Origin of the sequence: Microcoleus sp. LAD1_D5, from assembly GCF_036702115.1 — a bacterium.
GTDB lineage: Bacteria > Cyanobacteriota > Cyanobacteriia > Cyanobacteriales > Microcoleaceae > Microcoleus.
In genome coordinates, this window is the sequence record NZ_JAUBSA010000059.1 from 1 (window position 1) to 43,171 (window position 43,171).

A 43,171-nucleotide genomic window follows, 5' to 3' on the forward strand; every position below is an offset into this window, starting at 1 on the left:
AGTCGGGTCGCAGAAAGAGGAAGCCCAAACAGTGATGTTTGGAATCACCGTGGCTTTAGCGGGCGTGAGAATGTCAACACAATATTAGTTAGATGCTCTAATTGGGCATCTGAGCTTTGTTTGAACTAGCCTGCAATTGATAGCTGCCGGTCAGTCAAGATCGATTTGAGTGAGCCCTCCATGCTCATCATCTTCGATTATTCCCACGCCCCCAGGCCAAGCAGTTAACTTGTCTTTTGAAGCTTCGTCATTTTGGCGGAATTCGTGCTGCGGTGGCTTGATTATTTTGCCCGGTTGATTCGTTGCACCCACCCGAATCCTGATTTTTGGCCCGGAATTGCCCAAGCGAACTGTCATCCCGTCCACAACTGACACCTGAGCGATCGGTCTATCATTTACATAAGTGCCGTTAGCACCAAAATTAATAATTTCCCAGCCATTGACGTGATTCCACAGCTCTACGTGGTGGCGGGAAACTACAGCGCTGTAAATAATTACATCATTGTCGTTCGATCGACCGATCCGAACCACCGATTCGGATTCAAAACACCAACTTTGAACCGGGACAGACTGGATAGGATGTAACAGAGTTAAGGTAATCACTGATGTTTTGACACTCCACCGCCAGACAGAAACGGGGATACTTCTAGAGAGATTTTTTGGGAGAAAACTACAAAAAATTTGATTTTTAAAGGCGTCGTCAGTGGGCCACTATTCCCTCGCTCTGCCGTAAAAGTCGAACTTTTGGCTGCTTGAGGCATTTGAACCAACTTTTGAGGGTTAGCTTTTGGCGCAGGCGCCAATTTTTGCTGTCCTCGGTAACAACCAAACACGATGTTATTAATCGGGTGAACTTCCCCATCATTGACAGAGGTCTCAACCGCTTGATTAATTAGATCTCGGATGGAGCGATTGCGCCGGTGGCTGAGTCGCTCCATTCCATGCGCCAAATAACCATTTTCCCGCTGACCAACGAGAGCATTTAACTCAGACCCACGTTGGTTGCACCGCTGATTCGAGTTCTCTATCGGGCGACAGTCAACGATCGACGAATCGCTGTTCGTGGAGACAGAAGTTAACCGATTATTAATCCTGGGGTCTCTAGATAAAATACTTGTTGGTTGTATCTGAGATGTTGCACCATTCTGAATCAGTCTTTTATGAACAGGCAAGATGCCTGTTCCACAAGAAAATTCACTCTTTGTGGAACAGGCATCTTGCCTGTTCTTGAGAATGGTGCAAGATGTGAGTTGTATCAAACAGCATAGGTCTTTTTGAGTTGCTAACATTTTCCTTATTGATGCGATACCTTTAAAATACAATGCTTTGAGCAGCACTTGAATTTAGAGCGACAACGCCTCAATCTCTCACATGGAAAATACAGATCGACCTTCCTCGCGCGCGACCCCCAAATGCGATCGGCAATCAGTCGCAGGGCGAGCGGGAAGGCCAAACTTCAGCTCAAATCTGAGTCGGGCGGCTCCGGGTTCGGCCCTGGCGGGACAGATTCTTGCCTTTGCCGCTTCAACTCTGCAACTTTTTCTTGAGCTACATCCCTGACTTCGAGAGCTTTATCTTGGAATTTTTCCGCCAAACTTTGAGCGCCCCGCTTCACACCTGCCACATTTTTGAGAGTTCTGTCGAAATCTTCATGTAAAAACTCTGCTACCAGACCGACTTTTTTGTGCAGTCCCTCCGCGTACTGGACTGGCTCCGATACAGCAGCTTCAGAGACGATCGCCCGCTTGCTGCCGATGGTCGAAATAGCTGCCACAGGTAACAAGTAAATGTCGTCTAAAACACCGCGCCAGCCGCTCGATTTAAATAGGTAGTGGGTGACTGAACCCGTGCGGACATCGAATAGGTAGTCAACCACTGCACCTGCCTGATTCCCAGCGTCCGTGAGCACCTCAAGCCCGATCGGACAAACAGCTTGTTCCGGCTGATGCAGTTCCGGCAGTTCCGGGTTAATGGTGACAAAAACATTTTCCCCCACCGTATCTACTTGCGCCCAAGCGAACCAAGTTTTTTTGCTGCCCAAAAGTCCCGACTTGCAAGTAAAGCCTATCGCCCGCTGGGAGTGAGCATCGAGCCAAACCCGATCTACCCTACCGACCTCTTCCGCCGTTCGACGGTCGATCGTGCGCCGATTGAGCAGTTCGCTGCGCCTAACAATTTGTGGTGATGTACTCATAAATAAACTCCTGAGTGCCGCCTTTGAAAAATGTCGATCGTCCAAAGAAGCCGATTTAATATTCTTCTTCCGAATAATGGCGATTATTATCTGCCTCGGTTAACTCCTCCTCTTCCCTGGAAGTGCCAACTTCTTTTTGGTCGGGAACAGGAATCGTGCTAATGTGCACGCCGCCCGAGGGAGCGTTAATTTCCTTAGCCTCCCTGGGCTTGACGCTAAGAAGTCCTAACTGGACTGAGGACGGATTCGGGCCTACGTTGATTTGAATTTTCGGCCCTGAGCGAGCCAAGTGAACGATCAGACCGTCCACAATGGGAACCTTAGCGATCGGCTTACCATCGAGGTAAGTGCCGTTGGTACCTAAATTGATCAGTTCCCAAGTTATGCCGCTGCGCCGCAATTCGATGTGGCGACGAGAAACCACAGCGCTAAAAAGAACGACGTGGTTTTCAGTCGAGCGCCCGATCCGGACGACCTGCTCGTCTTCAAAGATCCAACTGCGGACGGGTATAGACTGGAGTGGATGTAGCAAGGTCAGCTTAATCACATTGGCAGCATTGAGTTTTGGTAGAGCGCCTTAAGATGCGATTTTAGATTTTAGACTTTCGATCGCCCAATCCAAACTCGATCTAAGAGATTTGAAATAAAAACGTAACCAGGTCTCCTTTGCCCAGAGAGATGCGGTCTCCCGGTCGCAACCGATGGCGGTTTCCCTTGGGTAGCGGAGTATTGTTGACGTAAGTGCCGTTGGAACTGCCTACATCTTCTAGGTAGCAAGCATCTCCCTCCACCCGGAGATTTGCGTGTACCCGAGAAACTATCTCAGAATTAGCAAATCCCGAAACATCAATATCCGGCGGCACTAAGTCATTTGGCTTGCCTATGTGAACCACAGCCAGACTGTGAGGCAATTCCATCGGCGTATTTGTCTGAACGTGTAGCAGGCGCGCCGACTGCTGTTGCAGTTGAGTTTTAGCTACACTTGGTGGCTGTGGGCCCGGAACCGGAGGAGAGATAGTTACTGGTGTTGCCACCGATTCAGTTGTAACAGGAACCGAGGGCGAAGGCGGGGGATCTGGAATCGTCGGAATGCTGGCAGGAGTTTTTTCCAAGTTAAGCCCCTTATTCAGGGTAACTAGAGGTTCCATTGCCATCAGGGGATCGGGTGGCAATAAATCCGGCGCCGGTGAGGATACCACTGTGGGGCCTACAGGCGAGGGGGACGGTACTGTCACCTCAACTTCTGGAACTATGGAACCCGGACGCAAGTTAAAGCCACACTGGCCGCAAAATGCTGCATCTGTCTGAACTGCTGCACCGCAGTTCGAGCAACTTGCGGTAACAGGTAAAGGCGTGTAGCAAGCCTCACACTGGCTGGCCCCGTCGGGGTTCTGGTGATTGCAATTGGGACAGACAATCATCGATTTCTCCTTGCTATCGGCCAGATTTTCAAATCAGCCTCATAAAAATACTCGTGTATATGGTCAAATTTTAACTTTAACCGCCACAATTCTTATATTGCTTCGCTAATACTAGCAACTGAGCTGACGCCGTGACGTTAGCTGTGATGGGCAAGATTGAGTTAGTGATAATGCTGAGTGTGTTGGCACGCTTGCGGCTCTGTCGGCTATTTTACTGCTTCGCCAGCCGCGGCATCGAGCAGCCACCAAAGTTGGCCCTCTGGTTGAACGAGTCTGGCTGGATAAGTCATTTCGTCGGCTGCAGGGGCAAAAATTTGAGCAAGGGCGGGTTGTTTGCTGGCTCCTGTGACCATGAAGATGACGCACCGGGCCCGGTTGATTAAGGGGACTGTAAAGGTAATGCGGGGTTGACCGTCTTTGTTGCCGACAGTTACTAGGGCATCCCGGACTTCCAAGGCTGCTGTGCCGGGAAATAGAGAGGCGGTGTGGGCGTCGTCTCCTATGCCCAATAAAATGATGTCGAAGGCAGGAAACTCGCCCTCGGATACTTTGAAGAACTGCTGCAATTCGGTTTGGTGCGCTGCAGCGTCGGCTGCGGGGTCGCCGGCGCCTGTGGGCATGGGGTGGATGTTGCTGGCGGGGATATTCACTCGATCAAGCCACGCGAGGCGCGCCATTTTTTGATTACTGTCTGGGTGTTCTGGGGGAACGTAGCGTTCGTCGCCCCAGAAAACGTGAATTTTGTCCCAAGGCAGGTCTTGGACACAGAGCGCTCTGTAGAGGGGTTCGGGTGTGCTTCCGCCCGCTGCGGCGATCGTACAAATTCCGCGTTCCGCTATGGATTCCGAGATTTTCGACAGCACAATCTCCAGCGATCGATCTATTAGTTGTTCCCGATTTGCTAATACTTCAACTACTTTTTTCATTAATTTCCTCTCAACTTTCCTTGGGTGTTATTCTCAGCAATTGCCAATTTTACCTTGACATTTTGGTTTGAGGTCGATCGGCTGACAGATCCGGCAGACCGGGCACAGCATCCCATAAAATTTTATCATCTTATGCCCCTTGATTTAAGGCAAGCAAGACATATTTCTACCAGTGCTTTATGGATTTTCACCTGTTGCATTGAGCTTTCGCAACTTTCAATCAAAAGTTCGATCGTACTGGGAGCATCTCTACATAAAGTAAAAAGCGTTTTTTGGGAGTGCGATCGTCCCGAACCGCAAAGTCTCTAAATATAGCGAGCCGGACGATCGCACACCGACAGTAAAAGCCAAACCGAGATGCTCCCGATCGCACTTACTCCGGCATAGCAAAAATAATCAAGATCGATGTGGTAGACTAGGAAAAATAGTTTTAAATCCGCACGATCGGATGGAAGCAAAACTATGTCAATTTTTAAGCGATTTCCTACATCTGTCCGCTATCTGATAGCGCGGTTGCGCCACTGGACCCAACCGGCGGTTTGGGCTCCCCTAGCCGTGCTCTGTGCAGGGGGGTTATTTATCTGGGAGGTCTCTGTAAACCCAGAAAGGTTGAGCATAGATGGCGAAGAAGAAGTAGCCACAAACAATCCAGCTTCGCTATCGGGACTATCTGCTGAAGATACCGCCATTGCGGCTGAAATCGACAGCTCACCAGTGCTAGTCAATCAGTTTAATGGCTCTACTGCTTCTGAACTGAACTTGTTAAATTCATCAGTAGTAAAAAGCCAAGGTTTATTCGACGAACTTCGAGATCGGGGCTTAGAAACTCCTCAGCCATCTTCCGCCCCCAAGGGAGTAGGAAGCAGCGGATTTTTCCCCTTGCCAAATTTAGCAACTCCTGCTGTCGAGGCCGGAAACAATAACCCCCAAAATTCCAGCTTACCAAGTTCAAACGCCACATCAGCATTGAGTTTATCTGGCAGTGGCAGACTGACTTCCGGGATAAAAACGATGATCAAGCCTGAGTCTGGGGGTACAGCAACAGCAACTTTATCGCAGGCGTCGAGTGATGCTAATTCAGATAAACAAAACGAAAATTCTCTGCCTTTGAGTCCGCTGCAAGCAGCTATGAAAAAATACGTCGTTGCTAACACTTCGGCAACGGTAGCGGAGGCTGAGAAAACTGCAGACTCGGCTAGATTGCTCGATCGACCTGCTTCCGATCCGGCAGCAGTAAATGCGACAAATTTGCTCCCAACGACCGCTAAAGCTCAAGCTGGAGCAAATCCTGTGAATGTTCCCACAGCACTTCCCCCACTTGTGGCTCCGACAACTGCTGTGAGCAAGGAATCTCAAGAATTCTTAAACCCCACAGCTACAGTCCCTGAACCCTTGGCTGGATTAAATTCCCGAGTACCGAGCCTCCCCGAAATTAATGCAGGCGCTCCAACGGTGGCTTTGCCGAAAAATCCCTACCAAACTAATTTATCTGGCTCAGGCTTCGCACCTGAAGTTCAACCTGCGGCACTTCCAGTAGCCATACCTTCGCCAACACCTCTACTTCCAAATGTCGGTCAATCTCCCTTTGGGAGTGGGATTGGGGGAAGCAAGATAATTAGCCCTCAATTCTCTCCCAATTCAGCGAATTCTCAATTTCAAACACCTCCACCGAGTCAGCTTAATTTGCCACAGCAGCCTAACTTTGGAGTTGTTCCCCAAAACACAAATCAGGGCGTGCAGCCCATTCAACCTCAAACTTTTGCTACACCCCGCTCCCTGGCTCCAGGACGCTACATTGGCGGTGGCGAAATCAATACTTTTTCTAATCCTTAAATGAAGGAAGTTCGGCCCCGAAAACGATATTATCAATTCCCCATACTTCGGCTACGCGGTTGCTGCCCTTCGACTTGGGTTCTCCTGAGCGGAGTCGAAGGACTTGCCTAGCCGAAGGGAAGAGAGCCGAAGGCAGTCGAAGGGCTGTACAAGTTCCCAATTACCCATTCCCAATGTTAGTGGTAAAACTTACCTAGCGGCTGCCCGCACCAACAACAATCCCCCGATACCCAAGCCAAACATTATCGGCAGCCAAGCCGACAGAATCGGAGTCAAAACAGCTTTCACGCCCATAGAACTGGTGATGAAAGAAAATACGTAGTAAGTAAAAATCACAACTACGCTAATACCAAAACTCGTTCCTCGGCCGGAGCGGCGCGGTTGAGTTCCCAAAGCGGCTCCCACTAAACCAAATACCATGCACACGAAAGGAAAAGCATATTTTTCTTGAATTCGCACCTTTAATTTGCGAATTTGCGGTTCGTCGCCACTGTTTTTAAGGATATCCAAACGCTCTAAAGCTTGGGCAATGTTCATTTCCTTGAAATCCCGCGCTCTAGCAGCTAAATCTAAGGGCGTGCGGGGGAGTTGCAATTGCTGGTGTTGAAACCTAACTATATTGCGGTAAGAGCCATCCGGAGCTACTATATAAGCGGTTCCGTTGAAAAAATCCCAGGTATTTTCTGAGGGATTCCAAGTAGCGGATTCTGAAGAAACGATTTGATTGAGGCCTGGGGTGGAGCGATCGATAATTGTTAAACCTTTCATTTGTTGGCCGTCAAATTGTTCTGCATAAAAAAAGCGGGCGAGGATTTCGTCGCCGCCTTTTTCTGGTTTGCGAAATTCTGTGTAGATAATATTTCTATCTTGAAATATCGGTTTTTCTCGCTTCAGGGCTCTGTCTAAAGTCAGAGTAGCTCTGTAGCTGGCGGCGGGTACGACTAACTCTTGCAAAGCAAAGGTGAAGCCGGCAACAATTAAACTCATAATCACTGCAGGCAGTATCAATCGGTAAACGCTAACTCCGCAACTGCGGAGGGCGATGAGTTCGCTGTCGCTGGACATTCGGCTGTAGGCCATTAAGGTTGCTAGCAGCATTGACATGGGGAAAGCCAATACTACGAAGTAGGGAATTTGCAGGAGAAAAATTTCTATGGCGGCGCTGTAGGGGAGGCCGGATTCTGTTACTCTGCGGACTAATTCAAATAAGGCTCCAACTGTGACGGCGACGGATGTAAAGAGTCCGACGCCAAAGAGAAATGGGCCGATTAGTTCTTTGGTAATGTACCAGTCCATTACTGAAATTCTCGGCAGCCAGTTGATGGGATTCAAAGAATTGGATATTGCTATTTTCATAGTTGCGCGTTCTCGCCGATTGCTCCTCAATTTAAAATCTAAAATTCTGCGGTTTGCCGAGTGCCTTCAAAAGACTATCGCACGAAGCTGTCGCCCAAGTAATACTGCCGCACTAAAGGGTTGCTGTAGAGTTCTTCTTCAGCCCCGGAGGCTAAAATTTGGCCGTCTCGCATGATGTAGGCTCGATCGGTAATTTCGAGGGTTTCTCGGACGTTGTGATCTGTGATGAGGATGCCGATTTTGCGATCGCGCAGTTTAGCAATAATGGTTTGAATTTCGTCTACGGCGATCGGATCGACGCCTGCAAACGGTTCGTCTAAAAATAGGAACATGGGCCCGTCTCGCCCTGCAGCTAAGGCTCTGGCTAGTTCAGTCCGCCGCCTTTCTCCCCCCGATATTTGAATTCCCAAACTGGATGCTATTTTTTCTAAGCGAAATTCTTGCAATAGGAAATCGACTCGCTCGCGCCATTCCCAGCGCGGCACTTGAGTTTGTTCTAAAACTAACAAAATGTTGTCCCGCACGCTCATGTTTCGGAAAATGCTTGCTTCTTGAGCGAGATAGCCAATTCCCAAATGCGCTCGCTGGTGCATCGCCAATTTAGTGATGTCTAAATCGTTTAGCCAAACGGTGCCTTGATTGGGTTTTTCTAATCCGGTTGCTATGTAAAATGTTGTGGTTTTGCCGGCACCGTTTGGGCCTAGCAATCCTACGATTTCTCCTTGGGCTACTGACAGGTTGACGCGACTGACTACATTGCGCTTTCCGTAGGATTTGTGAATATTTTCGAGTACAATTTTCATTTTCGCTCCCGGCAACCTCTACAAGCTAAATTTCAGACTGCTGCTTTGTGCGATCGAGTCTCTAATTTAAATTTTACCTTTTCAAGTTTGTGAGTTTTATAAGGACGAAATTTCGCATCTATCCCAAGTAGTATGTTTTGGCTGAGGCGAAATTTCGCTGCTGCGAGCCACTGTTACCGGGGGGCTGTAGTTGGACGTGGGGAGCCAACTGCATTTTGGGCGGCCGCATCTTGTTCGGGGGCAACCAGATAGACAGATTCTACCTGTCCTGGGTTGTCTGGCAGGGCAATAAACCGCCCTTCGTCGATGAGGTATGTTATGGTTTCGCCGCGCAGGCTGTTGCCCTGCTGCAATACGTAAACATCTCCGCTGAGAATGATCCGGCGCTCGCGGCTGAAGTATTGAGCTTGAGCTGCGGTTGCTTGTATTTGGCGGGCTGGATAGTTGATTTGGACGTTGCCGCGGGCTGTCACGATGCCGGTTTTGGAGTCGGCTTCTTGAATGTCCGATCGCACACTGAGAGTGCGGGGCGGGGCGACTTGCGGGTAGGTGGGAGAGGCGATCGCGCCTGCCAGAGTGAGGGGCAACAGCAGCGATAATCCTTTGAATATTCGCGAATTAAGTAGTTTAGCGGAGAGCATCATAAGCTTGGAGCCTCAATATTTGTGAAATTGCTGAAGGGCATTATCTCCAGTTAGATATTTTATCTTAACGGCCAGAAAGATTCCCGTGAGGTCGATCGATTGACCCGATAGTCTCAACCAATTATCCTAGCAAGACAACAGCGAATTTAATTGGTTATTTTGCTGAGTGGCTACGACTGTCTTAACCGCGAACGGGCAAGATACTCGTTCCACAGTAAATTAATCTGCTTGGGCAGCCGGCAAGAAAGCCACCCCTCCTCTGTGTAGGGGCCAAGTATACTGCACCCTAATACAAACATTTATTTAACTTTTTGGTACTTTGATAATTTGCGGCAATTGCAAGCCTGCAACTTCTTTACCTGCGAACAACGGTTGAAATTTAGCTACTTCTTCCGGGCCAGCTTGTTGCAAAGCGCTCAAAAGTTTAGCACTTTGTCCGAGCAACTCTTCAAGGGCAATTCCGGCATAACTCGGCTGATAATAACTGATCCGATTTATTCCTTCTCCCAGCAAGATTACCGCACCGCGCCAGTTTTGATTTCCTAAGTGATAAAGTGCTACCGCAATTTGCAATATTCCCTGATAAAATCTTTTTTCCGGGTCGCCGGCTTCCATCCACAATGCCTCGAAAGTATCGTGAGAAGCGTAAAATTCTTGGCTGTTAAACTGTTCAATACCTTGCCAAAATTCGAGCGGAATTTCCTCTATCATTCGATTGGAGATTAGGGATTTTCGATTGCGGATGTGTGTTTGAGTAGGCGGCGATCGATTTTTTTTTATAGCTCAGTCTTAAAAATAGGAAAAATAACGACCTGTTTTCAAAACTACTGCCATTTAACGACCGCCTACTTAACCGATTACATAGTCTCTCTGACAGATTGAATCTGATCCATTCCTATTTCCTGATTAGTTCCAGCGAAATCGTTGTCTGGCGTCAAAAATAACATACAGTGACACTCTTTACGCTCGCGCATGGGAATGCAGGGACAGTTCCAGTAGGCGGCTTTTACTTCGGCTTCTTTATCTTCGTAATGGCGACAAGGGCATAAGGGAGCGCCTAGTTCATCCTTGTGTTTTGCTAGTCCTTCTATGACGACAGCAGTGACAGAAGGCTCGGAACAAAAGTAAGTTCCGGTGCGCTTGGCGTAGGTTTCGGAGAAATTCTTCATCGCCTCCAAAGTTTTTTCGTTGGAGAGTTTAGATTTTTCTGTTGTGTTCATAGTTTAGGATCGGAGTTGAGGATGCTACGAGCTTTTGACAATTGTAGCGCAGAATGTGATTTTAAACACTGGTATATTTCTGTTTAGTTACAAGGAAGAAAACCTTGACAAAGATTGAGTTTTAGGTTGTTGGTTTTTTAGTGGTTTTTGTCTATCCCGGAGGGTGCGGGAAACTTGTGGCAGAGCGGGTTGTTGGAGCTGCCAAAAGACTTGGGCGATCGATCGCCCTCAACAATCATCCCCCAAAGGGGATAAAAATCGGATAAGATAGCACGGCGCTCTTTCTGTGACGGCTATAGGCACGGCATCTGATGGCAACTTCCCCGAACCGCACCGGCACCCGCGATCGAAAATCTCCTCCTTCTGGGCTGATTTGGCCGGCTGACACCGAGTTAGTCGGATTAGTGTTTGAATTGACTCCCCGCGCTGCTAGCTATCTGTACGCGCAGTATGCTATAGGTTTGCACGCTTGGTTTTTAGGTCAAGTACACCAAACTGACCCGGATTTATCGCAACTTTTGCACGATGAACAGTCAGAAAAAGCCTTTACTATTTCGGGATTGGAAGGTGATTTGCTCCCTGGCGGCAAAGAATTTCAGCTTTTGGGCGATCGAATTTATCGCTGGTACGTAACAGGACTTTCAAAGCCAGTAGTGCAGTGGCTGAGTCAGTGGCTGCAAAATTTGCCCCAAGAAATAGATTTGCGAAATGCTCCGCTGCTAATTCGCTCTTGGGATATTGCTTTTGCTCCCACAACTTACCAGCAATTATTAACAGCAGAACGCCCATTGTCGCCAACTATCAAACTTAGTTTTGTGACTCCTACAAGCTTTCGTAGCAAAGGCCATCACTTCCCTTTGCCAGTTCCCGAAAATGTTTTTCACAGCTATTTGCGCCGCTGGAATAACTTTTCGGGGGTAAATTTTGACCAAGCAGAATTTTTGAATTGGATTGATGAAAATGCAATTATTAGCCGCCACAAATTGGAGTCGCAAAAGGTAGCGGCGGGCAAAAAAGGCATGGTAACGGGATTCACTGGGGCTGTGGAATTTGGGCTAGGGCGATCGGCTCACAATCGTCCTGATTTTGTACAATTATTTTATGCTTTGGGGCGGTTAGCGCCTTACTGCGGCACTGGCCACAAAACAACTTTTGGATTGGGACAAACGCGAGCACAATGGTTGACAGAATCGCTACCTGAAGTGTCGATACAAAGCGTATTGGCGGCGCGAATAGATGAATTGACACAGAAGTTTATGGCGCACAGAAAGCGTACAGGCGGAAATCGGGCTGCTGAGGTTGCTGAAACTTGGGCGACGATTTTGGCGCGCCGGGAGTTCGGGGAATCTTTGTTTAATATTGCTGCTGATTTGGAAATGCCTTATGAAACTGTGAAAACTTACGTGAAGTTGGCAAGAAGGGTTTTGAAAGTGGAGGATTAGCGCGAATTTGTTGACTGTTGACTGTTGACTGCTGACTAATGACTTTTAGTGAATAGATATATGTCGTCTCGCTGATATTTTAGTTGAAATTGAGGGGTGTTTTTTAGTTGAGTTACTAGGTTTTCAACAAAATCTCGATCGCTCATCCAGCCAGGATATCTGAGGTTCAGCAATACATAATCAAATTCTGCGAGATTTGCAGGTGGCGCGTTAGCGTGAGTTAATCTTACTACAGGGCGGTGCGCTAGGTGCGGAGCAATCTGAGAAGTTGTTAAAACACTGCCTTTGGTTTCAACAAGAGAAATTGCCTCTCTGGTAGCGGGCAAAGTGTCGATCCCATTTAAATAAATAGTCCAAAAATAGCCGTATTTCGCTAAAGCTAAGAAAGCAATCAACGACCAAACTACAATGACTCTAGGCAATGGATAATTAGGAATTGGCAATCTCTCAAATATTGTCTTTCCCTTTTGCTGATTGCTAGCTGCTAAACTGGAAATTACGGCAACCAACAAAAACGGCAATATCGGCACAGAATATTGATGAACTAAATCCCGCTGAGCGGGCCTATCGGAAAGAATATTCATCGCCAACATCGGTACAGCACTAATTAAAGATGACAGATAACGCGGGGACAGCCACCAAATTACTGGTAATAGCAATAAGGCTAAATATTCAAAAGTCTCTAGAGAAAAAAAACGCTCTAAAACTAGATTGGGTTTCACTATTAAATTAATAGCAATTTCAAAAACCGAGTTTCCCAAATATTGATAACGCGCGATTCCCGCGTGTTCTCTTCCCTGATTAAAATACGGTATAACTGCCTGAGTAGCTACCAGGAACCAACCCGCGCCTAGAAATAGAGCTATGAGCCCACAATTGCGTTTTTTCTCAAAACACAACAGCCACAAACCCATCGCTGCCACAGTTAAAGATAGCACGGCTTTGCAGCTCAAAACTAATACAATAGCAGCACAAAACCACAAGATTTTATTCAGCCTCGCGGCTAAGGTTGCTGCTAGCAGTGCTGGTAAAGCAATTACTTCTGGGTGGAAGTCGAAGAGATTGACATTAAATACTAATGGATACAGGAGGTAAATACAGGCGATCGCCCCAGATATGCTATTATTTAATCCGGCTTGACGTGCTAAACTCCAACTCGGCCAAGCACCTAAAGCTAGGGAAACAGCTTGCACTAAAAAAAGCCAGTGAACATCGGGATATATTTTGTAAAGTAAAGCTAGTGGATAGAAAATAAAAGCGGCGTGATCGCCCCAAATATTTATTGCCATTAAAGAGGAAAATGGCGTTTGATTTTGGGAGATTAAATAAATTGCTTGGTCAAAAATTGCTAAGTCGAATACAGTTGACTGAAACAAAGCGTGCCGCGCGCTGCTGGCGGTAAATAAGACTATCGTTGTCACGACAATCATTAAAAATACTGGATGAGATTTTAGGGATTTTAAAGTTAGCATTTTATTGGTTTAATCAGCGATTCGTTTAAATAGCAGAACTTGGTTTTTTTGATAAGTTAAGTGAAAATCGGGAGATTTTTTAAGTTGATTTGCTAAGGTATCACCAATTTTTTCAGTATCAGGCCAGGGATGGCGCAGGTTTAATAATATGTATTGAAATTCAGCTAAATTTCTTTGGGGAGAAATTTGTGAAAGCAATTTTACTATTGGGCGGTGGGCAAAGTGAGGGGCAAGTCTATTATCGGTTAAAATACTGCTTTGCGGTTGAACTTGTGCGACTGCTTAGCGTGTAGCTGGCCAGGTATCTAGTCTATTTAGGTACAGATAAAAATCTTTATATTCGCTCACCCAGAGGAAAATTAGTAATGACCAAATTATCATGATTCTCGGCAATTGAATTCCTTGCCAAAGTTGAGAAATTCGGAAGTTTTTAAATTGTGGCAGATTGACCCATGTTAAAAACTGTTGCTTATTTGCTTTCTCCTCTTCCTTGTTGCCTTTTATTTCTTCCCTGTTCCTTGTTTCTTCCTTCGCGATTACTGCTAAAAATAAAAATGGAATTACAGGCACTGAATACTGATAGGCTAAGCTGCGTTGAAATGACAAGTCAGAGAGGATATTGATCAGCAGGGTAGGGAGGGCAGGAATTAGCGCTGTTAAATATTGTAAGCGTAGTTTGCCGGAAAATGGCAATAGCAGCCAAATCACAGGTAAGGTGAGGAGAAATAAATATTTGAATGTATCGAAGGAAAGAATTTTTCCTAATACTAACTGTGGTTTTAATATGAGATTGATGATAATTTCTAGTACGGATTTGCCTAAATAGCTGTAGCGCCCGACTCCAGCGACTTCGCTGCCGCTAAAAAAGGGGATGATTTTCTGGGAAGCTATCAAAAACCAAGCTGCACCTAGCAAAAGTGCGATCGCCCCGCATCGTTGCTTTTTTTCACAAAAAAACAGCCACAAACCCATAGCAACAACGGTTAGGGACAAAACCGCCTTGCAACTGAGAACTAACACAATAGCGGTACAAAACCACACAAGTTTATTTAAACGTGCCGCCAAAATTGCTGCCAAAAGTGCGGGTAAAGCGATTACTTCCGGGTGAAAATCAAATAAATTGATGTTAAATACCACCGGATAGAGCAAATAAATCAATGCGATCGCACGGGATTGTTCTTGATTTAAACCTGCCAAACGCGCTAAACTCCAGGTAGGCCAAGCCCCCAGGGATAATGTAACTGCTTGTACAAACAGCAGCCAATGCACATCCGGGTAAATTTTGTACAGCCAAGCTAGCGGATAATATATTACCGCTGCGTGATCGCCCAAAATATGAATCCCCATTAAAGAAGAAAAAGGCGTTTGGTTTTGGCTGATCAAGTAAATTGCTTGGTCAAAAATTCCCAAATCGAAAGCAGTTGATTGGAATAAAGCGTGCCGTAAACTGCTACACAAAAAGAAAATTGCCGCAGCAGTAGCGATCGCCCAAACCAAACTCGACGGTAGCTGCGATCGACCTTCCTCTATATTTTCGGCGATCGAAACACTGATGTCCTCACGGTCATCAGCAAAATTTTCCCTATTCTGCATGAAATCTGGCACTAGGTGGTCACTCAAAATATGATTCCATCGAATGTGCTTTCCACGCAATAGTTAACCACTAATTTTTATCCCCGCAATCGTAATATTAGAATAATCCACAAAACCTTAAAAAATTGTGAAAGCAATAACTCTTCTCGGCTCCACAGGCTCCATCGGCACTCAGACTCTGGATATTGTAGCTCAATACCCCGACAAATTTCGGATTGTCGGGTTAACCGCCGGACGAAATGTAACGTTGCTGGCCCAGCAAATTCGCCAGTTTCGACCGGAGATTGTCGCGGTTTGCGACGAAGATAAATTACTGGAATTGAAGGAGGCGATCGCAGATCTCGACCCTCAACCTATTTTACTTGCTGGCGAGTCAGGCGTTGTCGAAGTTGCCCAATACGGCGACGCTCAAGCCGTCGTCACCGGCATAGTTGGCTGCGCCGGTTTGCTGCCAACAATTGCGGCAATCAAAGCAGGTAAAGATATTGCCTTAGCCAATAAAGAAACATTAATCGCAGGGGGCCCCGTTGTCAACCCCTTAATCGAAAAATACGGCGTTAAAATATTACCGGCTGACTCGGAACATTCGGCAATTTTTCAGTGCCTCCAAGGTGTTATGGTTGGCGGGTTGCGACGAATTATTCTCACGGCTTCGGGGGGTTCTTTTCGAGATTTGCCGATCGACAAATTAGCCGCAGTAACAGTAGCCGATGCTTTGAAACATCCGAATTGGTCGATGGGGCAGAAAATCACGATTGATTCTGCTACTTTGATGAATAAAGGATTAGAAGTAATTGAGGCTCATTACTTGTTCGGGATGGATTATGACGACATTGATATTGTCATCCATCCCCAGAGCATAATTCACTCGTTAATTGAGTTGCAAGATACCTCTGTTTTGGCGCAATTGGGCTGGCCGGATATGCGATTGCCGCTGCTTTATGCTTTGTCTTGGCCGGAGCGAATTCATACAGATTGGGAACGGCTGGATTTGGTGAAATCTGGGGATTTGACTTTCCGAGAACCCGACCACGAGAAGTATCCTTGTATGCAGTTAGCTTATGCGGCGGGACGTGCGGGCGGTTCGATGCCGGCGGTGCTGAATGCGGCAAACGAACAGGCGGTAGCGCTATTTTTGGAGGAGAAGATTCAGTTTTTGGATATTCCGAAGTTGATTGAGAAGGCGTGCGACAAACATCAAACCGATAACTGTGAAAGTCCAGGTTTAGACGATATTTTGGCTGCGGATCGGTGGGCGCGGCAGGAAGTTTTGGCAGATAGTATGGAATTGGGCGATCGTATTCTTTCGGTTCGCTAATTGTATCAGCAGAATTGCACTTACCCACAAGCCCGCCGGGGAATTAATTCCCCGTCTCATAGCTAAAGTCGGTTCAAATTGAGATGTTGCACCATTGTCAATAAGTTTTTTATGAACGGGCAAGATGCCCGTTCCACAAGAAAATCTACTCTTTGTGGAACAGGCCGGAAAGCCGGTTCTTGAGAATGGTGCAAGATGTGAGTTCAAACCGACTGCCCAGCCTTAATAAATATTCAGTTTTCTTTGAGAGGACTTTAGCTATGAGACAGGGGTTTCCCCCCCTGACCGACTATGCCAAAAAGTGCAAAATATCGGCAAAACCCTATAAAAAATTGACCAGACTTTAGCCTTTTATAGACTCACTCCCAACTTTGGCTGCAAAATCAGCCGCACTCATCTTTTCGTACATTTCAAAAGGTTGGTGAATCCAAGGATTGTCAGCCAAATAATCTACATAATAATCCGGCTTTGCAACAGAACAAGCCTTGTACCAGAGTACAGCAGTCCGAATTTCCTGAATATCCTCGCCGTAGCGACTCTTCAGCCAAGCGATACCTTGCTCTAAACTAATTCCCGAATCCACCAAATCGTCAACCAGGAGAATGCGGCTGCCCAAATTATCGCCCACCATTGTCAAATCGCGGGCAAACTCGATCGCACCCCGAACTTTTCCCTCGGCCCCACCATAGGACGAGGCAGCTAAAATCGCCAGAGGTTTGTCGAAAATCCGCGACAGAGTATCTCCAACCCGCAGCCCTCCCCTCGCCAGACAGACAATGCGATCGAATTTCCACTGAGATTCCTCAATTTTTACAGCCAAATCCTCAATTTTCCGATGGTACTCAGGCCAAGAAACGTAAAGGTCACTCATTCCTAATATTATTGAAATATCAAAGGTATTATTAATTATTTTGGGGAAAATGACATGGATGCAGAGGAACTTCTCAGACGGTATGCAGCCGGAGAACGGGTTTTTCACAAAGTAGACATGGCCGGCGTCAATATGTCAAGGACAAATTTGCGCGATATTGACCTGAGTCACGCTAATTTAAAAGGTGCAAATTCGATCGGTCTCACCCTCTACAGAGCTAATCTGTATCAAGCAGATATCAGCCAAGCCAACCTCTCCCAAGCCAACCTCATGTCCGCTAATTTTGGCGAATGCGACGCAGTGGGAGCGAACTTGAGCGGAGCCATCTTGCGGAGTGTCGTGTTCAGCGGGGCCGATTTAACGGGGGCGAGTCTCAGGGGTGCAGACATGAGAGATGCAAACCTTCAGGGGGCAATTTTGATTCAAGTTTATGCAGTTAACGCTAACTTGCAAGGTGCCAACTTGACAGAAGTAAAACTTTGCGGAATCAACCTCAGTAAAGCAAATTTAACCGACGCGAACTTAACACAAGCTGACCTTAGCCGTGCTAACTTAACTCAAGCAAATCTGAGCTGGGCAAATTTGACGGAAGCAAATCTGGAAAAAGCGGATTTGAAGGGAGCCGATTTGAGCGGAGCTAACTTGAGCTGTGCAAATCTCCATCAAGCAGATTTGAGCGGAGTTTCCCTTAAGGGAGCAAATCTCCGGGGAGCAAACTTGCATCAAGCTTCTTTGCGCGGGACAAATTTGAATGAAGCGAATCTGAGAGAGGCGATGATGCCTGACGGCAACATCTCTGAGTAAATAAGCTGCCCAAATAGAAGTTAAACCGCAGGGTGCTGGTGGCGCACCCTACATTTAGGCTAATGCCTGATTTTTTTAAGGGGATTTAATTCTGCGTTAATCTCAGGCGTCCAAAAATCGAGAGAAGCCCCGGACTCGTGTTGTGGAGAGGCAAAAATTTTAGAGTCTTGTTCAAGCTCCCAGATTCATCTGTGGAGTAAGTCTAAAATCTCAAATTGTTCGAGTGAGCGGGACTCCACGGTTCGACTGAGCGCTTGCCGAAGTCGAAAATCCAAAATCGACTGACAGTTCATTTAAAGAGGAGTGGCAAAAAAAATTGGCGATAATTTAATCTACAACTTTCAGCCAGCCCCGGCGAACGGCGTGGAGCAAGCGGTTGATGGCTGTTTGATCTTCTTCGGTAAGACAGTCATTTAACAGCGCTGTCTTGAGCTGTTGTCGGTGAGTGGGAGTCAGCAGACCGGAGTGATATACCTGAAAGACTAGCTCTGCAATAGTAAATTGAGGTAACAGCGTTTGGGTTTTCATCATGTGTTTTTTCTTTGAACTCACTTTTGACAGTATTGACTGATTTTTCCAAAATTTATGTGATTCAACTACGGGAGTAAATGTGATCGATTGGCTCTTGATGAGTGATTTGTGTCAGCCGAACTTGGGGATCGGATGTTTTCTCGATAGCCCTGCTACTTGAAACACAAACCCCGTCTCGATTCCTCGCTTGTGGCAACCCCCACATCTCTACTTTTGGTTAAGAAACGGTGACAAATAAATTAATATTTACCTATTAATAGATTACTAATGACTGCTAGCGAAATCGCTCGGCTTAATTCAACGTTAAACTTTTAGAGTATTTATAAAGCCGCTTTTACCTACATTTACTTAGTTTCTTGGTGTGGTCTTTGTTCCGTGGATATACTTAATAACCCCCCCAAACACCGAGACAAGTTTCCGACAGGAGCGGGCATCCGCCCCAAATTTTAAGCTCTAGTTCAAGCTCCCAGATTCATCTGTGAAGTCAATCTAAAATCTAAAATTTAAAACCTAAAATCTAAAATCTAAAATCTAAAATCTAAAATCTAAAATCGACTGACTGCTTAAAATCAAAAATCCCGGCTTCTTCAAGAAACCGGGTTGGAGCTTTTCTATCCACAATTTTTTTTGAGAGGGTTAATGGAGCGACCTATTCACGAAAATCTTATTGTTGGCAAAGCTTGACAGGAGAGAAAGTAGAAATACTCATCTCAACTTCTTGTGTGAGGGGACTAATCGGAAATCCTGACCCATCCGCGGCGGATGGCGTGCAGCAGGCGGTTGACTGCATCTCTGGCGTCTTCGCTGAGAGCGCTTTGGCAGAGTGCGCGCAGTCCGTGGCTTTCAGTGCGAGTCAGATTGCCGGAATGGGTGACTTGATAGAACAGTTCAGCGATCGCGCGATCAGATTTTAAAGTCAGAGCTTGCATGAAATCTCGTTGAACTCGACTATTATAATATCGAGCATTTGAGAATAGAGTAGGGTGATTGCAGTTGGCTAAGCGGTGTGATCGTTCTTGGCTCCATTTGTGACCGAAGTCTGCGAGTATACGTGAGTTAAATCACAAAAAACCAAAGACCTCGATCGCATAAGCTATAATTGGGGTGATAGCCTCTAGGCTAGACAAAACCTCGAAAAGCTCTGAACGCAAGGCTTTGAGTTCCAAATACCGCCGCGCAGGGGGAGTACGTCCGCTCAACATCGCAGGCTATGGACTTGGATAGCTGTGAAACTTTGGGTTTTAGACACTTGCAGCTTGCAGCTCAGGGCATAAAGTTGCGATCGGCGAACCACACCCTGAGATACAATAATTATAAATACTTCTATCCCATCTATAGGCAGGTAGATAAAAAAATGATAATGATTAGCTACTTTTCGGTTGCCTTAATCGTTTTTATTGTTTGGTTCAAAAGTTTTTGGAATGATACTGCGACATCTAAAAAAGACTTGATCTCTTGGATAGCCTTAATCCTCGGGCCTCTCTTTTGGCCTGTTGTTCTGCCCCTATCCCTTTTGCAAATTACCAGCAAAAAGTCTGTTGTAAAAACAGCTCAAGGCGATCAAGAATTATAATAAATTGTGGAAGTAACTGGCTTCAACATAGTGGGTTATCTCGTGCTAAATTATTCGGCGTGCATCACTCTTGGCAGCGAGTAATTTATGTTGTTTAATTGTAAAAATAAATGCAGCTCGAAGGTAGAATTCAATAAAAATTCTGAATCCTAAAACAGTATTTTTTTACCGATATCAAATTCTGCCTTCTGCTTTTTGACCCCGCCCAAAAACGGATACAAGTTTCCCACAGGAGTCGGCAGCAGCCCAAAACTTTAGGCTTTTGTTCAAGCTCTCAGATTCATCTGTCGAATAAATCTCAAATCTCAAATCGTTCAACTGAGCCAAATAGACTCAGCGCTCGCTGAACGTATCACACCGAAGTCTCCAATCGACTGAGGCCTACTTTTTTCTGTCACATCGTGAATTAATGGTGCGGCTCAGTCAAAATTGTTCAGTCAAAATTGTCAGACTCAAATTATCGGACAGCGACCGCAACATTTTTTTACTCAAAAATTATTTGCCACCTCAACCAAGCTCAAAATTAATATGTAATGTAACATAGCCTGTTGCTTGCAAAAATATAACTTCAGACGTATTTCCGCCTGCCGCTGACTAACTCAAGAATTTTTATACTTCCGGCTGCTACGTAGCATTAATCGAAGGTGGGAAAATCCTGGCGAGGCGTTAAAAAACAGCTAGGATGTTTGCTCTGTAACCTTTTCCAGCTCGCTCTTTTCAAATTGTAGCAGCTCTAAGTCAAAAATTGTAGAGTTCGTTTGCGTCTAAATTGCCTAAGTCTTACCGCAGTTAGATAGACAATTCAAGGCAGAGACTGCAATATGAAATAGGCAACAAAAACTGTTTCAAATCGCAAGTACGACTTATTTTGGGCGCTCGATCATCAGGAGTGTATAACCGGAGCCAGCTAAATTTTTAGAGGTGCGAGATGTTTGGGAACTTCTAAAAAAAAGTGCCGTCACGGTATCCAAATTCGTTATTTGCATAAAAAGTAGGAGTCAAAATGAACCAAGTATCTGAGAAACCAATTTATAGAGTTCTTAATCTATTGTCGCTGCTAGCGCTGACTTACTATGCAGCTACTTCCATCAATTATATTTTCGAGAGTGACGGTCACATATACAGGTACGACAGCCAGAGCAATTCCAACGCGTCACCAGCGCAACTAGAAGCACACCGCTCGGAATAAATAGTAGAGATTTTCTCTGAATGAATGCCGAACCCAATTTCGGGGAATTTGCTAATCGTTAATGAGCAAATCCAAGTTAAAAACAATTAGTAGTCAAAAACTCTTGGCTAAAAACTTAATATTTTAACTCACAGCTATTAGCCATCGAATATACCACACAAATCAACTATTTAATTTGTTCTCAAAAGAGACCAGAATGATGAAAGGACGCCCAAGCATTTTCATCAGTACAAGCATTAATAGCTTTAGTAATCGCTTCATCAAGAAAATTTGAAGGTGGATATCCTTCAGAACGGAAAATGGCTTTGATTTTTGCCCAATAAAACTAGATGGGAGATAAATCGGGTGAGTAGGGGGGTAAGAATTTTACCTTTGCTCCGATAGATGCAATCAAAAAATTGATGGCTTCAGCATTATCAACAGGTAAATTATTCATAACTACAATTGCGCCAACCCATAACTGGGGCAGGATTCGCCAGCAGCCCAAAATTTTATATCCTAGTTCCAGTTCCCAGATTCATCTCTGGAGTAAATCTAAAATCTAAAATCTAAAATCTAGTGACAGTACCGTCATAAATCTCCGGCCAACCGTTTATCCCAACTTCACCAAAAGACGAGCGCTGCATTGTCAGATTGTCCGGAGGGATGCGGATCATGGTTGAAATGACCGATTGTGGTTGAGAAACTGGGTTTTTTAGCCAAAATCCTAAATTGAGCGTGAGGGATTTGGCTGGAAATATCAAGGTGATGAGGCTCAAAAACCAGTCGGGGAGTGTGTTTGGACGCAGTTTTGATTGAATCCGGCCTCCAGCTTGTGCAGGCTTGCTTTCAAAGCCAGCTAAAAAATTTTGATTTCTGGGGAACTATTGGCGAAAATCAAAAGTCTGGTCAACTACAATGTACTTAAAAAAAATCGCAGCTTAGTTCCAGCCCCATTGCGGGCGATCGAACTATCCGACGATGGACAGTGCCAAGGACCCGGTGCGACTTCTTAATCTTGAGAGCATACTCCCATTAAAAAGGGTCTCTGTGTATCTTCAGGGTATTGTTTTAATAATGACTAGCCACACCGACGGTCATTATGGTAAACTCGCAAACGTTTAACTGGAATATTTTCGTGTTAGAGGAGGCAGTTGTGGAGTCGAGAGTCAAAAGCAGGAAACAACCGAGATTTGCTGCTCAACGAATACAAGATTCAACTCGCGCTCCCAGGCTCGCTGCTGACAATTTAAATTACATGACAGCTTATAGCAGCCGGGTCAATTAGGGTCTCAACCGATGTCCGGTTTCATTTATTGAATCCCTTTGGAGGGAAAAGTGTATTGTAGAAAAATGATTGATCTTTTAGGAGGAGTGTAAATGACCCAGGTAACTAATCCAACAACCCCAGCAAGTTCACTACCAGGTGGTAATGGTGGCTCAACCGTTATTGGCACCCCCTTAGGCTCTAGCAGGTTGAACGGCAGCGCCGGGGATGACATCATCCTGACTTTTGGACCCGCAGATGTCGTCGCTGGTGGCAGTGGCAACGACCTGATTATTACCGGAGGCGGAAATGACAGTATCGGCGGCGGCGACGGCAACGATACTATCTTTTCAGGCAGCGGCGCCGATGTGGTCGCTGGCGGGACTGGCGATGACCGGATCTTTGCCGGTAAAGGGGATGACCTCGTTGATGGCGGTGATGGCAATGACTTGGTTTCTGGCGACAGAGGCAACGACACCGTACTCGGCGGATCGGGCAGCGATACAGTCTTTGGCGGCCAAGGCAACGATATTGTCGGCGGTGGTGATGGCAACGACACTCTCTACGGCGGTAAAGAAAACGATACTGTCGATGGTGGCGCTGGCAATGACTTTATCTCTGGCGACAGAGGAAGTGATGTCCTCACGGGCGGTGCTGGCAGCGATACGTTCTACTTCTTCTCCAGCGGTGGCGATTATGGCGTAGACACGATCACTGACTTTACCCCAGGTGAAGATAAGATCCGCTTGAAATCGGGTGGTGTGTTCTCTGGTTTGGGCAGCAGCTTCGAGGCAAGCGAGTTTGTCGTCGTTTCTGGTTTCAACGCAGCTACTCCAGGAGCAACCACGACGAACAAGTTGGTCTACGACCCAACAAGCGGTACGTTGTTCTTCAACGGCACCAGCGGAGTGCTAACTATTGCTCAGTTGCAGCCTGGCCTGACGATTACCTCGAACAACTTCGAGTTGTTCTAAAACAACTGGCTGTTGTGGCGCAGCACCGGATAAGATTCGGGGCTGTTCTCACAAAGCCGGTAGTTTTAAAGGATTTCAACCTCACTCTGCTACAAGCGGGGTGAGGTTGAAATATTCAATGGAGGAACTGAAGGAGGGGCAGTTAAAAAAAAAATTGATCGACAGTTATTGATAAAATTAATCGATCGCCCGATCGGGCAAAATATAAATACAAAGTTTTTAAATTAGAATTTCTAGGTTTTACTGAAGCGGTAAAGAAACCGCAACTGCTGGCTAGCAATGAGCACTGAAGAATATATCCGGCAAGCCCAAATTTATTTGAACAGGAGGAAGTTAACGGAGGCGATCGAGTTTTGCAAAAAGGCGATCGAACTTCAACCGTTTTCTCCCTCGGCTTACACGACTTTAGGCGAAATTCTCGAAGCTCAAGGCGATCCGACGGCGGCAAGAGACGCTTTTGTGCAAGCTTTGGAGATTTCGCCGCAGTTTTTTCTGGCTCATGCTTATTTGGGTCAACTTTACAGCGACTATTCGTGGCTGGATGAGGCGGTTTTTCACTACCGACAAGCTCTGGATTTGAAACCAGATTGGGCTGAAGTTCATTATAACTTGGGAAATGTTTTTCACAAGCAGGGTAATTTGTTGGGGGCGATCGAGTGTTACCGAAATGCGATCGCCAACAAACCCGATTATCTCGATGCTTTATACAATCTGGCTGTGGTTTTAGATGAAAATAGTCAGCTTGAAGCGGCAATGGATACCTACCGACAGGCCATCGCCGTGGCGCCGGATTACGTGGAAGCTTACAGCAATCTGGGTGTGGTTTTGCTAAAGGACGATCGGGCTGCTGAGGCGATCGAAGTTTACCAGCGGGCGATCGAGATTAAGCCGGATTGGGCAACGCTGCACAATAATTTGGGTCAAGCCTTGCTGGACAAAAGCCCGGAAAGGGCGATCACATCTTACCTCACAGCTATTGAGTTGGAGCCGGACATGGTTTTGGCTCACTACAATTTGGGGAAAGCGTGGCAATTACAGGGGGAACATTCAGCGGCAGTTGCTTGTTTCGATCGCGCGATCGAGGTCAATTCTGACTATATTTCGGGCTATACCGACGCCGGGTTTTCTTTGATGGTTTTGGGCAAAATTGCGGAAGCCATGCCTTATTTTGAGCGGGCAATAGCTCTGAAGCCTGATTTTGTTGAGGCTTACTGCCGATTGGGAGACAGGCGCAGAGTTGCTGCTGTAGAAGAGGATGAATTGTCAAGGGCGATCGCTGCGTGCGATCAATTTCTCACAGCACTAACTGGAAGGAAGAAGGAAGAAGGAAGAGGGAAGAAGGAAGAAAAAGAAACTATTCCCAATGCCCAATGCCCAATGCCCAATGCCCAATTACCAATTGCTGAAATTTGCGATAATTTAGCCGAAATTTACTTGCATTTGGGAAATGCTTTAACAGAGTACGGCGGACACGAATCGGCCGCCGCTTATTATCAAAAAGCTTTGCAAATTCAGCCCAAAAATGCAGAGCTTTACTGGCGGGTGGGAAATTCCTTAGCCCAGCAACAGCGGTTCAGTGCAGCAATTGCAGTTTACCGCATGGCTTTGACGATTCAACCTGCTTTACCGCAGGTTTATTTTGAGTTGGCAAAACTGCTGGAAAAACAGGGGCGCTGGGAACGGGCGATCGATTATTATCAAAAGGTTTTAGAGCTGCAATTGCACGGGTACGGAAATCAGAAAAAGTGGAAAAAAAAGAGTTTTATCTTGCCAGATAGCACTTCTATAAAACCTCCTCACGGTATTTATTTATCGAGTTGGGATTGGCTGGTTAAGGCAAAGTTGGATGCGGACAATTATGTGGAAATAGTTTGGAAATATGCACCAGAAGCAAGTGCAGAAAATATTCCGAATTCCCAATTTGCGAGATCCAATTCCAAATTGGCCAATTCCGATTGTGCCGGGTTAACTTGCGGGCTGTGTTTGCAGAGACTTTCTAAGTGGTTCGATCCGGTGCATTTGGGTTGGGGAGTTTGCCGTTTGTCTAACTTGCAACCGCTACCTGTGGAGTCACCAAAGACTTTTGTGGCACAGATTCCCAACGGGCGAGTTTGGATTGTTCCGCAAGAAAATTATTGGCTGATTTGCAAGGCTATCGCTGTAATTACTCCTGACAATTATTTGTTGGCTGATGTGTCGAGAGATTATCCGGGGTTTTTGCCGGGATGCGAAAAGTATGATATTAGAAAACATAGCGTTTTTAAGTTAGAATCATTCCCGCCTATCAAGCAAATTGACGGCAGCGTGGCGGTGCTTTCTGGTTTGTCGGGCAATGTCTATTTTCACTGGATGGTTGACGTTTTGCCGAGGATAGAATTGCTGCGGGGAAGTGGCAGGGATTTGGCGGAGATTGATTGGTTTTTGGTGAATAGTTGTCAGCACCAATTTCAGCGGGAAAGTCTGAGGATTCTGGGCATTCCCGAAGAAAAAGTCTTGGAGAGCGATCGCTTGCCACACATACAAGCAACCGAGTTGATTGTACCTTCTTTTGCGGGATATTTGGGCTGGCCTTCTGGGTGGGCGATGGATTTTTTGAGGCGGGAGTTTCTCAAGGGAATTATACCTAGTTCGCGCTATCCAAAACGCATTTACATCAGCCGCAGCAAAGCAAGATATCGACGAGTTTTGAACGAAGAAGATGTGGTTGAAGTTCTGGAGAAATTTGGCTTTGTTTCTATTTTGCCTGAGTCGATGTCTTTGGCAGAGCAAATTGCTCATTTCTATCACGCTGAGGTGATAGTTGCTGCCCACGGCAGCGGCTTGACAAATACGATTTTTAGTCGCCAGGGAACTAAAGTAATTGAGTTGGTGTCGCCTCACTATATCAGCCATTATTACTGGGGAAGCAGTCAATATTTGCAGTTGGAACATTACTTTTTAACAGGCGAGGCTTTTGAATGCTATCCTATTAGACAGTTGATGTATCAGAATTCGCTGACTGAAGATATTTTAGTGAACTTGAGTTCGCTGAAAAAGATGGTTGAGGTGGTGGGTTTGGGTTAGTTGGTGTCTGGAGCAAGTTTAATTATGCCCTCGATTGAGAAGATGGAAAAGGCAGCGGTTGATTTGAATCGGCAAGCAGAAGTTTATTTAGCCGAAGGAAAGTTGAATGAGGCAGTTGCTGCTTGCGAGTCAGCGTTGAAAATTGAACCGAATTTGGCGGCAGCGTGCCAGACGCTGGGAAAGGTGATGCAGGTTCGAGGTGAAATCGAGCAAGCTAAGCAGTGGTATGAATCGGCGATCGATCGCAATCCAAATTTGCCGGAAGTTTATGCTAATCTCGGCATTTTGTATTCTCAGGGGAAACAGTGGGAAAAGGCGATCGCAAATTGTGAAAAAGCGATTTCGCTAGCGCCGAATTTTGCTGCTGTTTACCGGCAGTTGGCGAGAATTTGGACGCAGTTGGAGAAGCCAGAAGAGGCGGCAGACTGCTGGTATCAAGCTTTCAATATCGAGCCAAATTGGGCAACTGCGGACGAGCACGTTACCCTGGGAAATAGTTTTGTTGAATTAGGAAAGTTCGATCGCGCTATTGAATGTTATTCGCGAGCCATTAAGTTAAACCCGAATCTGGCAACAGCTTATCACAATTTGGGGGAAATGCTGGTTGGTCAGAAGCGGTGGGATGAGGCGATCGCCAATTACCGACAAGCCATTGAAATTAATCCAGATTCTTTTGAATCTTACCACAGTTTGGGTAAAACTTGGGCGGAGCGAGGAGAATGCGATCGGGCGATCGCCTGTTACCGCAAAAGCCTCGAACTCAATCCCAATTATGCTCGTGCTTACCTTAGCTTGGGCAATATTTTTATGCAAAAGCGCGAGTTTGATGCAGCAATTAAATGTTACCGTCAGACTCTTGAATTTAATGATAATTCCTACTGGGCATACAATTGTTTAGGGGACGCTTTGGCTCAAAAACAACTGTGGCAGGAAGCTATTAGTTGCTACCGCAAAGCTATTGAAATAAATCCAAATATTCCTTGGTTTTATGTCAATTTGGGAGTTGCCTTCACCTGCGAAAAATCCTGGGATGAAGCTGTTAGCGCTTACCTGCACGCGGTTCAGCTTGAGCCGAATTTGACGGGAATTAATCAGCGGTTGGGATATGTTTTGCGGAAGCGCAGCGAATCGGGTTTAGAAAGGACAATCGCAACTTATTGTCAAGCTATTGAGGTACTTGCAAGCGGGAAAATTTACCACAAATTGCTGGGAATTGAGTTAGATGGAGCAGAGTTTTATATAAATTTAGGCAATAGTTTAGCGAAACAGAAGCAGCTTGAAGGTGCGATCGTATTTTATAGCATGGCACTGCAAATTGAGCCCAATGCTGCGGAAGTTGTGGCCAAACTGGATGAGGTTCGCGCGAAACAACAGGAGTTATACGCACAAATTGCCGCTTACCGTCACCAAATTGATCTCGATCCGAGCAATTCTAAGGCTTACAACGATTTAGGAAATATTTTACCGCAATTAGGGGAATTAGAAGAAGCAATTATTTGCCACCAAAAAGCGGGCGAATTGAGGGGTTGGCCTGAGTGTGCGGCGAAAGATTATCAATTTACCCAAGATTGGTTTACCCACAATATTCCTATTTGGAAACGGCATTTGCAGGAATTTACCGGAATTGCCGATTTTCAAGTTGTGGAAATCGGCAGTTTTCAGGGAATGTCGGCTTGCTGGCTGCTGGATAATATTTTAACTCATCCGACGGCAAAGATTACTTGTATTGATTTGTATTTTCAACAACATTTTAAGGGCAATATTGTTAAAACGGGAGCCGCAGATCGGGTAATTGAATTAGAAGGTTACTCTCAAGATTTGTTAGTGAATTTGAATTCGGAATATTACGATGTTGCTTACATTGACGGCTGTCACAAACCTACCAGTGCTCTGCAAGATGCGATTTTATCTTGGAGGTTGGTGAAAGTTGGGGGATTGATGATTTTTGACGATTACGAGTTTACGTTTCCCGACAGCCCGGAGCAAGATACTAAAATTGGGATAGATGTTTTTTTGGAGATGTTTGGAAGTCAGTTAGAAGTTGTACATAAAGGCTATCAACTGATTGTCAAAAAAATGGGCCATCAAAGTTTGGGCGAAGAGCAAACTCTGTTGTCTCTGGGTTGGGAAAAGTTGGGGGATATTGCGGCAAATGCGGGTTATTTAGATGAGGCGAGCGCTCGCTATCAAACAGCTATTAAAATTAAGTCGGGCAACTACTTAACTTACCACAAGTTGGGTAAAACTCTGCAAAAGAAAGAACTGTTTGACGAAGCTCGGGTCGCTTACCAACGGGCGATCGCACTAAACCCTAATTTGAGTTGGCCTTACCACTTTTTGGGGGAAACTTTACAGGCGATTGAGGAACACGACGAAGCCGCTGCTGCTTACCGCAAAGCAATTGAGTTAAATCCCGATTTTTGTTGGACTTACAACAATTTAGGCGATGTGCTGATGGAGCTTTCTGAGTGGGAGGAAGCTGCTGTTAGTTACCGCAAGTTAGTTGAACTGAAGCCCGATTTTTGTTGGTCTTACGATAGATTAGGTAAGGCTTTAGTTGCACTGGAAAATTGGGAGGACGCGGCGGCGGCTTACCGCAAAGCTATTGAACTAAATCCCGATGATTGTTGGCTGTACAATAGTTTGGGAGAAGTTCTGGAATCACAAGAAAATTGGCCAGAAGCAGCAGTGGCTTTTGGTCGTGCTATTGAGCTAGAATCTGAGCATAGTTGGCTCTACAAAAAGTTTGGCGATGCACTGCGGAAGCAAGGAGAATTGGAAAGGGCGATCACCATTTATGAAAAAGGCATCAATCTCGATCCAAAATCCTGTTGGTGTTACGAAGGATTGGGTTTTAGTTTAATTGCAAAACAGCAGTGGGAACCTGCAATTACTAATTTAGTTCAAGCCCTGCAAATTCAACCCGATTTGTTTGAAGCTTACGATAATATAGGTTATGCTCTGGAACAACAAGGAGAAGTCGATGAGAGCGATCGAGAAAAATGCAGTAATCAAAATTTACCCTTAAGGATTCTCGAAAAATACTGTGGGTTTACAGAAGATTTGACCGTTGCAGCAGAATCAAATCCTAACCTCACCTGCATTGACATCCATCCTGCGAGTCAAATCAATTTATCTAATTCCAAAACAATCGACAGCAGCCGCAGATTTTGGGAACATCAAAGTCATTCCAAAAAAGCTTTTGTTGCCGTCTTGCCAAACGGACGAGCTTGGGCAGATGTTGTGACTACTGCCGTGATTACTTCAGACAATAAACTTGTTGCTGATATTTCAATGGGTTGTGCTGAATTGGTAATCACTTCCGACAAATTGCCTCCCGCTGAACACGTCGATGGAAATGTGGCTTTTTTATCTGCTCGCTGGGGTGGAGCCGCTTATTTTCATTGGATGTTTGATGTGATTACGCGATTTGACCTTTTACAGCGGAGCGGATTGATAGAAACTATAGATAAGTTTGTTGTCAATGCCAGGGATTCTTCCTATCAAGCAGAAACTTTAGAGACTTTAGGAATTCCTCAAGATAAACTTTTAGAAAGTCGCTGCAGTTTACACATTACAGCAGATAAATTAATAGTTCCGTCAATATCTTATAACGGGTCGGGAGCTGTTTCAAAATGGAAGTGTGAATATCTCAAACAGACATTTTTAAAAGAACAAAAGCCACTAAATACAGACTATTCAGAGCGAATTTATATCAGCCGCCAACAAGCATCCTATCGGCGGATAGTCAACGATGAAGAGGTAATTAAATACTTAGAAAAATGTGGGTTCCGCAGTGTCAAGCTGGAAACGATGTCGATAGCGGAACAAGCATCGTGTTTGGCTGCTGCTAAAGTAGTTGTCGCACCCCACGGAGGGGGGTTGACAAATCTAGTTTTTTGCAGTCCGGGAACTAAGGTGATTGAGATTTTTTCTCCCCTTTACGTTCCCTATTGTTATTGGATGATTAGCAATTTGTGCAGTTTGGAACATTACTATTTAATTGGTGATTTGGTTGATGATGAAACTCCGACAAAACCTTTACATAAAAATATGCGGTTGGATGTGAACTCGCTGGAAAAATTACTGACTATTGCAGGAGTTTTGCATGTATAATGACTACCACTATTTTGGTAATTCCCTGCAAGAAAGCGGTCGGTTTGATGAGGCTGTTGCTGCTTACAAAAAAGCTATTGAATTAACTCCTAATTTTTCTTGGTCTTATCACAGTTTGGGCGATGTTTTGCTGAAACTTGGAAAATGGGAGGAAGCTGTTGCTGCTTACAAAAAAGCTGTTGAGTTAAATCCTGATTTTTCCTGGTCTTATCACAATTTGGGCGATGCTTTGCTGAAACTTCGGCAATGGGAAGAGGCTGCTGTTGCTTACCGCTGTGAGATTGCGCTCAACTCGGATTTTGCTTGGTCTTTTTGCAATTTAGGCGACGCTTTAACTAAACTCAAACAGTGGGATAAAGCTATCGCCGCGTATTTAAAAGCTGTTGAAATTGACGGAGATTTGCCGGGAATTTACGAGAAGTTGGGATACGCTCTCGGACAAACAGAGTCTGATTTAAACTTAGTGTTAGAACAATCTCAATTGCAAATTACACCGGAAAATTGGGAGTTTTATTTGCAGTTAGGAGAGAATTTAGCCAAGTACGATCGCCCAAAAAGCGCAATTATTCTTTACAAATTGCTCTTGACAAATATGCCGAGTTGTGCAATACTGTCAGCGGAATTAGAGGAGTTGTTGCAGCAGCAAGAAAAGTGCGATGGCGCATTAGCATCATCTCGCGCAACGGTCGCCCAAAAACCCGATGATTGCTGGTCTTACTACAATTTAGGTGCTGTTCTGAGCCACCAAAAATATTGGGAGGAAGCGGCGGCGGCATTTTTCCAAGCAATAGAAATAAATCCCGATCTTCCTTGGTGGTTTTATTACAATTTGTGGGAAGTTTTTGTGAGGCAAAACAAGCTAGATGAAGTTGAGAACTTGTGTCGCGAAGTTGTTGCAGCTAAACCGGAGGCTTTTTGGCCTTATCTGAATTTGGGGGAAGCTTTGACGAGGCAAGGTAAAATTGCCGAGGCGATTGATTTTTATCGAACTGTCAGTTACAAAGAAAGTTTGGCATCTATTATCAGTAAGAGAACAGGCAAGATGCCTGTTCCACAAGCAGATACAGGCAAGATGCCTGTTCCACAAGCAGATACAGGCAAGATGCCTGTTCCACAAAATTGGAACTTAAAACCAGTCCAAGTTCCTAACTTTATAATTATTGGTTCTCAGCGGTGCGGCACGACTTCTCTGTATACTTATTTAGCTCAACACCCGCAAATTTTGACTCCGATTAAAAAGGAGATGGATTTTTTCTCGTGGCACTTTGACAGAGGGATTGATTGGTATTTGGCTCATTTTCCGCCAATGCCTCCGGGAGAGCAATTTTTGACTGGTGAAGCAAGTCCGAGCTATTTTGACTATCGGGAAGCACCGGAACGGCTCTACAGCCAGTTTCCAGAGGCTAAACTGATTGTACTTTTGCGAAATCCGGTCGATCGGGCGATTTCTCAATTCTACCGCTTGACTGGCTTAAATTGGGAAGCGCGATCGCTCGATCGAGTAATTAGCGATGAAATTGAACGGTTGAATCAAAATCCAGAATACATCATCGGCGAGGAACCGGGGAATTATTTAGCTCGCGGTAGGTACATAGAATTTATAAAAAACTGGCGGGCTTTCTTTCCCCCAGAACAGTTGTTAATTTTGAAAAGCGAAGATTTTTATTCACGTGCGGAGACCTCTGTCAAGCAAGTTTTAGAATTCTTAGATTTGCCGGAATATCAATTGTCTGAATACCAAAATGCTAATCCTGGTTCTTATCAGCGGGTAAATGAATCGGTTCGCGACAGGTTGAGCGATTATTTCCGACATTACAATCAGGAATTAGAGGAATATTTGGGGAGGCAGTTTGATTGGGAATAAAGTTGAGCTAAGATTAGAACAACTTGTAAGGAGGTAATACCGATGCTGACGAGCGAGCTAGATACGCTACTTAAGGAACAAGCACTCCAACGCCAAGATCCTGAAGATCGCTACATTACCGATAGCGCCAACTGGGAACAATACGAGACACTGCTGAATCGGATTGGAGATACAGCGGGGTATCGAGTTACTTATTTAGATGGAGTTTTGGAAATTATGTCGCCTTCTCGCCGCCATGAAAGTCGCAAAACTGGCATTGGAAATCTGCTAGAAATTTACTTTGTAGAAGCTGAAATAGAATATTTTCCTTTTGGGTATACAACTCTGCGACAAGAGGAAAAAAGTGGCGGTACGGAACCGGATGAAGCTTACTGTATTGGCACAGATAAAGAATTTCCAGATTGGGTAATTGAAGTGATTGTTACCAGTGGCAGCATCAATAAACTAGAACTGTATAGAAGGTTGAATGTACGAGAGGTTTGGTTCTGGCGAAATGACCGATTTTCTATCCACCATTTGCGAGAAGAAATTCCGGTTGAATTCGTGTCCAACTGCGGTTATGAATTAATTACACAAAGCGAATTGCTACCGGGAATTGATATCGATATGTTGAGAGAATGTGTAAAAAATCCTCACCCGTTAGCAGCAGCAAAGGAATGGAGACAGAATTGCCGACCTACTTAAACAGCAAGTTTTAAATCTGCTAGCTGTCGCAAAGACAATGAACTGAGCTCAGCTCGCGCGCGCCGCGAGATTGATTCGGACTATCGTCGCAAAGACAATGAACTGAGCTCACGCGCGCGCCCAAGTCCGAGAAAAAAACCCGCCTCCCCTTGACAAGTCATACTCGTTATGAGTACGCTAAACTAAGCAAAGGAATTGAACCCAAGTACCCAAGAATTTAAAATCATGCTGACGAACCAAGAAGGTCAAAGAGTACCCAAAGTCACCTTTCGCACTCGCAAAGACAACGAGTGGGTGGATGTCACCACCGATGATATATTTGCAGGCAAAACCGTAGCAGTGTTTTCGCTGCCGGGAGCTTTTACTCCCACTTGTTCGTCAACGCACCTCCCCGGTTACAACGAATTGGCGAAAGTTTTCAAAGAAAACGGCGTAGATGAAATCGTTTGCATTTCCGTCAATGACACCTTTGTGATGAACGAGTGGGCAAAAGACCAAGAAGCAGACAATGTGACGTTAATTCCCGACGGTAACGGCGAATTTACTCAAGGCATGGGAATGCTGGTAGACAAAACAGATTTAGGCTTTGGGAAGCGGTCTTGGCGTTATTCGATGCTGGTAAAAGATGGCTTAGTTGACAAAATGTTTATTGAGCCTGATGAACCGGGCGACCCTTTCAAAGTGTCCGATGCCGAGACGATGCTCAACTACATCAACTCCGCAGCAACTAAGCCGAAGGTAGTTTCGCTGTTTACAAAAATGGGCTGTCCCTTCTGCGCTAAGGCTAAGGGAATGCTGAGTCAAAAGGGCTTGGATTATGAAGAAATCGTCTTGGGCCGGGATATCACAACTCGATCGCTCCGGGCTATTACTGGGGCTACAACTGTGCCGCAAGTATTTATCGACGGCAAGTTGATCGGTGGTTCCGAAGCCCTAGAGTCTTATTTGGCAGTTGCTTAGTTAAACAACAATACTTAGCCTGCGGGCGCACAGTGCACACCTTACTCGTTGTACGGTGCGTACTTTGCGGCTTTGCCGTATTTGGGGGTATTTAGCCTAATCAAGCTTCGGTGTCAAAAGTTTGATCGGTCTATTGATCCATTCTCGTGCAACAATTACTGGGGAAGTCATATTAAAAACGCAAGAAATGGGAGTGACCGATCGTGGATTTGAGTTTAGTATCGTCAAATATCTTAAATCCCCCAATATTAGCTTTTTTCATGGGAATGCTGGCAATTTTTCTCAAATCTGATTTAGAAATTCCAGCCCCCATCCCCAAACTGTTTTCGCTGTACCTGCTGTTTGCGATCGGATTTAAAGGCGGCGTCGAACTGTCCAAAAGCGGAATTGACCAGCAAGTTGCCCTGACAATTGCGGCCGCGATGCTGATGTCAATGCTAGTACCCATTTATACTTTTTTCATACTGAGGATAAAACTCGACGCCTACAATGCAGCGGCGATCGCAGCCACCTACGGTTCCATCAGCGCCGTCACATTTATCACCGCAACCTCCTTCCTCACAGCACAGGGGATCGACTTTGACGGTTACATGGTAGCCGCGCTAGCATTAATGGAATCCCCAGCAATTATAGTTGGTCTGATTCTAGTCAGTGTATTTGGCGGGGAAGAAGGAAAACGCGAAATAGTTTGGCCAGAAGTGTTGCAAGAAGCATTCCTAAACAGTTCAGTTTTTCTACTGATTGGCAGCCTAATTATGGGCATACTGACAGGAGAACATGGTTGGGAAATTATGAGTCCGTTTACTCAAGACTTGTTTTACGGAGTTCTGACTTTTTTCTTGCTAGACATGGGGCTGGTTGCCGCTAGCAGAATTAAAGATTTGCAAGAAGCAGGAGTTTTTCTGATCGGCTTTGCAATCCTAATTCCCCTAGTCAACGCAGTAATTGCTTTGGTAATAGCCAAATTAATCGGAATGCCGCAGGGAGACACTTTGCTGTTTGCCGTATTGTGCGCGAGTGCTTCTTATATAGCAGTACCAGCAGCCATGCGCCTAACTGTTCCCGAAGCGAATCCAAGCCTTTACATTTCAACTGCCTTAGCAGTGACATTTCCCTTTAATATCATTGTAGGCATTCCCCTGTATCTATACGGAATCAATATGTTTTGGAGGTGAGATGATGGAGTCAGTCAAAAGAGTAGAAATCATAGCTCACTCAGTGGAGCTCGGCAAGATTTTAGACGGTTTAGACAAAGCTGGGGTACCAGGTTATTCGGTGATTCGTGATGTCGCTGGAAAAAGCACTAGGGATCACGTTTCTCGTGGTTCATCAATGACGGCGCTGGATAACATTTATGTGCTTGCTTTTTGTTCACCAGCTCAAGTTTCAGCAGTTGCAGAAAACATTAGACCCGTGCTCAATAAATTTGGTGGGTCGTGTTTTATTTCAGATGCGGTGGAATTGCTAATTACTAGGTGCGTCGGGTAGTCATTAGTCCTTAGTGATTATACCAATTCGGAAAATTTGAGCTACACATAGATTCTACGCCATATGTTTAGGGACACGGCAATGCCGTGTCCTTGAGCGGATATGCGACTTTCATCCTAGGCTTTAGTTCCGACAATCGCCACTGGTGAGAATCCCAATCCGTTTCGCCTTTTGGATAAGTTTTTTATTATTACTTTAGCCTGATTAAAAAAAGCGATTTTGAAAATATTTTCTGTCTATTATAGCACTTTTACAAGTTTATACTCATCAGCCATTAGCCATTAGTCAGGGGTCTTTTCAGGATTAATTGCCCTTCCCAGCCGGGGCCTAATTCAGAATTCTTAAGAGATAGAAAAGAATCAGTTGCCAAAATCCGTTAGCGTGGTAAATTCTAAGCCACCACAGACGATCGCCCGATCGACTAGCGAGATTTTCAAGAGGAGTTTAAACATGGCTGCATTAAAAGTTGGCATCAACGGATTTGGTCGCATCGGACGGCTAGTCATGCGTGCCGGCATCAAAAACCCCAACATCCAATTTGTCGGCATTAACGACTTAGTTTCGCCAGACAACCTGGCTTATCTTTTCAAATACGACTCCACCCACGGCATTTACGACGGCGAAGTTGAAAGCAAACCAGACGGGATTGTCGTTGACGGAAATTTTATCCCCTGTACAGCGATTAGAAATCCTGCCGAATTGCCCTGGGGTAAATCCGGCGCAGATTATGTTGTAGAATCTACCGGATTGTTTACAGATTTTGAAGGCGCATCAAAACACTTGACGGCGGGAGCAAAACGAGTAATACTTTCAGCACCGACAAAAGACCCGGAAAAAGTTCCCACTTTTCTAGTAGGCGTCAATCACCACAAATTTGACCCGGCAAAAGATACGGTTGTTTCTAATGCTAGCTGTACGACGAATTGTTTAGCACCAATTGCCAAAGTTATCAACGATAACTTCGGATTGGAAGAAGGTTTAATGACTACAGTTCACGCAATGACAGCTACTCAACCAACTGTAGACGGCCCCAGCCAAAAAGATTGGCGGGGAGGACGCGGTGCGGCTCAAAATATTATTCCATCTTCGACCGGTGCAGCAAAAGCTGTTACTTTGGTGTTGCCAGAATTGAAAGGAAAATTGACGGGAATGGCTTTGCGCGTGCCAACTCCCGACGTGTCTGTAGTTGACCTTACTTTCAAAACGGCAAAGGAAACTAGCTATAAAGAAATTTGTGAAGCTATGAAAAAAGCTTCGGAGGGCCAACTCAAAGGCATTCTTGGATATACTGAGGATGCGGTAGTTTCGACAGATTTTCAGGGCGACGCGCGATCGAGCATTTTCGATGCAGGTGCGGGAATTGAACTGAATTCTAAGTTTTTCAAAGTGGTTTCCTGGTACGACAACGAGTGGGGTTATTCTAGCCGCGTGATTGACTTAATGCTGTCTATGGCCGAGAAAGACGGAATTTTGAATAATTGATTTTTTGTGAGGTGGCATTTTGGGCGGGCTCGCGTGCCCAACCCCTACTCCCCACACACAAATTCCTATGATTTTTTGTGGAACGGGCATCTTGCCCGTTCCTGATAATGTTATCTAATGTGAGTTAAACTTTTTTTATTTCCGATTCGATCGCGCTCATGTCTGAATTACCACCGCTGAATAACGAAACTATTTGGGCTATTCTCAACGAAGAAATCGACGATGCTGCCGTCAACCGATTAGTTTGGCAGTATCTGGGCTACCGCTGGGATGCCGAGACTGGCAAGTGGAACAGTGCAGGTGTTGCACCCGAGTGGCGGCAAGAGTACCCGGAACCGCCGGATTTTATCGATTCTAGGCCGGCGACGGTGAAATTGACTCGATCGACCCCTCCAGAAAACAAGCAGTTGCTGAAGGAAAAATTGGGGTTTAAGGGCTATAAAATTGGGGAATTCGGGCCGAGACAGACTCGCAGGGCGACGATGGCTAATTGGTTGATGGGTTTTATGGAATCTGGGGCGTAACAAGAATTTTGGATGGCTGTGCGGTTGTTGCCGGCGTTAGAGGTGTCTGTGGCAATTCTGGCAGCAGCAACCAAGACTCACTTTTGAGCGCGGCAGTTGACAAAGCCGTATCCCAAATGGTGACTAAACTGGCAGAAGCCTCTAATAAATTAGGTTAGAAATTTTGAAACGTTTTTAGATTGGGAGTTGTTAAATCCCCAATCTAAAATCTAAAAATGTTTCAGCTACTTGACCTGCGATTGTACCAGTTAATATTAGTTTGGTTTAGGAATCTGCATTTTCCTTTATACTAAACTCGATCCAATTTGTTCAACATACTCAAGCATTAACAGTTTAATTAGCATTGGGATTTGAGTCAGAATCAACGCACTTCCCCTTTTGAGTTGGGTTTAAGGCTAGGCTAGAGGCTACTTTAGAAACCGCAGCTTGTTCTTGAATCCATCCAATTTCCCCCGGTTGCAGCTTGGCGCTTTCTACTTCGACTGTTGGCTTAACTGCCGGGGAAGGCGACGGAGTTGCCACAGCGGGAGATGGATTCAGTGTCGATTTTGAAATAGTAGAAAAATCTTTATTTGACTCTGCTTTGGGAGAGTTCGATCGCACTATTTCAGGAATCGAACAAACTTTCAATTCCAGCCAATTGCCTTGAGGCGTAAGCTGTTTGTTTGTCACCTGCAAAACGCTGCCGGCTGGGACTGTTCCTTTGACAGTCAACTCACCGATTGCGCCTCGCAAATCCAAGCGCTCGCCCTCTTTTCCCAATTCCCCAACCGCAGAACTTTTAATCTCTATAAACGAGCCTGGTTCTAAAGATTTGACCGGAGAAGCTACAGGTTCAACATTTTTCTCCGGCGAGCTTCCAGCATTAATTAAGCCGCCTTTCCCGAAAATCGACTCCCCGGCAGTATCGATCGCCCGACCCACCGGAGGGATGAAAAAATAAGCAAATACACCCCCCAAGCCTAATAAAAATAAAATTTTTAGCAGCAGCGAAAATGGGCTTTTGCTTTTTTCCGGCTGTAACAACTGCGTTTTTGCTGGAGAATTACCCTCGCCAAGGCTTGTGATATCGGTCAAATCCGTTGGCATATCCTCGCTGTCGGAAATTAGTTCGATCGGCGTATCTAAAGGTGCGACAGACAGTTCTGTCAAAGTATTGCCGTCTTCCCTCAAATGTGCTTGACAGTGAATTAAAGCAACAGTAACGTTATCGTGACCGTTTCTAGTATTAGCAATCTCAATCAGTCGATCGCGCGCCTTAACCAAATTAATGCTACCGTCGAGAATTGGCAAAATCTCCGCTTCCCAACATTCCTCAACCCGGTCTTTATCACTCAAACCGTCGGAACACAGCAGCAAAACGCAGTCTTCATCCACCGGAAAACGCTGCACAGTCGGGTGCAGAGTGTTGGACGAAGTAATCCCCAAAGCTTGAATCAGAGCTCCGGCGGCCACTTGTTCCAAAGCATCCCGGTAGAGAGAGTAGCCCAAACGCACCTCACGGCAAGCCACATTATCATCGAGAGTAACTTGATAGCAGCCGGTACGAGTAATCCAGTAAGCCCGACTGTCTCCGACGTGGGCGACGTAGAGTTCGTGAATGTGGGCTAAAGCCATAACTAGCGTAGTTCCCATCCGCTGGCGGCCTTGGCGGTGTTCGCTGTCGTTGCGACTGGCTATCTTGTCGTTAGCAGCACAAGCCGCCCGTTCCAGCTTGGAAGTCAGGCTCAACGGGTCCCAATTAGCCTGATGCAGGGGCATTTGCTGCAACTTGTCGCGCAGCACACCAATCGCTTCTTCCGAAGCGACTTCGCCGCCGTCTTGTCCGCCGATACCGTCGCAGACGATCGCGCAAGCTTCCGCACCCGGGTTTCCTGCGAACACCTTACCACTGGGCGGATAGCAAGCATCTTCGTTGTGAGCCCGGGCTCTGCCTACATCCGTGCCCGTGGCAATTTCAACGTGACGATCGTAAAATCGGCCGCACTTTGCCAAAGCTTTATCCAACTGGCCCATCAATTGTTCGCCGTGGCGCACTTGACCGGCAACCATTTGCTGGCAAAGTTGCCTCAAAAAATTGGCAATAGCCGGGTGAGCATCTTCGAGCCACTGCTGCCACAATTTGCCCAACTGCGACAAATGAGGCGGTTTGCGATCGGGCTGCAATTCCAGAAACCGCACCAATTGCCCTTCCACCCGCAGCAGTTCCGGAGTCAGCAGTGTGGAAGCCACGCCCTGAGCGATACACGGCTGCCACAACTGGGCAATTTGCCACAGCCAATTGAGCTGGCGCATCGCTGCGGCTCCTTTCCAGGAATCCGCCAATTCCGGCATTAAAGATTCCGTCACCTTCAAAATCGGCCCGTTTTCCAGTAGCCAGATATCTCCCGATAGCTTGCTCATCTTGGACGATACCAGGCCGTATACTTGAGGTACGTGCAACTGATAGGCAAACAGTCTCAGATAAGGAGTGACAAGACTCGGAATCTCTTCGGGCAGTTCCGGCAAGTGTTCGGGTTGAGTATCGACAAGAAGTCGATCGCGCTTGACCAAGTAGCGACCAGCGATCAGATCGCCTGGCTTACACCCTTTGATCCCTTCACCTAAAGCCCATAAGTAGTGTTTTGCCACAGAGTTTTGCATAAGGGTTCCTGACGCCTTTGGGCAAGCGTGCTGATCTGAACTATTTTAGCGATTGAACCTCGACGGGTTGATACGTGGCGATTATTTGACACCCCCGCTTTCTCAACAGACGGAGATTCTTAAGACTTCGCAGTCCTAATATCCTGATTTTTCAGGTTCCCGGGCTCACCACGTTTCCACTGTTGTGTGCGTAGTGATATCTGCTACACAAAACTTGGCTAAACTTATTTAAGTCTCACCATTCAATCGGGATTGCTCCTGAAGGGTCTGCTTCCTGCTTCACCCAAGGGAGTCGGCTCCTTCTTGTCCACAGGCGTTAATTCGGGTGTAGCCCACCCTAATCGAATTAATTTTAGTTGAAGCTTTTAGCCATGAGTCATCCAATATTTTCAACCAATTTAACGAAACGCGGACTCCCGTTCGACCTTTTTACAGGCTGGTCAGTTTTGACTTGCACGCTCGGTTTACTCTCCCAGATAATTAAGCCTTGGTTTTTGGCATCGCTCTAATTCTACCACCCACAAAGGTTAACCAGTCAAGCTAAGTCTGACTAACTTTAGTAAACTTTTTTGCTATTTAGTCCAACTCCTGACAATATTTTAGGCGTGACTTTCCCCCAGTCTAGGGGTAGGTTTTAATGTCTTGTACTGACACGAACAGTTTACCATTTTGTTGACGGACGGATGAATCTTGCTATGAGCTTTCAGGGTTAGACGATCGCGCGACACCCCCGTCATGGGCTTGAAATCACACTGTTTTCAGCATATTCCTGATAGTGGCCATTTCCGAAGAAATCGCAGCACTCAAGTGAATTGAGATTTTAGACTAACTATAATGGTAGGATGCTGGTACGTAGAAATCACCTGAGCCGGTAGGTATAAATAAATATCAATGCTCGGTTTTCTCGCCAAGGGTGTTCATTGCCTCGTGACCGAGTTTCGCAAGTAAAGTTAAATTTAACCTGGTCCAAAGACGGATAAAAGCCCCCAGATTCATCTGTGGAGTCCATCTAAAGTATAAAATCGACAATCTCACATTTCACATCTACTGATGGACGCAAGCCCCCGACAGGAGTCGGGGAGAGCAAAAACAATTAGATATTTAGTTCAAGCCCCCAGATTCATCTGTGGAATCAATCTAAAATCTCAAATATCAAATCTAAAATCGACTGACCGGCCTCTGCAAGCTGTTGAGTTTTTAACCATGCACCCACATGATCCCAGCGCCTTTCCCAAGAATTTGCCCGATCCGAAGCGACTGCCTGCTGTTGAAATAGACGAAATACTCACTAGCATTCAACATTCTCACAGTTTCTATTACAAAGTGATGAATCTTGAGGTTTGGGCGCTGGTGGAAACCTTGGATGGGATGTTTCCCGGCGCTTGGGGTCAGTTTATGACCAACCGCCAACTTGCAGTTAAACAGTTTTTGGAACGCGATCGCGTTCCAAGTTCTCCGGTTGATGCTGGGGAGGCGGGAGAGAAGTCCGATCGAAGTCGGAAGAAGGAAGAAGCCGGGAGTCAGGAGTCAGGAGTCATAAAGAAGCAGGAAGAAGAATAAAAGCAGATTTTCCCAATTCTCCCCATCTCCACCTTTCCTCTGTATCCAAGTCTACATCCCCCTCATATCAAATCCGTTAGCATCTGAATAGTAAATTCGAGTTCACTGTTGACGGTTGACTGTTCACGGCGTCAACAGTCAACCGTCAACAGTCAACATCATTCCGGTGTAACCGGAAATGATATCAATCCCCAAAGCGAGAGACAAAACAGAACCCTCTTTTCCCCCCTACTCCCCTGATTAAGAGAAGTAGGAGGGATCGAAACTCAGCTACAAGCGACATTTATTATGGGTTTCAATCTTAAGTTGACATAAATGCCGATCGCTCGATCGCCCTTACAGGTGAACTTTGGAATCAACTTGAGGCAAGCCCATGCTGTAGTTGACAGCGCGGCTGTTAAGGTTATAGCTGATTTGGCCTTTTTGGAGGAGCGATCGCACCAAGTGTTCCAAGTCCGAACCGATACGGCGGAGGTTGTACTCGGTCAAATCTTGGCCCTCGTATGCGTCTACGAGTTCGTCGAACTTGGCCTGTATCTGTTTGACTGACTCGTCATTCCAGTTAAGTTCGTTATCTGGGTCAATATCGAGCGTCAAAAGGTCATTGCTGGGTACGAGTTCGTCATCTTCGAGGATAGCGGTGTATATGCGAATATGGCGGGTTGTTGACTTGAGCTGCATGACTTCTTATGTGTAAAGATTTTTTGCTGAATTAATTGTAATGGCACAGAGATGCGCGGGGAGGGTGGGCGATCGTCAATTTCTCGGAATCCCGAAATTTTTTAGTTGTTCAGCCGTCCAATTTTTGTAATATTCAGTTTTCTCTAAAGAATCGGAAGCTGGCTTCAGCTTAGAATTTACTTGAACAGTGAAGCCCGGATAGGGCATCTTCCTAGTATGAAGCCCGTCAATATTAAAATCTTCTTCGGGATGGATGTGAAAAGCCAGCAAGCCCAGCTCGGAAATCTGATTATTCAATTTGTCTATCAATTCTTTAGTTTCTGGCGCAGTAATTGCTGTTTTTTCGGGATTAATTACTACCATTATTTCCAACTCGGAATTGTAAAATTCATAAATCGATTTCATTATGGCAGAATCGCGATCGAACTCAGTCAGCGCTGAAAACCGCTCGATTTTGAATAAAATTTGATTAGCCAAGCGTGCCTTTTTAGCGAAGGGACAAATCGGTAAATCGCTAAAAACTGGATGCGGTAACTCGACAAACTCCGTCATCCATCTGAGGGTAGATTCTATAATTTCCGTGTCAGATTCATTCATCGACAATCTATGTATTTGATCTTTCAATACTCCGGACAGTTTTTAAGCAGCCAAAGTACCATAAGACAAGACTGAAGAAAGATTAGGATGGTTTAAAAT

39 protein-coding genes and 1 pseudogene are annotated in these 43,171 nt (G+C 45.6%); 18 read left to right on the forward strand and 22 right to left on the reverse strand.

Annotated features, from left to right (window positions below):
* Positions 1-150 precede the first annotated feature (150 nt).
* From QUA70_RS21190 to pgl, 6 genes are all read right to left on the reverse strand, one after another.
* Positions 151-603, reverse strand: coding sequence for an FHA domain-containing protein (locus QUA70_RS21190; RefSeq protein WP_333328826.1), 453 nt, complete (start codon positions 601-603; stop codon positions 151-153).
* On the reverse strand, positions 600-938 hold the full coding sequence (locus QUA70_RS21195) for a hypothetical protein (protein WP_333349661.1): 339 nt from the start codon (positions 936-938) through the stop codon (positions 600-602). Before QUA70_RS21195 ends, QUA70_RS21190 begins: the two co-directional genes overlap by 4 nt.
* A 518-nt stretch (positions 939-1,456) precedes the next feature.
* Positions 1,457-2,194: a PRC-barrel domain-containing protein gene (locus tag QUA70_RS21200; protein WP_333349663.1), complete on the reverse strand. Its 738-nt coding sequence runs from the start codon at positions 2,192-2,194 to the stop codon at positions 1,457-1,459.
* Between the two features lie 55 nt (positions 2,195-2,249).
* Positions 2,250-2,741 carry an FHA domain-containing protein gene (locus tag QUA70_RS21205; RefSeq protein WP_333328836.1) on the reverse strand — a complete coding sequence of 164 codons (492 nt, stop codon included), beginning with the start codon at positions 2,739-2,741 and terminating at the stop codon, positions 2,250-2,252.
* Between the two features lie 82 nt (positions 2,742-2,823).
* The gene (locus QUA70_RS21210; RefSeq protein WP_333349665.1) at positions 2,824-3,615 is read right to left on the reverse strand and encodes an FHA domain-containing protein; all 792 of its coding nucleotides are present in this window, start codon (positions 3,613-3,615) and stop codon (positions 2,824-2,826) included.
* Positions 3,616-3,821: 206 nt separating this feature from the next.
* The gene (gene pgl, locus QUA70_RS21215; RefSeq protein ID WP_333349667.1) at positions 3,822-4,541 is read right to left on the reverse strand and encodes a 6-phosphogluconolactonase; all 720 of its coding nucleotides are present in this window, start codon (positions 4,539-4,541) and stop codon (positions 3,822-3,824) included.
* A gap of 24 nt (positions 4,542-4,565) precedes the next feature.
* Here pgl and QUA70_RS21220 point away from each other — a divergent pair, with 24 nt between their 5' ends.
* Entirely contained in the window at positions 4,566-4,850 is a 285-nt protein-coding gene (locus QUA70_RS21220) for a hypothetical protein (protein WP_333328844.1), read from the forward strand.
* On the opposite strand, the gene QUA70_RS21225 is transcribed toward QUA70_RS21220, so the two are convergent.
* Positions 4,847-4,999, reverse strand: a complete 153-nt coding sequence (locus tag QUA70_RS21225; RefSeq protein ID WP_333410666.1) for a hypothetical protein — start codon at positions 4,997-4,999, stop codon at positions 4,847-4,849. The genes QUA70_RS21220 and QUA70_RS21225 overlap by 4 nt on opposite strands.
* Before the next feature lie 4 nt (positions 5,000-5,003).
* Between QUA70_RS21225 and QUA70_RS21230 the strand changes: the two genes are divergently transcribed.
* Positions 5,004-6,374, forward strand: a complete 1,371-nt coding sequence (locus QUA70_RS21230) for a hypothetical protein (protein WP_333328847.1) — start codon at positions 5,004-5,006, stop codon at positions 6,372-6,374.
* 189 nt (positions 6,375-6,563) lie between these two features.
* Here QUA70_RS21230 and QUA70_RS21235 read toward each other — a convergent pair whose 3' ends face one another.
* From QUA70_RS21235 to QUA70_RS21255, 5 genes are all read right to left on the reverse strand, one after another.
* Positions 6,564-7,730 (reverse strand): LptF/LptG family permease, encoded by a 1,167-nt coding sequence (locus QUA70_RS21235; protein WP_333328850.1) that lies wholly within the window; start codon positions 7,728-7,730, stop codon positions 6,564-6,566.
* A gap of 74 nt (positions 7,731-7,804) precedes the next feature.
* Positions 7,805-8,533: an LPS export ABC transporter ATP-binding protein gene (gene lptB, locus QUA70_RS21240; RefSeq protein ID WP_333129396.1), complete on the reverse strand. Its 729-nt coding sequence runs from the start codon at positions 8,531-8,533 to the stop codon at positions 7,805-7,807.
* A 173-nt stretch (positions 8,534-8,706) separates the two neighbouring features.
* Positions 8,707-9,177 carry an LptA/OstA family protein gene (locus QUA70_RS21245; RefSeq protein ID WP_333328853.1) on the reverse strand — a complete coding sequence of 157 codons (471 nt, stop codon included), beginning with the start codon at positions 9,175-9,177 and terminating at the stop codon, positions 8,707-8,709.
* Between the two features lie 303 nt (positions 9,178-9,480).
* A complete protein-coding gene (locus tag QUA70_RS21250) occupies positions 9,481-9,888 on the reverse strand; it encodes a DUF309 domain-containing protein (protein ID WP_333328855.1) in 408 nt (135 codons plus the stop codon).
* Between the two features lie 146 nt (positions 9,889-10,034).
* Complete coding sequence (locus tag QUA70_RS21255; RefSeq protein WP_333328858.1) at positions 10,035-10,397, reverse strand: ferredoxin-thioredoxin reductase catalytic domain-containing protein; 363 nt, start codon at positions 10,395-10,397, stop codon at positions 10,035-10,037.
* A gap of 311 nt (positions 10,398-10,708) precedes the next feature.
* Between QUA70_RS21255 and cas6 the strand changes: the two genes are divergently transcribed.
* Positions 10,709-11,839, forward strand: coding sequence for a CRISPR-associated endoribonuclease Cas6 (gene cas6 / locus QUA70_RS21260; protein ID WP_333328861.1), 1,131 nt, complete (start codon positions 10,709-10,711; stop codon positions 11,837-11,839).
* A gap of 35 nt (positions 11,840-11,874) precedes the next feature.
* On the opposite strand, the gene QUA70_RS21265 is transcribed toward cas6, so the two are convergent.
* The 3 genes and pseudogenes from QUA70_RS21265 to QUA70_RS21275 all read right to left on the reverse strand — a co-directional run bounded on the left by QUA70_RS21265 (position 11,875) and on the right by QUA70_RS21275 (position 14,931).
* Positions 11,875-13,311, reverse strand: coding sequence for a DUF2079 domain-containing protein (locus tag QUA70_RS21265; protein WP_333328864.1), 1,437 nt, complete (start codon positions 13,309-13,311; stop codon positions 11,875-11,877).
* A 9-nt stretch (positions 13,312-13,320) separates the two neighbouring features.
* Positions 13,321-13,581, reverse strand: a pseudogene (locus QUA70_RS21270) (DUF2079 domain-containing protein); the annotation flags it as partial.
* Between the two features lie 12 nt (positions 13,582-13,593).
* Positions 13,594-14,931: a DUF2079 domain-containing protein gene (locus QUA70_RS21275; protein ID WP_333410668.1), complete on the reverse strand. Its 1,338-nt coding sequence runs from the start codon at positions 14,929-14,931 to the stop codon at positions 13,594-13,596.
* A gap of 100 nt (positions 14,932-15,031) precedes the next feature.
* Here QUA70_RS21275 and dxr point away from each other — a divergent pair, with 100 nt between their 5' ends.
* On the forward strand, positions 15,032-16,222 hold the full coding sequence (dxr, locus tag QUA70_RS21280) for a 1-deoxy-D-xylulose-5-phosphate reductoisomerase (protein WP_333328871.1): 1,191 nt from the start codon (positions 15,032-15,034) through the stop codon (positions 16,220-16,222).
* Positions 16,223-16,565: 343 nt separating this feature from the next.
* On the opposite strand, the gene QUA70_RS21285 is transcribed toward dxr, so the two are convergent.
* Positions 16,566-17,093, reverse strand: a complete 528-nt coding sequence (locus QUA70_RS21285) for a phosphoribosyltransferase family protein (protein WP_333328874.1) — start codon at positions 17,091-17,093, stop codon at positions 16,566-16,568.
* A gap of 54 nt (positions 17,094-17,147) precedes the next feature.
* Between QUA70_RS21285 and QUA70_RS21290 the strand changes: the two genes are divergently transcribed.
* Entirely contained in the window at positions 17,148-17,897 is a 750-nt protein-coding gene (locus tag QUA70_RS21290; protein ID WP_333328877.1) for a pentapeptide repeat-containing protein, read from the forward strand.
* 327 nt (positions 17,898-18,224) lie between these two features.
* Here the strand turns inward: QUA70_RS21290 and QUA70_RS21295 are convergent, their stop codons facing one another.
* Complete coding sequence (locus QUA70_RS21295; RefSeq protein ID WP_041622289.1) at positions 18,225-18,425, reverse strand: hypothetical protein; 201 nt, start codon at positions 18,423-18,425, stop codon at positions 18,225-18,227.
* Positions 18,426-19,159: 734 nt separating this feature from the next.
* Complete coding sequence (locus QUA70_RS21300) at positions 19,160-19,357, reverse strand: hypothetical protein (RefSeq protein WP_333328880.1); 198 nt, start codon at positions 19,355-19,357, stop codon at positions 19,160-19,162.
* Positions 19,358-19,782: 425 nt separating this feature from the next.
* On the opposite strand from QUA70_RS21300, the gene QUA70_RS21305 reads away from it, so the two are divergent.
* Positions 19,783-20,001 (forward strand): hypothetical protein, encoded by a 219-nt coding sequence (locus QUA70_RS21305; RefSeq protein ID WP_333349669.1) that lies wholly within the window; start codon positions 19,783-19,785, stop codon positions 19,999-20,001.
* A gap of 1,003 nt (positions 20,002-21,004) precedes the next feature.
* Positions 21,005-21,190, forward strand: coding sequence for a hypothetical protein (locus QUA70_RS21310; RefSeq protein WP_333328883.1), 186 nt, complete (start codon positions 21,005-21,007; stop codon positions 21,188-21,190).
* A 325-nt stretch (positions 21,191-21,515) separates the two neighbouring features.
* Here QUA70_RS21310 and QUA70_RS28655 read toward each other — a convergent pair whose 3' ends face one another.
* A complete protein-coding gene (locus QUA70_RS28655; protein WP_445251662.1) occupies positions 21,516-21,677 on the reverse strand; it encodes a transposase in 162 nt (53 codons plus the stop codon).
* Positions 21,678-22,549: 872 nt separating this feature from the next.
* Between QUA70_RS28655 and QUA70_RS21315 the strand changes: the two genes are divergently transcribed.
* The 10 genes from QUA70_RS21315 to QUA70_RS21360 all read left to right on the forward strand — a co-directional run bounded on the left by QUA70_RS21315 (position 22,550) and on the right by QUA70_RS21360 (position 37,591).
* Entirely contained in the window at positions 22,550-23,410 is an 861-nt protein-coding gene (locus QUA70_RS21315; protein WP_333328885.1) for a calcium-binding protein, read from the forward strand.
* Positions 23,411-23,689: 279 nt separating this feature from the next.
* Positions 23,690-26,473: a tetratricopeptide repeat protein gene (locus tag QUA70_RS21320; RefSeq protein WP_333349671.1), complete on the forward strand. Its 2,784-nt coding sequence runs from the start codon at positions 23,690-23,692 to the stop codon at positions 26,471-26,473.
* Positions 26,474-26,497: 24 nt separating this feature from the next.
* Positions 26,498-30,589 (forward strand): tetratricopeptide repeat protein, encoded by a 4,092-nt coding sequence (locus QUA70_RS21325; RefSeq protein WP_333349673.1) that lies wholly within the window; start codon positions 26,498-26,500, stop codon positions 30,587-30,589.
* On the forward strand, positions 30,582-32,453 hold the full coding sequence (locus QUA70_RS21330; protein ID WP_333349675.1) for a tetratricopeptide repeat protein: 1,872 nt from the start codon (positions 30,582-30,584) through the stop codon (positions 32,451-32,453). Before QUA70_RS21325 ends, QUA70_RS21330 begins: the two co-directional genes overlap by 8 nt.
* 42 nt (positions 32,454-32,495) lie before the next feature.
* Positions 32,496-33,137 carry a Uma2 family endonuclease gene (locus QUA70_RS21335; RefSeq protein WP_333328897.1) on the forward strand — a complete coding sequence of 214 codons (642 nt, stop codon included), beginning with the start codon at positions 32,496-32,498 and terminating at the stop codon, positions 33,135-33,137.
* Positions 33,138-33,362: 225 nt separating this feature from the next.
* Complete coding sequence (locus QUA70_RS21340) at positions 33,363-34,097, forward strand: glutathione peroxidase (protein ID WP_333328900.1); 735 nt, start codon at positions 33,363-33,365, stop codon at positions 34,095-34,097.
* Between the two features lie 203 nt (positions 34,098-34,300).
* Complete coding sequence (locus tag QUA70_RS21345; RefSeq protein ID WP_333328903.1) at positions 34,301-35,272, forward strand: sodium-dependent bicarbonate transport family permease; 972 nt, start codon at positions 34,301-34,303, stop codon at positions 35,270-35,272.
* 1 nt (position 35,273) lies between these two features.
* Positions 35,274-35,585: a P-II family nitrogen regulator gene (locus QUA70_RS21350; protein WP_242728729.1), complete on the forward strand. Its 312-nt coding sequence runs from the start codon at positions 35,274-35,276 to the stop codon at positions 35,583-35,585.
* A gap of 450 nt (positions 35,586-36,035) precedes the next feature.
* Entirely contained in the window at positions 36,036-37,067 is a 1,032-nt protein-coding gene (gap, locus tag QUA70_RS21355; protein ID WP_333349677.1) for a type I glyceraldehyde-3-phosphate dehydrogenase, read from the forward strand.
* A 158-nt stretch (positions 37,068-37,225) separates the two neighbouring features.
* Positions 37,226-37,591, forward strand: a complete 366-nt coding sequence (locus QUA70_RS21360) for a DUF1823 family protein (RefSeq protein WP_333349679.1) — start codon at positions 37,226-37,228, stop codon at positions 37,589-37,591.
* A gap of 333 nt (positions 37,592-37,924) precedes the next feature.
* Here the strand turns inward: QUA70_RS21360 and QUA70_RS21365 are convergent, their stop codons facing one another.
* On the reverse strand, positions 37,925-40,234 hold the full coding sequence (locus QUA70_RS21365; protein WP_333349681.1) for a protein phosphatase 2C domain-containing protein: 2,310 nt from the start codon (positions 40,232-40,234) through the stop codon (positions 37,925-37,927).
* 1,203 nt (positions 40,235-41,437) lie between these two features.
* Between QUA70_RS21365 and QUA70_RS21370 the strand changes: the two genes are divergently transcribed.
* Positions 41,438-41,794, forward strand: coding sequence for a hypothetical protein (locus QUA70_RS21370; RefSeq protein ID WP_333349683.1), 357 nt, complete (start codon positions 41,438-41,440; stop codon positions 41,792-41,794).
* A 336-nt stretch (positions 41,795-42,130) separates the two neighbouring features.
* Here QUA70_RS21370 and QUA70_RS21375 read toward each other — a convergent pair whose 3' ends face one another.
* Positions 42,131-42,475, reverse strand: a complete 345-nt coding sequence (locus QUA70_RS21375) for an NAD(P)H-quinone oxidoreductase subunit M (RefSeq protein WP_333349685.1) — start codon at positions 42,473-42,475, stop codon at positions 42,131-42,133.
* 75 nt (positions 42,476-42,550) lie between these two features.
* Positions 42,551-43,072, reverse strand: coding sequence for a hypothetical protein (locus QUA70_RS21380; protein ID WP_333349687.1), 522 nt, complete (start codon positions 43,070-43,072; stop codon positions 42,551-42,553).
* Positions 43,073-43,171: the final 99 nt, after the last annotated feature.

Coding starts and splice junctions, on each gene's coding strand:
- cas6 (WP_333328861.1), top strand. CDS start 10,709: ATGGCAACTTCCCCGAACCGCACCGGCACCCGCGATCGAAAATCTCCT.
- QUA70_RS21300 (WP_333328880.1), bottom strand. CDS start 19,357: ATGCAAGCTCTGACTTTAAAATCTGATCGCGCGATCGCTGAACTGTTC.
- QUA70_RS21195 (WP_333349661.1), bottom strand. CDS start 938: ATGGAGCGACTCAGCCACCGGCGCAATCGCTCCATCCGAGATCTAATT.
- gap (WP_333349677.1), top strand. CDS start 36,036: ATGGCTGCATTAAAAGTTGGCATCAACGGATTTGGTCGCATCGGACGG.
- QUA70_RS21230 (WP_333328847.1), top strand. CDS start 5,004: ATGTCAATTTTTAAGCGATTTCCTACATCTGTCCGCTATCTGATAGCG.
- QUA70_RS21245 (WP_333328853.1), bottom strand. CDS start 9,177: ATGATGCTCTCCGCTAAACTACTTAATTCGCGAATATTCAAAGGATTA.
- QUA70_RS21210 (WP_333349665.1), bottom strand. CDS start 3,615: ATGATTGTCTGTCCCAATTGCAATCACCAGAACCCCGACGGGGCCAGC.
- QUA70_RS21380 (WP_333349687.1), bottom strand. CDS start 43,072: ATGAATGAATCTGACACGGAAATTATAGAATCTACCCTCAGATGGATG.
- QUA70_RS21340 (WP_333328900.1), top strand. CDS start 33,363: ATGCTGACGAACCAAGAAGGTCAAAGAGTACCCAAAGTCACCTTTCGC.
- QUA70_RS21305 (WP_333349669.1), top strand. CDS start 19,783: ATGATAATGATTAGCTACTTTTCGGTTGCCTTAATCGTTTTTATTGTT.
- QUA70_RS21200 (WP_333349663.1), bottom strand. CDS start 2,194: ATGAGTACATCACCACAAATTGTTAGGCGCAGCGAACTGCTCAATCGG.
- QUA70_RS21365 (WP_333349681.1), bottom strand. CDS start 40,234: ATGCAAAACTCTGTGGCAAAACACTACTTATGGGCTTTAGGTGAAGGG.
- QUA70_RS21325 (WP_333349673.1), top strand. CDS start 26,498: ATGCCCTCGATTGAGAAGATGGAAAAGGCAGCGGTTGATTTGAATCGG.
- QUA70_RS21335 (WP_333328897.1), top strand. CDS start 32,496: ATGCTGACGAGCGAGCTAGATACGCTACTTAAGGAACAAGCACTCCAA.
- QUA70_RS21370 (WP_333349683.1), top strand. CDS start 41,438: ATGCACCCACATGATCCCAGCGCCTTTCCCAAGAATTTGCCCGATCCG.
- QUA70_RS21235 (WP_333328850.1), bottom strand. CDS start 7,730: ATGAAAATAGCAATATCCAATTCTTTGAATCCCATCAACTGGCTGCCG.
- QUA70_RS21265 (WP_333328864.1), bottom strand. CDS start 13,311: ATGCTAACTTTAAAATCCCTAAAATCTCATCCAGTATTTTTAATGATT.
- QUA70_RS21250 (WP_333328855.1), bottom strand. CDS start 9,888: ATGATAGAGGAAATTCCGCTCGAATTTTGGCAAGGTATTGAACAGTTT.
- lptB (WP_333129396.1), bottom strand. CDS start 8,533: ATGAAAATTGTACTCGAAAATATTCACAAATCCTACGGAAAGCGCAAT.
- QUA70_RS21320 (WP_333349671.1), top strand. CDS start 23,690: ATGAGCACTGAAGAATATATCCGGCAAGCCCAAATTTATTTGAACAGG.
- QUA70_RS21375 (WP_333349685.1), bottom strand. CDS start 42,475: ATGCAGCTCAAGTCAACAACCCGCCATATTCGCATATACACCGCTATC.
- QUA70_RS21295 (WP_041622289.1), bottom strand. CDS start 18,425: ATGAAAACCCAAACGCTGTTACCTCAATTTACTATTGCAGAGCTAGTC.
- QUA70_RS21285 (WP_333328874.1), bottom strand. CDS start 17,093: ATGAGTGACCTTTACGTTTCTTGGCCTGAGTACCATCGGAAAATTGAG.
- QUA70_RS21255 (WP_333328858.1), bottom strand. CDS start 10,397: ATGAACACAACAGAAAAATCTAAACTCTCCAACGAAAAAACTTTGGAG.
- QUA70_RS21360 (WP_333349679.1), top strand. CDS start 37,226: ATGTCTGAATTACCACCGCTGAATAACGAAACTATTTGGGCTATTCTC.
- QUA70_RS21290 (WP_333328877.1), top strand. CDS start 17,148: ATGGATGCAGAGGAACTTCTCAGACGGTATGCAGCCGGAGAACGGGTT.
- pgl (WP_333349667.1), bottom strand. CDS start 4,541: ATGAAAAAAGTAGTTGAAGTATTAGCAAATCGGGAACAACTAATAGAT.
- QUA70_RS21310 (WP_333328883.1), top strand. CDS start 21,005: ATGAACCAAGTATCTGAGAAACCAATTTATAGAGTTCTTAATCTATTG.
- QUA70_RS21315 (WP_333328885.1), top strand. CDS start 22,550: ATGACCCAGGTAACTAATCCAACAACCCCAGCAAGTTCACTACCAGGT.
- QUA70_RS21330 (WP_333349675.1), top strand. CDS start 30,582: ATGTATAATGACTACCACTATTTTGGTAATTCCCTGCAAGAAAGCGGT.
- QUA70_RS21350 (WP_242728729.1), top strand. CDS start 35,274: ATGATGGAGTCAGTCAAAAGAGTAGAAATCATAGCTCACTCAGTGGAG.